Source organism: Sinorhizobium americanum, assembly GCF_001651855.1.
GTDB classification, from domain to species: Bacteria; Pseudomonadota; Alphaproteobacteria; order Rhizobiales; family Rhizobiaceae; genus Sinorhizobium; species Sinorhizobium americanum.
The window spans coordinates 1-56,316 of the sequence record NZ_LNQC01000074.1 but is presented as its reverse complement, the minus strand read 5'-3'; the positions used below and the strand labels follow the sequence as shown (position 1 = coordinate 56,316).

Sequence of the window (56,316 nt, the reverse complement as noted above, 5' to 3'; positions counted from 1 at the left end):
CACGGCTTGCCGCAGGAGCCGCCGAATGATCCGCGTCCTCGTCGCGCTCTTCCTTTGCATTGTTTCGGTTGCGCCGGCCTTCGCCGTCAACCCGGACGAGGTGCTTGCCGACCCGGCGCTCGAAGCGCGCGCCCGGGCAATCTCCGCCAAGCTTCGCTGCATGGTTTGCCAGAACCAGTCGATCGACGATTCCAATGCCGAGCTCGCCAAGGATCTGCGATTGCTCGTGCGTGAACGGCTCGAGAACGGCGACAGCGACGAGGCGGTGATCGCCTATGTCGTCTCGCGCTACGGTGAATTTGTGTTGCTGAAACCCCGCTTCGAGGCGAAGACACTGGTCCTTTGGGGCATGCCGGTCGTCCTGCTCGTTCTTGGCACGGTCACGCTCGTGGTCGCGGCGCGCCGGCGCGGCAGGAGACCGGCTGGTGCGCCGCTCTCGAAGGATGAAAAGGAAGAGCTGGACAAGCTGCTCGGCTCGTAGCGACCAGTCGACTGCCGTCGTAAGTTCCAACGGCAATCTAATCAATGTGTTAGAGGCGTGCTTCGCCATTCCTTGAGCGGACCCGCGGATCGGGTACGTGCCCCTCGTCTCCGCTCCGTCGCAACATTACCAAAAATTCATCTTCCGGACAGAACCCAGTAAGGTCCCATCCGTTACACCTTGCGTCATAGGCTGTTCTTCCAGTCACAGCCATACGAGCGGGTTCCGGGCGGTTCGCCCGGATCCCTTGCTCGTGGTCAAAGTTTCGAAGCTGTCCGTCTGTCAGCGGTGGCTTCATGCAAGAGAGAAGGCAAATCGAATGTCCATCATCAAAACTCCGCGTCCCTCGCTGAAGACCGTTCTCAAGACCTCCACGGTTGCCGGTCTTGCGGCAGTCATGCTGACGACAGGCCTGCCGGCGCAGATCACCCAGTCCTTCGCTGAGGCGGTCAGCGTGCAGGCCCCGGCTGTTCCGAGTTTCGCCAATGTTGTCGACGCCGTTTCCCCGGCAGTTGTCTCGGTTCGCGTCCAGGCGCGGGAACAGGCATCCGACGACGAGAGCAACTTCACCTTCGACTTCGGCGGCCGTGGTTTCGAAGATCTGCCAGACGACCACCCGTTGAAGCGCTTCTTCCGTGAATTCGGCGGTCCCGATTCCCGCGATGGCGATCGAGCCGATCGTTGGCGTGATCGTCACGGTCCACGTGGGGAAGGTCGCCTGCGCCCGAGAGCCCAGGGTTCCGGCTTCTTTATCACCGAGGATGGCTATCTCGTCACCAACAACCATGTCGTTTCCGATGGCTCCGCCTTCACTGTCATTCTGAATGACGGGACGGAACTCGACGCCAAGCTGGTCGGCAAGGACAGCCGCACCGATCTCGCCGTGCTCAAGGTCGACGCAGCCAACCGCAAGTTCACTTATGTCAGCTTTGCCGATGACAACAGGGTGAGGGTCGGCGACTGGGTGGTCGCGGTCGGCAATCCCTTCGGTCTCGGCGGCACTGTCACGGCCGGTATCGTCTCGGCTCGTGGCCGCGACATCGGCTCCGGGCCCTATGACGATTATCTGCAGGTCGATGCGGCGGTGAACCGCGGCAATTCCGGCGGCCCGACTTTCAACCTCTCCGGCCAGGTCGTCGGCATCAACACGGCGATCTTCTCACCGTCGGGCGGCAATGTCGGCATCGCCTTCGCGATTCCCGCTTCGGTCGCCAAGGATGTCGTCGATGCCTTGATCAAGGACGGCTCGGTTTCGCGCGGCTGGCTCGGAGTTCAGATCCAGCCGGTGACCAAGGACATCGCCGAGTCGCTCGGCCTCTCGGAGGCGAGCGGCGCACTGGTCGTCGAGCCGCAGGCGGGTTCGCCCGGCGAAAAGGCGGGCATCAAGAAGGGTGATATTGTGACCGCCCTCAACGGTGAGCCGATCAAGGATCCGCGCGACCTGGCGCGCCGGGTGGCGACGATGCGCCCCGGTTCTACCGCCGACGTCACTCTCTGGCGTGACGGCAAGTCCGAGAGCGTCAAGCTTGAGATCGGCACGCTGCCGGAAGAGGCCAAAGCCACTCCGCCGGATACCCGCGACGAACAGACCGACCAGGGGCAGGCGAGCGAAGAGGCGCTGGCGGATCTTGGCCTGGCGGTCACACCCTCGGAAGATGGCACGGGCGTTTCGATCGCCTCCGTCGACCCGGACTCGGATGCTGCCGATCGCGGCTTGAAGGAAGGCGAGAAGATCGTCTCCGTCAACAATCAGCAAGTCAAGACGGCGGACGACATCCTGAAGGTGATCAACAACGCCAAGAAGGATGGCCGCAGCAAGGCGCTCTTCCAGATCGAGGCCGACGAGGGCAGCCGCTTCGTCGCGCTGCCGATCGGCCAGAGCTAAGGCGCGGCACGCCACCCGCATCCTGACTGATGATGAGGCGCCGCGACATCTGCCGATATCGCGACGTTCTCTGTTCCGGCCGAACCCTGCATTCGGCCCACGCACCGAAACCGGTTGAGACGAACAGAGGTCCGGGACTATGGTCACCCGTATGAAGATTCTGATAGTTGAAGATGATATCGAAGCGGCCGCCTATCTTGCGAAGGCGTTCCGCGAAGCGGGCATCGTTTCCGATCACGCCAGTGACGGCGAGAGCGGCCTGTTCATGGCGAGCGAGAACGCCTATGACGTGCTTGTCGTGGACCGCATGCTGCCACGCCGCGACGGCCTGTCGCTGATCACCGAATTGAGGCGCCGAGGCATCCATACGCCGGTGCTCATTCTCTCCGCCCTCGGGCAGGTGGATGATCGGGTGACGGGCCTTCGTGCCGGTGGCGACGACTACCTCCCCAAACCCTATGCCTTCAGCGAGCTTCTGGCGCGTGTCGAGGTGCTCGGCCGGCGGAAGGGCATGCCTGACCAGGACATGGTTTACCGCGTCGGCGACCTCGAACTGGACCGGCTCTCCCATTCGGTTCGCCGCCAGGGCAAGGAAATCCCGCTGCAGCCTCGCGAGTTCCGTCTGCTTGAATATCTGATGAAGAATGCCGGGCAGGTAGTAACGAGAACCATGCTGCTCGAGAATGTGTGGGATTATCACTTCGATCCGCAGACCAATGTAATTGACGTGCACGTATCCCGCTTGCGCTCCAAGATCGAGAAGGATTTCGATCCGCCGTTGCTGAGGACCGTTCGCGGCGCCGGCTACATGATCAAGGACGACCGGACCGCTGACGCATGAGCAAAGTCGGCGTTCTGTTCAGGACGACTGCGGTCCGGCTCTCCGCGCTCTATCTCGTCCTCTTCTCCCTTTGCGCCGTCTTCCTCGTCTTCTACGTGACCGGCATGTCCGAGCGTCTTCTGCAGCAGCAGACGCGTGAAGGAATTGCCGTCGAGGCGGCCCAGATCGAGGACATCTACGAGCGTGCCGGCGTCAACGGCCTGCTTCGCTCGTTGGAGCGCCGGGCCCGCCAGCCGGGCGCCAACCTTTACGTCATTGCGGGGCCGAGCGGGGAAATCCTGGCCGGCAACGTCGCGGGCCTCGAGCCTGGCCTGCTCGACGACGAGGGGTGGACGTCGGAGCCTTTTCACTACCGGCGCTTCACCGATGAAAACCGCACGGGCAACCACGTCGCACTCGCCCAGGTGCTCCTGCTCGACAACGGCCTGCGCATCCTCGTCGGCCGCGACTTGCAGGAACCGGAAAAGTTTCGCGTTCTCGTCCGCCAGGCCCTGGTGGTGGCGCTCGGCATCATGGGGCTCGGCGCGCTTGTCATCTGGTTCGGCATCGGCCGAAACGCCTTGAGGCGCATCGATCGGATGTCGGAGGCAAGCACCAAGATCATGGCCGGAGACCTTTCGCAACGGCTGCCGACGAGCGGCTCGGGCGACGAGTTCGACCGGCTGTCGGAATCGTTGAACGCGATGCTGGGGCGGATCGAGAAGCTGAACGAGGGGCTGAAGCAGGTCTCCGACAATATCGCGCACGATCTCAAGACGCCTTTGACGCGGCTGCGCAACAAGGCCGAAGCGGCGCTCGCCAGCAAGGAAGGTGGCAACCAGAACGGTGCGCTCGAGGAAATCATCGGCGAGTCCGATCAACTGATCCGGACCTTCAATGCGCTGCTGATGATCTCGCGCGTTGAGGCGGGCTCCGCCGTCGCCGAGATGAGCGATGTCGACTTGTCCGGCATCCTCGCGGATTGCGTCGAACTTTACGAGCCGGTCGCCGAGGAAGGTGCCCTGCGCCTGGAAGCAGACGTCCAGCCGGGCATCGTTGTCGCCGGCAATCGCGAGCTGATCGGCCAGGCGCTCGGGAACTTGATCGACAACGCGATCAAATATGCCGAGGGAGCGGAAAACCCGCTCATCCGGGTTGAGATGAAGAAGAGCGGCGCCAATGTCGTCCTGAAGGTTGCCGATCATGGTCCAGGCGTGCCGGAAAATATGCGCGACGAAGTGGTCAAGCGCTTCGTGCGGCTGGATGAGAGCCGCACGAAACCCGGCACCGGTCTCGGTCTTTCGCTTGTCGAGGCGGTTATGGAGATGCACCATGGATCATTGGATCTTTCGGCGACGGAACCGGATGGAAAGGGCCTCACGGTACGCTTGGTTTTCCCCGCCGGCGTGACCTGATACACCGGTCACGGCAATTACCGGTTGGAGCGATCGAATTCCGACGATCCGAAGGGGAGGAGAAGACCGATGGTGGACGCGACTGAAAGGCGGCTGTCCGATATCGAGGTAGTGCCGATCCGTCCGGCGAGCCAGACGGACGCGAAGGTCGCCCTTTCCGTTCTGAAGGACATGGCGAAGGGAAGCGAGCCCATCGCCAGGCTTCTGGCGTCCGATACGCCGCTCAAGCACTTGATCCTCGCCGCTTTCGCCCTCTCGCCTTTCCTGCGCGATACCGCGGCAAGCAGCCCTGCCATTGTCGAGGCGCTGCTGAGCGAAAGCCTCAGTGGATTTTTACGAAGTCGGATCGATGCGGCGCGGCTGGCGTGGCAAAGCGGGGTCGCAGGCAAGGCCCTGCCGGATACGGAAATCATGGCGCGGCTGCGGCGGGCAAGGCGGGAGGGTGCCTTCGCCGTCGCACTTGCCGATCTCTCGCGGCTGTTTGATGGCCGCGAAACGACGCGCTGGCTGAGCGAGTTCGCCGGCGCGGCGGTATCGGCGACGATCGATCACCTGCTGCTCGGCGCGCATGAGAGCGGCAAGTTCGTCCTCCCGGATGACTCGGCGCCGAGCGTCGGCTCGGGCGTCGTCGTGCTCGGCATGGGCAAGCTCGGGGCGTGCGAGCTCAACTATTCCTCCGACATCGACCTCGTGGTCTTCTATGATCCGCAGTCCGGCATCCTCGTCAGCCGCGATGAGGCGACGGAGGTCTTCGCGCGGCTCTTGCGAAGGCTGATCCGCATCCTGCAGGAGCGGACCGGCGACGGCTACGTGTTCCGCACGGACCTGCGGCTTCGGCCCGATCCCGGCTCGACGCCGCTCGCAATCCCCGTCGAGGCGGCGATGCTTTATTATGAGAGCAGGGGGCAGAACTGGGAGCGGGCTGCTTTTATCAAGGCGCGCCCGATCGCCGGTGACCTTCCGGCCGGCGAGCGTTTCCTCAAGGAACTGACGCCCTTCGTCTTCCGGAAGTACCTGGATTATGCGGCGATCGCCGACATTCACTCGATCAAGCGTCAAATCCACGCGCACAAGGGCCACGGCGAGATCGCCGTGAAGGGCCACAACGTCAAGCTTGGCCGCGGCGGCATCCGCGAGATCGAGTTTTTCGTGCAGACCCAGCAACTGATTGCCGGCGGCCGGACGCCTGCGCTGCGGCTGCGCGAAACCGAGGCGATGCTGCATGTGCTGGCCGAGGCCGGCTGGATCGATCGCGCCACGGCGCATGAACTGATCGCTGCCTATTGGTTCCTTCGTGACGTCGAGCACCGCATCCAGATGGTGCATGACGAGCAGACCCATCTGGTGCCCGAGAGCGAGGCGGAACTGAGGCGCATCGCGTCGATGCTCGGCTTCGAAGATACGGCGTCCTTCTCCAGGGAGTTTTCCCGGGTGTTGCGGACGGTCGAGCGACGCTACGCCCAGCTTTTCGAACAGGAAGCGAGACTCTCTGCAGAGACCGGCAATCTGGTCTTCACCGGTCAGCAGGATGACCCGGACACGCTCGAAACGCTGAAACGGCTGGGTTTCCAGCGTCCTTCCGACATCGCCCGTATTATTCGCACCTGGCACTACGGGCGCTATCGGGCGACCCAATCGGTCGAGGCACGCGAACGCCTGACGGAATTGACGCCGGAGCTTCTGCGCGTCTTCGGCGAGAGCCGGCGCGCCGACGAGGCATTGCTGCGCTTCGACCAGTTCCTCTCCGGCCTCCCTGCCGGCATCCAGCTTTTCTCGCTGCTCGGCAGCAATCCGGGGCTGTTGTCGCTGATCGTCAATATCATGTCCTCGGCGCCGCGCCTGGCCGATATCATCGCCGCCAGGCCCCATGTCTTCGACGGCATGCTGGACCCGGGCCTGCTCGCCGAACTGCCGACGCGAGATTATCTGGCACCGCGGATCGCCAGCTTCGTCGCCGGTGCCCACCACTACGAGGAGGTGCTGGACCGCCTGCGCATCATCGCCGCCGAGCAGCGTTTTCTGATCGGCATCCGGTTGCTGACCGGCACGATCTCCGGCCTGCAGGCGGGCAGGGCCTTCACAGATCTTGCCGACCTGATCATCGCCGCTGCGCTGGAGGCGGTTCTGGCAGAGGTTCGCTCCGCGCACGGCCATTTCCCGGGTGGTCGGGTCGCCGTCGTCGGCATGGGAAAGCTCGGCAGCCACGAACTGACGGCCGGTTCCGACGTCGACCTCATCCTGCTCTACGACTATGACGGCAACGCCCACCAATCCGAGGGCGCCAAGCCGCTCGACCCGACGCGCTATTTCACGCGCCTGACGCAGCGGCTGATCGCGGCTCTTTCCGCCCCGACCGCCGAGGGCGTCCTCTACAATGTCGACTTGCGGCTGAGGCCCTCGGGCAACAAGGGCCCGGTTGCGACCCGCATTACCGCCTTTGCCAAATATCAGCGTGAGGAGGCCTGGACCTGGGAACATCTGGCGCTGACCCGCGCCCGATGCATCTGCGGCGACAAAAGCCTGATGGGCGAAGCGGAGGCGATCTTCGCCGAGGTCCTGTCGCAGAAGCGAGACATCGCCAAGGTCCGCAAGGACGTCGACGAGATGCGCGATCTCATCGACAAGGAGAAGCCGCCGAACGACATCTGGGACTTCAAGCTCATTCCCGGTGGCCTCGTTGATATCGAGTTCATCGCGCAATATTTGGCGCTAGTGGCGCCGGCGAAAGGCGAGGTACCGCCGCCTGCCGGAACGCATACGATGGAGGCGCTGAAGGCGCTCGGCGCCGCCCTGATGGATGCAAACGATCGCGACATGGCCGTCGAGGCGCTCGCGCTCTTTACCGAGGTCTCTCAGATCGTGCGGCTTTGTATCGACGGCGATTTCGACCCCAAGGAGGCCCCTGCCGGCCTTGTCGATCTCGTTTGCCGGGCTGGCGATTACCCGGACCTCAAGCATCTGGAGGCTGACATACGCCGCTTCTCCAAGGCGGTGCGCGGCATATTCCAGTCGGTCCTCGCGGGCTGAGCGGCTCGCTGACTACGGCTGGGTTCAGGCGAGGTCCGGGATCCGCACGGAGATGATCGTGCCGACGTCTTCGGCGGAATGGATTTTCATCCGTCCCCCGTGGAGGCGCGTGAGTGAGCGGGAGATGGCCAGCCCTAAGCCGGAGCCGCCCTTGCTCTTGGCATACTGGCTCTGCACCTGTTCGAAGGGATGGCCGATTTTCTCCAGCGCGTGCCTGGGAATGCCAATGCCGGAGTCGGCGATCGTCAGCGTCACCGCGCCGCGAACCTTGCGTGCCCTCAGCGAAATGCGGCCACCCTCATTGGTGAACTTGACCGCATTGGACAAAAGGTTGAGCAGCACCTGCTTCATCGCGCGGCGATCGGCGAACATCGTGAGGCCCGAGGAGATCTCCTGGACGACACGGATGTTCTTTTGCTGCGCCGGTATGGTGGTGAAGCGAAGGGTTTCCTCGATCAGCGGTGCAAGGTCGATCCTTTCGCGCGTGATGCGCATGTGACCGGCCTCGATCTTCGACATGTCGAGTATGTCGTTGATGACGTTGAGCAGGTGCTTGCCGCTCTCGTAGATGTCGCGGGAGTATTCGTGATATTTCTCCGAGCCGAGCGGCCCGAACATCTGGTTCTGCAGGATCTCCGAGAAGCCGAGAATGGCGTTGAGCGGCGTGCGCAACTCATGCGACATGTTGGCGAGGAACTCGGACTTTGCGCGGTTTGCCGCCTCGGCCCGTTCCTTTTCCGCCTGGTAATTAGCGTTGGCGACGGAAAGCTCCTCCTTCTGCCGTTCGAGCGTGATGCGCGAGGCCGAGAGATCGCCGATCGTCGCCATCAGCCGCCGCTCGGATTCGCGCAGCCGCACCTGATGCCGCTTGAGCAGCGTGATATCGGTGCCGACCGAAACGAGGCCGCCGTCGCGGGTGCGTCGATCGTTGATCTGCAGCCAGCGCTCGTCGGCGAGTTGCACTTCGCTCGTCTGCGAATGATTGCTGCGGTCCGGGTCGGCGACGCGCCGCTCGATCACCGGTCTCGCCGCTGCCGCATGAACCACCGCGCGTTCGGTGCCCGGCACGAGGACATGGTCCGGCAGTTGGTAGGCCTGCTGGTAGTGGGTGTTGCACATGACCAGCCGGTCGTGCTTGTCCCACAGCACAAAGGCTTCCGACGTACATTCGATGGCATCCGTCAGACGCTGGTCCGCCTCCGCATAGCGCTGAGCGAGCCGATGCTGCTCGGTGACGTCCATGGCGATACCGATGAGATGCGTGCGGCCCGAAACCGTGCGGATGACCTGGGCGCGCGCCCGAAGCCAGACGTAATGGCCGTCCGCGTGGCGCATGCGGAACACCTGGTCGATCTGGCGCTCGCTGCCCTTGGCGATCGCCCGCGCCACCCGGTAGACACCTCGATCCTCCGGATGCATCAGCCGAGCCGCGTCGCCGAACGACAACACGCTGCTGTCGCCGGGCATGCCGAGCATTTCGTACATGGAGCGCGACCAGAACAGGCGCCGGTTGGCGAGGTCGAAATCCCAGAGTCCGCAGCGGCCGCGCGACAATGCGGTTTCGACGCGCAGGTTCGATTCGGCGAACACGGAATCGGCGTCTCGGGCGCGCTTGGCCTGGATATAGTAGGCGTAAAGCACGACAAGCAGGATTGCCGAAATGCCGGCAAACAGAGTGACGTTGAGCGAGACATCGTCGCGCCAGGCGGCTTCGAACCGGGCGACCGGCGTTGCCGCTAGCACGACGCCCGCGGATGCCGGCACCTGCATCAGGGCGATCAGATGCTCGACGCCGTCGATCGTCGCCCTCATCGCTCCGGCGCCTTCGCCGAAATACTGTAGCGATGCCACGTCCGGAGCAATCGAGGTGAGCGTGCGCCCGATGAAATGCGCCCCAGCCTGCGTGCTCGCGAAGATACGGCCGTCCCGGCGAACCGTTAGCAAGAACATGCCGCTGTCGAGGAGTTCAGCAGGCAAATATTCGGCGAGACGGCGTTCGGCTTCCCACCGCTGCCCCTCACCGAAGAGCTCCGATCCACCCGCCTTAAACGCTGCCGTCGCCGCGGTCGCCGCCAGGCTGACGGTCCGGCGCGAACTGGCCTCCATCCGGGCGTGCTCGTCCATGATGCCCGACATGCGTGAAATGGCCACGATCAGCAGGAAAGCGATGATCAGGACGGGGATTGACCGCTTGAGAATGGGCTCGGCCGGGGCGAGCCGGCGTGATGCCGGTTCGACAAAGAGCCTCGCTTTGTCGATGAGCTCCCGTTCCAGGCCGAAAAAGCCCGGAAACTTGAGTCGCAACCGCCCGTCGGCTGCGCTTCCCCGTCGCGCGTCCGCTATCTTTCCCAATTTCTGCCGTCCTCGAGAGCGTCCCGCATGTGGATGCGAAGGGACGCTGTGATCCTCTTAAACCGAAGCGTCATCGGAAATCGCGACGCTTTGGTGATTCGGTACACCGCCCGCCCGAATCTGACTCAATGAATCACAGGGCGATTCGCCTTGTCTAGAGGCGCAGGTAAAGATTTGTTAACCAATTTTCATCGTTGGAAAGTCATAGCGCCTGCGACGCCGCATGTCCTATCCGACGCTCAGAAGTCGCCGTAGCGCTTTGAATTTCAAGCTGTTTTCCTTGAATTAGCCCGGCTTAGGAGAGGTGCAGTAGGCCGGGTCGAGCGCGCGGCGATTACGCCGCGCTGCCGTCGCTCAGCATCCGGTCGACGATGTCGCTGACGTCGACGGAAAGATTGGCGGCCCCGGCGACTTCCTTGAGCGCCTCCTGGGCATGCTTGGCACGCACCTGCTCCAGCGACCGCCAGGAGCGCATCGATGTCAGGATCCTTGCTGCAAGTTGCGGATTGCGGGGATCGATGTCGAGGATCTGGCGCGCGAGGAAGCGGTAGCCCTCGCCATCCGCACGGTTGAAGCCTGTCGGGTTGGAGAAGGCGAAGGTGCCGACGAGAGAGCGCACGCGGTTCGGGTTGCTCGGATTGAAGTGGGGATCGGACATGAGCGCCTTGACTCGTTCGAGCGTCGAGGCGCCGGGGATCGTCGCTTGTATGGCGAACCACTTGTCGATCACCAGCGCATTGTCCGCGAAGCGTTTCTTGAACGTGGCCAGCGCATCGAGCGTTTCTGCCGCATCCGGAAAACGGTGAGCGAGCAGCGTCAGCGCCTGGCTGAGATCGGTCATATTGTTGGCCGAATGGAACGCGCTGACCGCCTTCGCCGGCTGATCTTCGCCGTAGACGAGATAGGAGAGGGCGGCGTTGCGCAGCGCCCGCTGGCCGGCGCTCGCGGCGTCGGGGCGGAACGGGCCGGAAAGTGCCATCTCGCCGAGCAATCGGGTGAAGATGTCCTTGCCGGATGCGGCGACGGCGGAAAGGATCGCCTGGCGGCCCGACTGGATCGCGTCCGGATCGTTGTCGCGGCCGATCTCCCGGGCGATGTCGGCTTCGCTCGGCAGCGAGAGGACCTGTGCGCGGAACGCCGGCTCCAGCCCTTCGTCACCCGCCGCCGCCAGCAGTCCGCCGATCAGCGCCTCGTCGCAGACGATCGGCTGGCCGTTTCGCGCCTGCGCCGCTGCCTTGGCCAGATTGTCGAGAGCCATGGCATTCAGCGCCTGCCACCGGGCGAAGAGGTCGACCTCGTGGCGCGCGATGAGGGCGCGATCTTTCGCGCTCTGCTCGATATGCAGGTTTATCGGCGCAGAGAAGCCGCGATTGAAGGAGGGCACGGGCCGGGACGGAATACCAGCAAAGACGACGGTTTGCTTGCGCTCCGTCAGATGCAAGACGTCGCCAGTGACGTCGGCGCCGGAGACGGCTGCAGGCTTGGCCTCGCTTCCATCTTCAAGCAGGAGCCCTACGCGGAGCGGAATATGCATAGACTTCTTGGCGCTCTGGCCCGGTGTCGCCGGCACGGCCTGTTCGAGCGACAGGGTATAGCTCTGCTTTTTCGCGTCATAGAAACCGGAGGCGGTGATGAGCGGCGTTCCCGCCTGGTGATACCAGAGCGAAAACTGGCTGAGATCGCGGCCGCTCGCGTCCTCGAAGCAGGCGATGAAATCTTCGATCGTCACCGCCTGGCCGTCATGGCGGTCGAAATAGAGGTCCATGCCTTTCTTGAAAAGATCGCGTCCGAGAAGGGTCGCGATCATTCGCGTCACCTCGGAGCCCTTCTCATAGACGGTCGTCGTGTAGAAGTTGTTGATCTCGCGATATTGCGTCGGACGCACCGGATGGGCGAGAGGGCCGGCATCCTCGGGAAACTGTTCGGACTTCAGGTGCCGTACCTCGGCGATGCGCTTGACGGCGCGCGAGCGCATATCGGCGGAAAATTCGTGATCGCGATAGACCGTCAACCCTTCCTTCAGGCAGAGCTGGAACCAGTCGCGGCAGGTAATGCGGTTGCCGGTCCAGTTGTGGAAGTATTCGTGGGCGATGATCGCCTCGATATTGGCGTAGTCCGTGTCGGTCGCCGTTTCCGGATCGGCGAGGACGTATTTGTCGTTGAAGACGTTGAGGCCCTTGTTCTCCATGGCGCCCATGTTGAAGTCGGACACGGCGACGATCATGAAGATGTCGAGATCGTATTCGCGGCTGAAGACCTCCTCGTCCCACTTCATCGACCGTTTGAGGGCATCCATCGCGTAAGCCGCGCGCGGCTCCTTGCCGTGCTCGACATAGATCTTCAGGGCCACCTCGCGGCCGGATGTGGTCGTGAACTTGTCCTCGACGACGCCGAGATCGCCGGCGACCAGCGCGAAGAGATAGCTCGGTTTCGGATGCGGGTCGAACCAGGCGGCGAAGTGACGTCCGTCGCCCATGTCGGCTCCGCCGAGATAGTTGCCGTTCGAAAGGAGAAGGGGAGCGGTCGCCTTTTCGGCGATGATGTTGACCGTATAGACGGCGAGCACGTCCGGCCGGTCGGGGAAATAGGTGATGCGGCGGAAGCCTTCCGCCTCGCACTGCGTGCAGTAGACCTTGTTGGTGCGGTAGAGGCCCATCAGCTTCGTGTTCGTCTCCGGCGACAAGAGCGTCGTCACGGTGATTTCGAAGGGGGCGGTCTCGGGCAGGCCGCGGATCGTCAGCGCGTCGTCCGCCACATCGTAGAGCGCCGCCGGGATTTCTTCCTGGTCGAGCAACAGGCCGGTCATGGTCAGTTCGTCGCCGTCAAGGACCAGCGGGGCGGAAGCGTCGACGCCTTCGCGACGGTGGAAGATGAGCCGCGCCTCGACCTTCGTCTCCCTGGGGTCGAGTTCGAAGGTCAGGTCCACTCTTTCGAGAACGAAATCGGTCGGCCGGTAGTCTTCCAGATGAATGATCTGGCCAGTATTTGTCCGCATGGTCAGTCCCGCTTGCGCCTTCCGTTCCTAAGTTAGAGGGCGCCTGTGATGGTGAAAAGGCCAAGAGGCGAGATTTTGTGCTTGCAATGCCGTCGACCGCACTTCGGAAGCAAACACATTTGATTTTCACCGCCCCGATCGCAGGTTTAACGAAACGGCACTAACAAGAACTAAATCCTACAAGATTTTTTCGCGATCGCTAAAGCATAGCGATGAAAACAGGGCAAAAGGGAAAAGCCATCACGAAAATGCCGCGCCCATCAACAAAATTGATCCAACATGCCGCGCCGTGCAGCTAGAGTGGTGCCTTCCTCCCGCGGTCTGCGCCGTGTCCGTCCTTCCCGCCCGGCTCGCCGGTGACATCTCGAAACGTCCCTCCATGGATGCTGAAATTCACAACCCCATGAAGGGGATTCTGCTCAAGGTCCTGTCCGTCATCATCTTCGTTTGTATGGCCACCTGCATCAAGGCGGCCGGCAGCGGCATCGCCACGGGCCAGATCACCTTCTATCGATCCGCCTTCGCCATGGTGCCGATTCTTGGTTTCCTGGCCTGTCGCGGCCAGGTGCGCGACGCCTTCCGGACAGACAATGTGTTGGGGCATGTGGTGCGCGGCTTCGTCGGCATTCTGTCGATGAGTTGCGGCTTTTACGGGCTCGTGCACCTGCCGCTGCCCGAGGCGATCGCGATCGGCTACGCGATGCCGCTGCTTGCGGTTGCTTTCGCGGCCCTGTTTCTCGGCGAGATCGTCCGGCTCTATCGCTGGTCCGCGGTGGTCATCGGCCTTATCGGCGTGCTGATCATCACCTGGCCGAACCTGACTTTGTTCGATGAAGGAGGATTCGGTTCGTCGAAGGCCTTGGGGGCCGTCGCCGTGCTGCTTTCGGCGACGCTCGGAGCGGTCGCGATGGTGCTTGTGCGCAGGCTGGTGCAGACCGAGCGTACGCATACGATCGTTCTTTACTTTTCGTTCTCCGCGGCGGTGTTTTCCCTGGCGACACTTCCCTTCGGCTGGCCGTCGATATCGTGGACGTCCTTCCTGCTGCTGATGCTCGCCGGGTTCTGCGGTGGCGTTGCCCAGATCCTGTTGACGGAGAGCTACCGCCACGCCGACATGTCGACGATCGCGCCCTTCGAATACACCTCGATCGTTCTCGGCATCGTCATCGGCTATTTTCTTTTCGGCGACATTCCGACGGCGGCCATGCTGGCCGGCACGGTGATCGTCGTCGGCGCCGGGATCTTCATCATCTTCCGCGAACACCGGCTGGGGCTTGAGCGGAAGGGAGCGCGCAAACACGTCACGCCACAGGGCTGAACATGGCCATTGCTCCTGCCGCTGCGACAAGAGGGCCGACGGTAATCGCTGGAAGTCGATTTTGCCGATGCTCCGAGGCGCCGCTCTGTCGGTCGCGATAGAGAAGGCGAGGGGATCAGCTGGGCAGCAACGGGCTCACGGCCACACGGTGCGCGCGGCGGCTGTCTTTAATCGTGCTGAGCCTGCTGAATTCGCGCGAGGCACGCACGGCGGTGCCGATATCCGAAAACGTGTCGAGCAGGCTGCGGATAGACATGGTGGTGATGATCGTTGAGGCGAGCGGCGGACGGCGCCGCGCGTGATCAGTCAGCGCTGAATGAAATCGGCGTAGATCTGTGCCGGGTGACGCGTCGTACGCGCCAGGCCGATTGCCGTCATCTGCTCGTTGGCAACTTTGCCGAAGCTATTATACGGCGACCGCACAGCGACGCGGGCCTGACGGAGCGTCTCGAAGCTGCTGTGGATCGGGCGAAAACGGGCAGTCATGGTTCAGTTCCTTAATCCATTCCTCCCGTGCTTTCATATTGCGATGCAGCATCGACTTTGCAACGCATTAAAACGCGGCGCTGACATGCGCAAATTGCATGGCTTTGTTCATATTTCCTTCACCTGTCGGGCGCGGCCGGTCAGCCCATGATCCGCGCCTTGAAGGACAAGAGGTCCAGCCAGGCGAAACGCTTGTTGACCGGCGCGGTGATGAGATCCTGCGGATGCAGTGTAGCCAGCGCCGGAACAAGGTGGCCGCCTGCGGAAAGCTCGCGCCATTGCCCCCTCGTCTGATGGATCGTCTCGTTGGTCCCGAAGAAGAAGCGGGACGTGAAATTGCCGAGGAGAAGCAAATGCCTCGGCTCGGCGAGCGCAATCTGTCGTTCGATGAAGGGGCGGCAGATGTCGGCCTCCCGACCGCTCGGCACGCGGTTGCCGGGCGGCCGCCAGGGCACCACGTTGCTGAGCAGAACCTCGGTCCGTGACAGGCCGATACCGGAAAGCATCCGCTCGAGCATATCACCGTGCTTGCCGGAAAATGGCTTGGCGTCCCGGTCGTCGTCCGCATAGGGCATCGGCCCGATGACCATGATGCCTGATGCGGAGTTGCCGTCGGCGAAAACGAGGTTTCGGGCGCTGTTCTTGAGATTGCAGCCGGTGAAGGACTCCATCGCCGTGCGCAGCTCGGCAAGCGATCGCGCGCTTTCGGCGGCGAAGCGCGCCTCGCTGACCGCCTGCTCGTCGGGGATCGCGACCGTCGGCGGAACGCTTGCCGGGCCGCTCGGAGGAGTAGCCAGGGCCCTGCCGGGCGTCGCCGGCTGCCCCCGGCCTCTTTGCGCTTCGGACGCTTCACGCTGCCGAGTTTGCGGCGCAGCTCGCGCGTCGGCGCGCTTGGCCTTCAGCGCCTCGAACTCCGCCAGCCGGTCAACGGGCGCGTCTTCGAGCAGCCACTCGACGCCCGCCTCCGCATGGAAAGCAAGAAGTGCGGCGAGTTCCGAAGGGGAAAGGTCGTTGGCCGAAATCATCGGCGGAACTTAGCAGATCGGCGACTGTGGTCCAGCATCCGGAGGATATTTACGCGGCTATCGTCCAGGCCGTGATGTCCTCCCGCTCGCCGATCAGCGCAAGCCCGTGGGCGATCGACAGGAGCTCGCCGCCGCTTTCAATTCGCTCGCGGCCGAAGCGATCGTCGAAAAGGCGGCGAACGGCCGGCACGAAGGAGGTGCCACCGGTCAGAAAGATCCTGTCGATGTCGGCCGGCGCAGTCGCCGTCGTTGCCAGTACCTCGTCGAGGGCCGCTTCGATGCGGGCGAGGTCGGGGGCAATCCAGGCCTCGAAATCCTTGCGCCGAACGATTCTTCGCGAGCGCTCGCCCAGCGGCGCGAAGAAGAATTCGGTTTCCTCCTCTTGCGACAGTCGCATTTTGGTGGCCGAGACCGCCTGATAGAGCGGGTAGCCTTCGTCATGCTCGATCAGATCGACGAATGCCTCCAGTTTCTCCGGCTCGAGGCTTGTGCGGACGAGCTTCTTCAGCTCCGCAAAGTCCCTGAGCGTTTTGAAGATCGACAACTGGTTCCAGCGGCCGAAATTGGCGTAATAGCTCGACGGGACTTCAAGCAGCTTGTCGAAGCTCTTGAACAGACTCCCCTTTCCGATCAGCGGCGCGACGATGTTGTCAATGATGCGGAAATCGAAGTGATCGCCGGCAACGCCGACGCCGGAATGTCCGACCGGCGTGGCGCTCAGCCGTCCGCCGCGGCTTGCGAAACGGATGATCGAATAGTCCGTCGTCCCGCCGCCGAAGTCTGCGACGAGCACCGTCGCATCGCGCTCCAGCTTGCGGGCGAAGTAGAAGGCGGCCGCCACCGGTTCATAGACGTAATGGATTTCCGGAAAATCGAAGCGCGCGAGCGCGCGGCCATACCGTTCGATCGCCAGCTTCTCATCCGGACTCGCACCGGCAAACTGCACCGGACGTCCGACGACGAGGCGCCGCAACGCGCCATTCCAGTCGTCGCCGGCATAGTCCCTGAGCCGGGCCAGGAAGCTGTACATCAGGTCCTCGAACTCCTGGCGCTTGGCGAAAACGAGTGTGCCTTGAAAAAGCGCGCTGGCGGCAAAGGTCTTGATCGACTGGAGGAAACGGCATTCACCGGGATTGTCGATGAATTCGCGGATCGCGGCCTGTCCCGCTTCGACTTTCATGGATCCTTGGCCGTGCTTCAGGAAGGAGAGGGCGGTCCGTGTGGTGTCGAACCTCCCGGCGGGGCTTTCGACAAAAAGAGAGCGCGTCGAGGCACCCTGCGCCAGGGCCAGGACGGAGTTGGTCGTTCCGAAATCGAGGCCGAGGGCCGAGGCCATGGCTGTCTCCTTGCGACATAGAGGGGCCGGCCTCGTTGCATGCGGGCACTGCAAAATCAAGCTGGCAGCGGCTGTTTCGCTGAAGATTTGTTTACGTTTACGTAAAAGTAATATAGTAGAACCGTGCTAAACTCATGAACTCATGCGCAAATGCAGAGACAGTCTGTCGCATCCCGGCTCGACAAGGTTTGCGGCATTTGTCATGACGGGATGATTTGACTGGGACGGAGCCGGCGGAGAACGGCAAGACTGGAGAACGCGACAATGAACGAGCCACAAGACCTCCCCGAGCGCGAGAGCATGGAATTCGACGTGGTGATCGTCGGCGCCGGTCCGGCCGGGCTTGCCGCGGCGATCCGGCTGAAGCAGGTCAATCCGGAGCTTTCGGTCGTCGTTCTGGAAAAGGGCGCCGAAGTGGGTGCGCATATCCTTTCGGGCGCCGTCGTCGATCCGATCGGCATCGACCGGCTGCTGCCCGGCTGGCGCGACGAGTCGGACCATCCGTTCAAGACGGAGGTCAAGGACGACCAGTTCCTCTTCCTGGGCCCGGCCGGGTCGATCCGCCTGCCCAATTTCCTGATGCCGCCGCTGATGAACAATCACGGCAACTATGTCGTCTCGCTCGGCAATGTCTGTCGCTGGCTGGCGACGCATGCCGAGGCGCTCGGCGTCGAGATCTATCCGGGCTTTGCCGCGACCGAGGTGCTCTACAACGACGAAGGCGCGGTGATCGGCGTTGCCACCGGCGACATGGGCATCGAACGCTCCGGCGAGCCGGGCCCGAACTTCGCCCGCGGCATGGCGCTGCTCGGCAAATACACGCTGATCGGCGAGGGCGTGCGCGGTTCGCTCGCCAAGCAGCTGATCGCCAAGTACAAGCTCGACGCGGGCCGCGACGTGCCGAAATTCGGCATCGGCCTGAAAGAGCTCTGGGAGGTGAAGCCGGAGAACCATAAGCCCGGCTTGGTGCAGCATTCCTTCGGCTGGCCGCTTGGCATGAAGACCGGCGGCGGCTCCTTCCTCTACCACCTGGAGGACAATCTCGTCGCCGTCGGCTTCGTCGTGCACCTGAACTACAAGAATCCTTATCTCTACCCGTTCGAGGAATTCCAGCGCTTCAAGACGCATCCGGCGATCCGCGGCACCTTCGAGGGCGGCAAGCGGCTCTCCTATGGCGCTCGCGCCATCACCGAGGGCGGCTACCAGTCGGTGCCGAAGCTCTCCTTCCCCGGCGGGGCGCTGATCGGCTGCTCGGCCGGCTTCGTCAACGTGCCGCGCATCAAGGGCAGCCACAACGCCGTGCTGTCGGGCATCCTTGCCGCCGAGAAGCTGGCGGATGCGATCGCCAGCGGCCGCGCCAATGACGAGCCGATCGAGATCGAGCGCGGCTGGCGCGACAGCGCCATCGGCCAGGACCTGAAGAAGGTGAGGAACGTCAAGCCGCTCTGGTCGAAGTTCGGCACGGCTGTGGGCGTGGCGCTCGGCGGCCTCGACATGTGGACGAATACGCTGTTCGGCTTTTCCTTCTTCGGCACCCTGAAGCACGGTAAGACCGATGCGCAGAGCCTCGAGCCGGCGGCAAAACACCAGAAGATCGACTACCCGAAGCCGGACGGCGTGCTCACCTTCGACCGGCTCTCCTCGGTGTTCCTGTCGAACACGAATCACGAGGAAGACCAGCCGATCCATCTGCAGGTCAAGGACATGGGACTGCAGAAGCGTTCGGAATACGACGTCTATGCCGGTCCGTCGAGCCGCTACTGTCCGGCAGGCGTCTACGAGTGGGTGGAGAAGGACGGAAAACCGACCTTCGTCATCAACGCCCAGAACTGCGTGCACTGCAAGACCTGCGACATCAAGGACCCGAACCAGAACATCAACTGGGTGCCGCCACAAGGCGGAGAGGGACCGGTCTATCCGAATATGTGATAGTCGGAAGAGCAGCGGTATGGCCTCAGGGATGCTGCGATGGGCCGGCGATCCCAATTGAGCTCGGCAGGCTGCCGCACTGCCCCTCAACGGCCAAGGCGCGCGTCCGAGGAGAATTTCCCGGCGCTTCCGCACGCCTCGGCGCGTCGGCAGCACATGAAATTTTTGCCGGCGAGGCCTTCAACTGTTTATCTTTATGAAAAAAGACAATGAACGCTCTCGCTGACGCAAATGGGCAAGCCTTTGTCCGAGAGACTCGATAGCAATAACATGCGCCATCGATCGGGAGTTTTGGATCGCTGGCGACGAAGACCATCCATTCGGTCCCGGTCCGGAAGGAGGGTCTGGTCCAATCGCTGTCCGCTGCCGCGGTGAGGCTGGCAGTTCGTCACGGGTGCACCGTCAGAACAGAGGGAAACGAGATGAAAAAGCTACTTGCAACGACGTGTCTGGCCGTTGGCCTCTTCGGACTTGGCAGCGCCGCATCGGCGCAGGAATGCGGCGATGTGACGATCGCCAACATGAACTGGCAGAGCGCCGAAGTGCTGGCGAACGTGGACAAGATCATCCTGACGGAAGGTTATGGCTGCAGCGCCGAACTGGTCGTTGGCGACACCGTGCCGACGATCACGTCGATGATCGAAAAGGGCGAGCCGGACATCGCTCCGGAAGGCTGGGTCGACCTGCTGCCGGACGTCGTCAATCGCGGTCTTGAGGAAGGCAAGATCGTCGGCACGACGCTCTCTCTGTCGGACGGCGGCGTTCAGGGCTGGTGGGTTCCCAAGTACATCGTCGACGCAAATCCCGACATCAAGACGATCGACGACGTGCTGAAGCACAAGGAACTGTTCCCCGATCCGGAAGACCCGAGCAAGGGCGCTGTGTTCAACGGTCCGCAGGGCTGGGGCGGCACGGTGGTGACGACGCAGCTCTACAAGGCCTATGGCGCCGAGGCAGCCGGCTTCACGCTCGTCGACACCGGCTCCGCCGCCGGCCTCGACGGCTCGATCGCCAAGGCATATGAGCGCAAGCAGGGGTGGGTCGGCTACTATTGGGCCCCGACGGCGCTTCTCGGCAAATACGAGATGGTGAAGCTTGAGCACGGCGTACCGGCCGATCCGGCCGAGTGGAAGCGCTGCAACACGGTCGCCGATTGCCCGGATCCGAAGAAGAACGACTGGCCGAAGGACAAGGTCCAGACGCTCGTAACGAAGGAATTTGCCGATCGCGCCGGCCCAGTGATGGATTACCTCAAGGCCCGCTCCTGGCAGAACGACACCGTCAACAAGCTGATGGCATGGATGACGGACAACCAGGCAAGCGGCGAGGAAGGTGCCAAGCACTTCCTCGAAGAGAACCCGGACATCTGGACCAAGTGGGTCTCGCCAGAGGTCGCTGAGAAGGTCAAGGCGGCCCTCTGATCGACGCTCTCCTCAACGAACGGCGCGCATGAAGGCGCGCCGTTTTCATTTCGCCACGCGCAGGAATTCGTTCACCGCGTGTCGGTTTGAGAATAAGATCGGGGAGTTTCTTCGGTTACAGCGCACTTATGCGTTTGAAGGTCGGCGGCATCCAAGAAAAACAACGACGTGCCGCCTGAACGATTGCAAAGGGGAATCAAGACATGGAATGGCTGACCAAATTTCCGCATATGAATGACGATAGCCTTCGAGAGCTCAAGAAGGCGATCGACGAGGGCTTCCGCACATTCACGCGTGCCTATGGCGACGGCATTGAAGCCTTCTTTGATCCGCTGCAGTTCTTCCTGATCGAGGCCGAGCGTTTCATGACACGCACGCCCTGGCCGATCATCCTGCTCCTGATCGGCCTGATCGCCTGGTTTGCCAGCCGCAACTGGAAGGTCGTTGCAGGCGCCATCGGCACGCTGCTGCTCATCGGTTACTTCGACATGTGGGACGACACGATGAAGACGATCTCGATGATCTTCGTCTGCACCGTGCTGTCAATCGCCATCGGTATCCCGCTCGGCATCCTTATGTCGCGCTCCGATCGGGTCCAGAATTTCGTCAATCCCGTGCTCGACGTCATGCAGACGATGCCAAGCTTTGTCTATCTCATTCCCGTGGTGATGCTGCTCGGCATCGGCAAGGTGCCGGGCCTGATCGCCGTGGTCATCTATGCCATCCCGCCGATGATCCGGCTCACCAATCTCGGTATCCGACTGGTCGACAAGGACGTCCTCGAGGCGGCCGACGCCTTTGGCTCGTCGAGTTGGCAGAAGCTCAAGAACGTGCAGATGCCTCTGGCGCTGCCGACGATCATGGCCGGTATCAACCAGACGATCATGATGGCGCTGGCGATGGTGGTCATCGCCTCGATGATCGGCGTCCAGGGTCTCGGCCAGCCGGTGCTGAAGGCGATCGCCAACCAGTACTTCACGCTCGGCATCTTCAACGGCCTTGCCATCGTCGGCATCGCCATCATCTTCGATCGGGTCAGTCAGGCCTATGGCCGCCGCCTGCAGCGGCACCGTGAAATCGTCCACGGCTGACAAGGACCGCTGATTGCGGAAAAAGCCGCGGCCCGGGACCCATCGTCCCGGGCCGCTTGCATTGAGGACTATGAGTGCCGGGCCGAGAGGATACCGGTCGAGAGCGCGACGCCGGTGGCCGTGACGACGGCAGCGGCAATCTCGGAGGGACCGAACGCCTCCTGAAGCAGCAGACCGCCGCCGATCATTGCGAGCACCGGCGTCAAGGCCGTGAAGGCGGCCGCCTGCGTACCGCCGAGGCGCCGGACGGCAAGGCCGTAGGCGAGCGTGGCGATAAGGCCCGAAAGCACGCCTTGGCTGATCACTTGCAGGCCAATCTCCTGCGCCGGCACGGTCGCGAGCGTGCTGCCGAAGACGAGCGCCAGGGCGAGATGGATGAGGAAAGACCAGACGGCGATCAGCCCGCCGCCTTGGAGGGGGCTAAGACCCGAGCGCCGGAAGGCGTGCGTATAGGTCGCCCAGAGCGCGGCGGCGGCTGGCAGCAGCAGGCAGCCGCTCCAGTTGTCCGAGGCGCCGAGGCTGCGGATGAGCAGGATCGCCATGCCGATGATGATCGCCGCAAAGCCGAGGATGCGCATGCGATCCGGGCGCTCCCGAAACAGCGTCACCCCGATGATTGCCGTCGCAAGCGGCATCGAACCGCCAAGCAGCACGCCGACGGAAGCCGCCGGCGTCGCGTGGATGGCGAAGGCCGCCACCTGGAAGAACACGGCGCCCGAACCAGCGACCATCAGGACGAGCAGTATCGGCGGCAGCCCTTTCGGAGTTAGACCCGTCTTTAGCCAGACCGGCGCAAGGACGAGCGCCGGTATTCCATAGCGGATGAGACCGAGGTCGATGGTGCCGAGGCTGGTCGCGGCAGTGTGCCGCGTGGCCAGAATCCAGCCCGCCCAAATCAACACCGTGACGAAGGCACCGGCATAGCCGGATACGGGCGAGTCGGAACCGCGATCGAGTGTCAGCGCAACCATGGTCTTGCTCCTCCAGGGGCGAGGTGTTTCGGATGTGTGAACCCTAGCGCCAACACGTGGGGCATGTCCTTGCTATCTCTGCCTGTTTGGAGGTAAGTTCAGCAATGTTCTGCCAACGTGATGATTGAAACAGTCTTGTTATGCCAAAGCTTGACAAATTCGATATTGCCATCCTCAAGGTCCTGCAAGAGGATGCACGCGCCACCAACGTCGAGATCGCTGAGCGCATCAACCTTTCGCCGTCCCCCTGCCTGCGGCGCATCCGCAATCTGGAGAGGTCGGGCGTGCTGCGCGGCTACCGTGCCGATATCGACCGCAAGGAGGTGGGACTGGGGTTGACGGTCTTTGTCGAGATCAAGGTCGGTCAGCACAGCCAGGAAAATGCCCGGCGGCAGCAGGAGGCGCTGCTCGCCATACCGGAGGTGGTCTCCTGCTTCCTGATTTCGGGCAATGCGGATTTCCTCGCCGAGGTGGTGGTGGAGGACCTGTCGGCCTATGAGAGGCTGCTCACCGAAACCTTGCTGACGCTCCCCGGGGTGACGGACATCCGCTCGAACTTTGCCATCCGGACGATCAAGACTGCCGGTCCCCTGAAGCTGCCGGTCTTGTGAGGCGGCCGTACCGAACATTGCCGGTCGCGGGGGCTGTCCGCGAAACTCTTTGTCGGCCGGCTCTGGAATCCCCCGCTGCCGCCCTTATCTCAGGAGCAGAAGGGGCTCATCGGATGAAAGCGAGGCCAGTCGTTGAAAGTTAAAGCCGTCTTCAATCGAGATGGGGGGACTTTCCGCACCACGGATATGGAGACCTATGGCAAGCGGGTCGAGGAGGTCTTTCGCGCCGCCGGGCATGACATGGAAATTGCCGTCGTGGCCGCAAGCGATATCCTGCAGGCGCTCGAGACGGCCTGCCGCCGCGATGACCTGGACGCGATCGTTGCAGGCGGCGGCGACGGCACGATTTCGGCCGCAGCCGGGGTTGCCTGGCGCACCGGCATGCCGCTCGGCGTCATTCCGGCGGGAACGATGAACCTGTTCGCCCGCTCGCTGAAGCTGCCGCTCGATATTTGGAAGGTCCCCGAGGTCCTCGCCAACGGAAGGCTCATCGATGGCGACATCGGTAGCGCCGACGGCAGGGCCTTCGTGCATCAATTCTCGATGGGACTGCACGCCCGCATGGTGCGCTATCGAGAATCCTATAAGTTTGCCTCGCGCGCCGGCAAGATCGGCGCCAGCGTGCGCGCCGCCATTGGCGTGATTTTCAACCCGCCGGATTTCGAGATCGAATTCGATGCCGACGGCCACCGCGAGCTTCGGCACGTATCGGCTATTTCGGTGTCGAACAACCATTTCGGCCACGCGACGTTGATGTATGCGGATGATGTGACGGCAGGGCACCTCGGCTTCTACACGGCTCCGCCGCTAAGCCCGGCGGGCGTCGCAAAGCTTGTCTTCGACGTTCTGCGCGGGCGATTCCGGGCAAGTCCGTTCATCACCGAAATGAGCGCACTGGCGGTCGATCTGCATTTTCCGAAGGTTGACCGCAAGATCAACTGCGTCATCGACGGCGAGCTCCTGCCGATCCGGCGGCGCGATGTCGCCTTGCGCGTTCACCCCGGCGAATTGAAGCTCCTCGTCGGCGCGTAACAGCACCGGTCGCCTATTCGCCCACCCAGATATAGTTGAACCGATAGTGATCCGGTCCGGCCGCGTAGATGTAAGGCAATTCGAGCTGGCGCGGCATTTGCGCCGATTCTTCCACGCCCGATGCCTTGAGAGCCGCCCTTAGCGTGGCGGGAAGCGGCGACGGGTTCTTCTCGTCGCGCCACACCACCAGCAGCGGCCGTTTTGCCGCGTCTGCCGGCGGGAAGTCCGACAGATGGGGGATCGCCACCATCACGTCAGCAAGCCGGGTGCGGATATTGCCGGCTACCTGCTTGTCATTGGTCAGCACCAGCGCGGGCGGCCGTCCTTCCGCCTCGACGACCGCCTCCACGAAAGAGGCGTAGGGGATGTTCAACTTCGAGTAGTCGCCGAACCACGGGCGCACGACGGCCCGGGCCGACACAATCACGAGGGTGCCCAGCACGATGCAGGCAACCAAGGGCACGAAGCGCCGGAAGCCCGGCGCCGGATCGATCTGGGCCGCCTCGATCTTGAGGCAGAGATAGAGTGGCAGCAGGACCAGGAAGAGCACGAGCCATTTCTCGCGGACATGGGTCGCAGCGACACCAAGGACGACAAGCAGCACGGCAAGAAGACAGAGCACGAGTATGCGCCCGATGAGGCGGGTCCATTGGCTTTCCGCCTGCCAGATTGCGCGGATTTTGCCGCGGAAGACGAGGCCGAAGACCAGCAAGGGCACGAGGCTGCCGCCGATTATTGCCGAGGCGAGGGCAAAAACGCCATGCAACGACTGCATGAGGCGCCCTTCCGCCTCGCGCTCCTTCATTTCGTTCAACGTGCCCGACGAGGCGGCGTCGAGATTTTGCAGCACCCACACCCCGTGCGGCAGGGCAATGGCGGCAGCAATGCCGATCGCCGCCAGGATCCGCCAGTCGAAAATGCGCTTGCGCAATTCCGGTTCGGGCAGCGCCGCAAGGATTGCCGCAATCGGCACGACGACGAAATTGTACTTGGAAATCACGCCAACGCCGACCGCAACGCCGGTCAACAGGTAAGAAAAAAGGCTTGGACGGGTCAGCGTCCGCAGAAAGCCGTAGAGGAACAGCGATACGGCGAAAAGCGCGGCGACCGTGTGGGAGAGATCCCGCTGCGCGAGCAGGAACACCGGCGGCAGGCTCAGGATGCCTAGCATGGAGATCGCCGAGAGGCGCCGGTCCCTGAGGACAAGCTGCGCTGCGAGGCCGTAGAAAAGGCAGCAGAGGAACAGAAGCCCGTTCTTGAGAAGGGTCATCGTCGCGAGCGACGGGCCGAGCAATTGCGCCAGCCCGTATTGCAGCCAGTTGTAGAAGGGCGGTTGCGGCCCGTATCCGAGCTGCAGGAATTGCGACAGGTAGGCCTGTTCCGCCTCATCGATCTCGAGCGAGGGCGAGGCGGCAAGGCGCAGAACGACGCATAGCAGGAAGTAGCCGGCCAGTGTGATGAAGACCAGGTTCGGCCGCCGGTCGACCTTGTCATGCATGCGGCTGATCCTGCCCGAAGACCTGGCGGACGATATAGCTCGCCGTATCGTCGTCGCGGAAATAGGCGCGCGCCATCATTTCCGCGAGAATGCCCGTGGTGATGAGTTGCACCGAGGACAGGAACAGCATGACACCAACGATCAGCATCGGGCGGGTACCGATATCGTTGCCGAAGATGAACTTGTCTATTGCGAGATAAAACAGGATGAGGGCGCTCAGGCTGCCGGTCGCAAGTCCGATCGAGCCGAAGAAGTGGCCGGGACGCGCCTTGTAGCGCATGAAGAAGAGCACCGCGAGCAGATCGAGAATCACACGGAAGGTGCGCGAGATTCCATATTTCGACGCGCCGAAGTGGCGGGCGTGGTGCGTCACGGCCATCTCGCCGATCCGGCTGCTTGGCACCACGCCGGCGACCCACGCTGGAATGAAGCGGTGCATCTCGCCCATGAGCTTCACCTGCTTGATGATCGCGCTGCGATAGACTTTGAGGCTGCAGCCGTAATCGTGAAGCCTCACGCCGGTGATCTTGCCGATCAGGAAATTGGCGCACCAGGAGGGGATCTTTCTGAGCAGCAGGCCGTCCCGGCGGTTTTGCCGCCATCCGACCAGGAGATCGAGTTCGCGCTCCTCGATGGCGGCCACCATCTCAGGAATATCCTTCGGGTCGTTCTGCAGGTCACCGTCGAGCGTCGCGATCAGCCGCCCGGCGGCGGCATCGATCCCGGCCTGCATGGCGGCCGTCTGGCCGAAATTTTTTTGGAGCTCGATGATCTTCAGCTTCAGGTCCGGACGCAGCAGCTCCTTGCGGGCATTCGGCAAGGTCCGGTCGGTGCTGCCATCGTCGACCAGGATCAATTCCCAGGATCGGCCGAAACCGGCCATGGCATCGTGGATGCGGCTGACGAGCGGCGCGACGCTGTCCTCCTCATTGAACACAGGCACCACTATGGACAGCTCGATCGGCTCCATCGCGCCCGTCATTGCCGTCAGCGGTTCTTGCATGTCAGTCAAGGCGGTCTCTCCGGTGTGCCGTCGCAGGTTTTCTTGCACAGTTAACGGTGATAACCAACGCTGAATTGCGTGGCTCTCTACAGGAAATCGGTATCGCATGAATTCAGACGGGCAGTTGAGCCGGCGCTCGTGGCTTGCGCGCAACCGTATGGCGCTGATTTCCGTGGCGGCCATAGCGGCTTATGCCGTTTTCGTCGAGTGGGTCTGGGGCTGGGCGGTCCAGCTGCGGCAATGGGCCGAGATCGGGTTCTCGTCGGTGTGCGTTGCGCTTGGGCTGCTCGTCGCGACCTATTTCGTTCGCTGCTACCGCATCTATGACTACTTTCCGCATGAGACGGCGGGCCGGTTTCTGCTGCTCTTTCGCGTGACTCAGGTCCACAATCTTCTCAACATCATGCTGCCCTTCAGGGCCGGCGAGACGAGCTTTCCGCTGCTCATGCGCGCCGAATTCAACATTCCGCTGCTGCGCGGCACATCGGCGCTGCTCGTCATGCGCCTCTTGGATCTGCACGCGCTTCTCACAGTCGCGGCGGTGGGCCTGGTCATCGGCCGCAGCAATCAGATGGTCGCTTGGCTGCTTTGGACGATGGCGTTGCTCTCGCCGCTCCTGTTCTTCCTGCTCAAGGCCCGGATCCTTCGCGGGGTTCGCCGCGTGTCGCCGGCGCGGTTCGTGCATCATGTCGACGAGATCGAGGCGGGGTTGCCGGAGCATCTCCCGGCCTTCCTGCGCGCCTCGGCGATGACGATTCTGAACTGGGGGGTAAAAGTCGCGGTGCTCGCCTGGGTGCTGGCGATCATGGGCGTCGCGCCGCTTGCCGCCTCGTTCGGCGGGGCGCTTGGGGGCGAGCTCTCATCGGTCCTTCCCGTGCACGCACCCGCCGGAGTCGGTACCTATGCGGCGGCGATCGTGGCCGGCGCTGTCTCCTTCGGCGCGGCCGGCGGCAAAACCGCGCTCGAGGTTTTGGGGCGCGCCAGCGTCAATGCGCACCTGCTGATCATCGTCTCGGCCGTGGCAGGCACGCTGCTATCGCTCGTGCTGCGGCCGAAAAGTTGACGCCTTCTACTGGAAAGACGTCTCGTAGAAGCTTCTGAGCTTGCGCGAATGCAGTTTCTCCGGCGGCATGGCCGCGAGCTTCTGCAGCGCCAGGATGCCGATCTTCAGGTGCTGGCTCACCTGTGTGCGGTAGAAGGTCGTCGCCATGCCGGGCAACTTCAATTCTCCGTGCAGCGGCTTGTCGGAGACGCAGAGCAGCGTTCCATAGGGCACGCGAAAGCGGAAACCATTGGCAGCGATCGTCGCCGATTCCATGTCGAGCGCGATGGCGCGTGCCTGCGACAGGCGCTTGACCGGGCCGCGCTGGTCGCGAAGTTCCCAGTTGCGGTTGTCGATCGTCGCGACGGTGCCGGTGCGCATGATCCGTTTGAGGTCATAGCCCTGGTAACCGGTTACTTCCGCCACCGCATCCTGCAGGGCGACCTGCACTTCCGCCAGCGCGGGGAGCGGGATCCACACGGGCAGATCGTCGTCGAGCACGTGATCCTCGCGCATATAGGCATGCGCCAAAACATAGTCACCGAGCCGCTGGCTGTTGCGAAGGCCGGCGCAATGGCCGAGCATCAGCCAGACATGCGGCCGCAAGACGGCGATGTGGTCGGTGATCGTCTTGGCGTTCGACGGGCCGACGCCGATATTGACCATGGTGATGCCGCCATGGCCCTTTTTCTTTAGGTGATAGGCCGGCATCTGCGGCAGGCGAGCGAGCGTGTAGTCGGTCTCCGGTTTGTCGGCGCCCGCGGGCGTGAGGATATTGCCGGGCTCCACGAAGGCCGTGTAGCCGTTGCCGCCTTCGGCCATCTGCTGGCGCGCCCAGGCACAGAACTCGTCGACATAGAACTGGTAGTTGGTGAAGAGCACGAAGTTCTGAAAGTGCGTGGCGCTGGTCGCCGTGTAGTGGCTGAGGCGGGCGAGCGAATAATCGATGCGCTGCGCCGTAAACGGTGCAAGCGGGGAGGGTTCCCCCGGCCCGGGCTCATAGGAGCCGTTGGCGATCTCGTCGTCCGTCGTCGTCAGATCGGGCGCATCGAAGAGGTCGCGCAGCGGAATGTCGATCGTGTCGGCCGCTGATGCTTCGACATGGGCATTCTCGCCGAAAGCGAAGTGCAGCGGGATCGGTGTCGACGATTCCGACACGGTGACGCCCACACTGTGGTTGCGCATCAGATGACCGAACTGCTCCTTCAGGTAGTGGCGGAAGAGCCGCGGCCGCGTGATCGTCGTCGTGTAGACGCCGGGTGCGCTGACATAGCCGAAGGAGAGCCGGGAATCGACATGGCCGAAGCTGCTCGTCTCGATGCTCACCTGCGGATAGCAGGCGCGGAAGCGCGTGAGCGGCCGGCCGTTCTTGCCCAGCCCCTCGAAGGCTTCGCACAGGAACCGGGTATTGCGTTCGTAGAGGGCCTGAAGGCAATCGACGGCCGCGGCCGGATCATCGAAGGTCTGCGGCTCGAAGGCTTCTGGGGTGGCAACGGAGAGAATGGGGGTTGAAGAGATTCGTGTATCCATGGCGTATTATAGGCTGCGGTACCTAACAAGCAAACGACAAGATACGCGTCCGGCGGGTGGCCCCTAAAGCGCGTCGCGTTCAAACGTATTCACGCGGCGCGCTTTAGGTCTGTGTTTTTGTGCATGTCGTCATCCCAAAAGCGCTGCTCACTTTTGGGCGACATGCATTAGCGCGGGCCGACGAGAATGATCGTAGCCCCGACAAGCACCACGGCCATGCCGGCCAAGTCCCAGCGGTCGGGCCGCACGCCTTCGGCGAGCCAGAGCCAGACGAGCGAAGCGGCAATGTAGACGCCGCCATGGGCGGCATAGGCGCGCCCCGCCGCCGGTACGTCGACCATCGTCAGGAGCCAGGCAAAAAGCGCCAGCAAGCCCATTCCGGGAACAAGCCACCAAATGGACTTGTCGAGCCGGAGCCATGCCCAGAAGGCAAAGCATCCGGCGATTTCGGCGAGCGCGGCGAGCGAATAGAGGGCAAATGCGGGCATCGGGTCTGACCTTTCAGCCGCGAAAAGGAGCGAAAAGTCAGAGTATGCGCAAGAGAGAATTTCGGTTCCGGCGGCGCCGCCGTCGGAGCAGGGCAGGTTTTCAGCTTCTCTGTGCGGTGGAGGTTCAGCTCATCGCCTGCCTTTGCAGCGTGACGAAAAGGACGAGGCCGGCGCCGTGCTTGCCGATGCCGCCGCTTGTGGCCTTGCTGTAGGCGACCGCTCCGATCGGCGCCATCAGCAGGCCCGTGAGTGCTAGGAGCCTGAGCGAGAGGATGGCGGAGGAGACGAGAGCGGCCATTTGAGCATGCCTCTACAGCTTGGCTTGGCAATATTGCGCGGTATGCGCGGTGCAGTCGGTCAGCGAACCGATATAGGTGTTTTGACGGCGGCGCTCCGTATCTGCGCCGACCGCGGCGGCAAGCGACATGGCGAATACGACCATCAGCAGGCTGATGATGGTCAGGCGGCGAGCGAGAATATCCATTGTTCCGTCCGTGGGCTGGAGCGCGTTAAAATCGATTGAGCGTCTTTTCGCACAACCAAACTGAATTCTTGCTGAGGTAGTCGTTCATCTGGCGTTCATCTTGGACGGCGCGCCTCTTGCCAGCGCCGGAGTGCGTCCCTACGTCTGTGTGCCCACAACCCGAGGAGAGACCGCCTATGACCGCTCCCATCGAGCTCTACTACTGGCCGACGCCGAATGGCTGGAAGATCACCATCATGCTGGAGGAGCTCGGCGTTCCCTATGTGGTCAAATACATCAATATCGGGCAGGGCGATCAGTTCGCGCCGGATTTCCTGAGGATCTCGCCAAACAACCGCATGCCGGCCATCATCGACCCGGACGGACCGGGCGGCGAGCCCATCTCCATCTTTGAATCGGGTGCTATCCTGCAATATCTCGGCCGGAAACACGGGAAGTTCTACCCGACAGACGAACGCGCCCGCGTCGAGGTCGAGCAATGGCTCTTCTGGCAGGTGGGCGGCTTAGGGCCGATGGCAGGCCAGGCCCATCATTTCCGGCAATATGCGCCGGAAAGAATCCAATACGGAATCGATCGCTACACCAATGAAGTGAACCGCCTCTACGGCGTGATGAACAAGCGGCTGGCCGATCGGCCGTTCCTCGCCGGCGACTATTCGATCGCCGACATGGCGGCCATCGGCTGGGTGATCCCGCATGAGAACCAGGGCCAGGATCTCAACGATTTTCCGCACCTGAAGCGCTGGTTCGACACGCTGCTTGCACGGCTCGCTGTCAAGAAGGCGATCGAGGTCGGCAAGGAGGAGCGGGCGCGTCAGAAGAGCCTGGCCGAGGACAAGGAAGCGCAGAAGATCCTGTTCGGGCAGCGCGCCCGCTGATGCGAAAGCGAGGGCGGGCGGCCACAGCGGACCGCCCTCGCGGAATTCGGAAAGAACTAAAGCCGCGTCCAGGTCTGCGACTTGCACAGCACCTTCAGCACGCAGCCCTTCATCTTCAGCGAGTTGCCGTCGACCGACCCCGAGCCGCTATAGGTCTTGTCGCTCTCCGGATCGGTGATCGCGCCGCTGTAGCTGCCATCGGTGCCGGCGAGATTGCCGATGCGCTTGCCCGCGTGCTTACCCGTCTTCAGCGTGACGCAGAAGGCGCCGCCACATGGGGCGATTTCCGCCGTGGCTCCGCTTGCTGTCTTCCAGTTACCAACAATCGGTTCGGCGGCATGAGCCGCTCCCACCGCTCCGAAGGCAAGTGCCGCGCTGACGAGCAAAGTACGAATCATTCAATGTCCTCCCTTGGAGACGGTCGGTTGCCCGCCGCGATCTGGATGCCTCGCATCGGAGGCCTCCTCGCCGTCCGAACGCTGCACGATAACTTACGCGTACGTAAAGGTAAATACGTGTTGCGATGCGAAAAGTAACCGCGGTGGAGCCCCTCATGCGAGTCGCGGAATTCGGCGTCAATCGCCTGGCAGGTGCTTTCTTGGTTAGCGATCGGTTGAAATCCGAGTTTGAATTTTCCGTAAATTTTGAACCGGATCGCCGCTGCCGCAGGCGCTTCGATGCTTAACGAAAACCCAAGTTTACCAAGTATTTGAACTTTGTTTGCGTCAAATTAAGCATGGATTTTAAGCGCCCGTTGAAGGCTGCGGGGGCATATTTGAAACCATAAGACGAGCGGTGAAAACACCCCGCCAAATCAGCCGGAGCCGACGCCGCAACAAGATGGCGCGACATCGGAATGCCCGCCAAGAGGCAAGACTGAAACAGGGACAACAAGAGCAAGCGACTGAAGCCCGGCGCGCCCCAAGGGGCGTGCCGCTTCGGCCAAACCAACAAAGAACGACAGGGACAAGAAAAATGGCACGCTTTGACTTCGAGATCACGTCGGATGCGGCAATGGGTGGCGAAAACCGGGCCGACATTCTTTGCGAAATGGGTCTTGCCTATGCGACCGGCCGCGGCCGGCCGGTGGACCTGGTGGCCGCCCATAAGTGGCTGAACATCGCTGCCATCAAGGGCTCGGACCGCGCCGCCGACCTTCGCGCTGATCTCGCCGCGACGATGAGCAAGACCGATCTTGCCGCAGCCCTGCGCGCCGCGCGCGAATGGATGACCGTGCATTGATACCGCACAGGCGGCGGTAGCAACTCCAGTTTAGCGCTCGGCCATGCTCCTGAGCACGGCGGGCAGGGCGGCCTCGAGCAAATCCATCTCGGCATCGGGGCCGGTGCTGATCCGGACGCACCGATTGAGCGGCGCGACGCCCGGCATGCGGATGAAGATGCCGTGATCGCCCATCAGCCGGTCGACGATCGAGCGGGCATAGGTTGCATCCCGTCCGCAGTCTATTGTGACGAAATTCGTCGCCGACGCCAACGGCAGCAGCCCGTTCTCCCGCGCAATGCCGGCGATCCGGTCGCGCGACGCTGCGATCCTCTGCGTCACTTCCTTCAGGTATTGCTGGTCGGAAAGGGCGGCCTGCGCCGCAGCCACACCGATGCGATTCATGCCGAAATGGTTGCGGATCTTGTCGAAGGCTTGTGCGGTACCCGGCGTTGTCAGCGCATAGCCGACGCGCGCGCCGGCGAGACCATAGGCCTTGGAGAAGGTGCGGGTGCGGATGACGTTCGGCCGGTCGATCAGGCTCTCGCTCGACGGCAGAGCTTCGGGCGGCGCCGTTTCGCAATAGGCTTCGTCGAGGATGAGCAGCGTCGTATCCGGCAAGGCGGCCGCAAACTCGATGATTCGCGCGGCCGGCCACCAACTCCCCATCGGATTGTCGGGATTGGCGAGATAGATGAGCGGCGCCGCCTCGCGCTTGACCGCAGCGAGCAGGCCATCGAGGTCTTCGCGGTCGTCCACGTAAGGCACGGTGACGAGCCGGCCGCCATGCCCTGCCACGTGATAATTGAAGGTCGGATAGCCTCCGAGCGAAGTCACCACCGGGGTGTCCCTCTCGACGACAAGGCGGACGATCTCCCCGAGCAGGCCGTCGATTCCCTCTCCGACGGCGATATGGGCAGGCGACGTGCCGAGATGCCCCGCAAGTGCGCGCCTCAGCTCGTAATTTTCGGGATCTGCATATTTCCAGGTTTCGCCGGCGGCTCGCTGGATGGCGAGGAAGACCGAATCGGCCGGCCCGAAGCCGCTCTCGTTGGCGCCAATGCGCGCGGCAATGCGGCGGCCGCGCTGCCGCTCGATCGCTTCCGGACCGACGAAGGGAACCGTGGCCGGCAGCGATCGGATGAGCGGCGTGAAACGCGAGAATGCGGACATCTGGACAACTGAGCTCCGTTCGAAAAGCGCCGCGGAACTTATCGCATCGGAACGGCAAGCGGAATGCGCAAAAAGGCGCAAGGGTCAGGGGTTGCCGCCCCGGAGCAAGGCAACCGGCGGCCGCGGCGGGGTAAGACGACCGGCGCCCGGGCCGGTTCCAGCTGTTTTGACGTTGCCGGCCTGTCCGGTAAAGAATTCGTGGCGCACGATTTGATGGAGGAATGCTTCGTCGATGGGCTTGATGAACTGCACCCCGATTCGGTTGTCTCGCCGGTGAACCTCGGCGCAGCCGATCCGGACATTCGTTCCGACGATGTGGAGATAGTAGTGCGCAGGCAGGCCGATCGTCGTGCTGACCGAGAAACTCGCTCCACCGCGCGAGATATCGATCATCTTGCAGGCGCGGATCGACACGCCGCCGAGGGCTGGCCGCACCGACATCAGCGTCGCGGCATGTCCGATCGCGAAACGTTCGTAACGCCGCTCGTAAAGCGGCGATGGGACAAGCGAATACATGGTCGACTGCAACATGCGTCGTGCTCCGATGATAGCGCCGCTCGCGAGACGTCGTGCGGTTCTTACGCCGCGGTCAACGGAGCTTTGCCAGACCCGGCAAGTCATTTGCCGGCACCTTCGAGACGGCGAGGCGCGCCTGAACGGTCGACGGCCACTTTCCACCAGCAATCTTGCAATCGCTTGAAAATATTCAATAGAAATCTAATGAAGCGCCCGGCCCAAGCGTCGGTGCGTCGCCCGCACTCATAATCCGCTCGAGAACTGGAGGCGAATCAGCGTGCGCAGGAATTCCTGTGCCAGCAGCATGTTGAAGCGCACGCCGAGTTCCGCCCCGCTGCGATGCACCTCGGCACAGCCGATCTCCTCCTTGAAGCCGTCGATCTCCAGAAAGAAGTGTTTCGGCAGCAGGATCGCAGCGTTGAAGTCGAGCATGGCGCCGCCGATCGAAATGTGCCGCAGCAGCGGCTGATATTTGGTCTTCGCCTTCAACTGACTGCCGATGACAAGAATGCGGCAGGGGCGCTCGATATGATAATGCGGATAGGCAACCGCCGACTGGCCGGGCTTTCCGTGAGCGACATGCATGATCATCGACATGGCGTGATCCGGGGAATACCTGTCTTGTCGGCGGGAAAATCCGCATGCACGGACTATCCTGTGGCGACGGACGTCACACTCGCCGATCCGACTTGCTTCAGCCTTGCCGCCAAGCGGTCAGAGCCGTCCGCACGACCACGACGAAAATGGCGGGAATTCCCGAAATTCGACAAAAAAATCTTGCATTGAAGGCGCGCTGCCACTAGTCAGGCGCTAACGGAGAGGTGGCCGAGTGGTCGAAGGCGCTCCCCTGCTAAGGGAGTATACCGGAAACGGTATCGAGGGTTCGAATCCCTTCTTCTCCGCCATATTCCAACAAAGCCCTTCACTCAGCTGCTGGCCGTGTTCCGGCAGAGCTGACATCAACACTTCCGTCGGCGCCCGTCGAAGCGCCGCTTCATGGTGCCATTGCCGAACGACTTCTCGCGTAAGGGTGGGCCAGCCTAAATTCCCCTCGGGTCTCTGCGCGAGTCGTCGGACATGCGCGAATCTCCAGCCGCTGATTCTCCGGGAATCGCTCGAAAAAGGCCTCGGCTCCAACTCCTCGGATGCCCGTCCTGGCGAGTCGAGACTTGTGCGAAGGCGGCGCGCGGTAGCTTCGCTGCCCGGTTTTGCCCTGTTTTCGGCCTCGTTCTGCCTCTTTCTGAAACAAAAGCGGTCCCGTGGGTCTCCGCTAACTCCCCATGGCTAAAGGATTTTCTTAAGACTTTGTTAAGAACCCCGGGCCGTCTTGGGCGATTTTGTGTCGTTTCAGCAACAGGGATCAGGGAAGGGCGGCGCAAAGGAGTTGATCTGACAAGTTGGACATTGCGCGCCCCTCTCCGTTTTGTATTTTCAACTCCGGAAGCAAGGGCGGTTGATCGTCCGACTTCTTGAACGTTGGGGATGGGGCAGGGAACGCTGTCCTTCAGCAAAGAAACCCAGACCCGTTTGAAACTTTTGACTGGAGGTCAGAAATGAACATCAAGAGCCTTCTTCTCGGCTCCGCTGCTGCTCTCGCAGCAGTATCCGGCGCCCAGGCTGCCGACGCTATCGTCGCTGCCGAGCCGGAGCCCATGGAATACGTTCGCGTCTGCGACGCTTTCGGCACCGGCTACTTCTACATCCCGGGCACGGAAACCTGCCTCAAGATTGGCGGCTTCATCCGCGTACAGGGCGACTTCGGCCGTGACGCTGCTGACAACCGTTGGGAAAACCCGCTGCAGTCCACGTCGGACTGGGACGTCTTCTCCCGCGCTTACATCTCGTTCGACGCCAAGAGCGACACCGAGTACGGCACGCTCACCGGCTTCTTCGCTGCTGAGTTCAACGCCGACAACGACTCCGACGAAGGCGACAGCCTGATCGACGTCGATGAAGCTTACATCCAGCTCGGCGGCCTCAAGGCCGGCTTCTTCTACAGCTGGTGGGATAAGGGCCTGAACGGCGAAACCGACTCGATCGGCGAAAACACCGAGTTCAACTCGATCGCTTACCTCTATGATGGCGGCACCTTCCAGGCCGGTATCGCTGTTGACGAACTCGAAGCTGCTACCACGAAGGCTAACGGCGTTGGCATCGAAGGTATCGTTTCCGCTACGCTCGGCGGCGTATCGTTCGACCTGCTCGGCGGCTTCGACACCGAACTCGAAGAAGGCGCGATCCGCGCTCTGCTTTCTGCAGACGTTGGTCCGGGCACCCTGCAGGCTGCTGCGATCTGGGCATCCGACCCGAACGCTTACTGGTCTGACTCCGAGTGGAGCGTTGCTGCTTCGTACCGCTTCAACGCAACCGAGAAGTTCGCAATCACCCCCGGCGCTCAGTACTGGGGTGACCTGAACGACGGCGCTGGCGGCTTCGACTCCGGTGACGATCAGTGGCGCGTTGGTATCACGGCTGATTACCAGATCACCGAAGGCCTCGCTTCGCGCTTCACGATCAACTACACGGACCCGGATAACGCTGAAGAGCAGGTCAGCGGCTTCCTCCGCCTGCAGCGTGACTTCTAATCTGACTTGACCTCGGTCAGTGGAGAGAAGCCCGGCTCTTGAGCCGGGCTTTTTCTTTTTTGGATGTAAGATACTACGACACTGAATAAGGCCCTGCTATGCCTCACCAACTTGGGGAGCCGGGCGTCATAGGAATATCCGTCAGCTTTGAATGAAAGCGGCGATTTCGTCTTTGAGGCCATCGACGTGCAAAAGCGGAGCGTGGCCCTGGCCGGGCGCGGTGATCGCAATCAGGCCGGAATGCCGCCGGGCCATTTCCTGCACCGTCGCCGCACTCAGCAATCGTGAATGCTCGCCGCGAATGACCATTATAGGTGTGTCCGCGAAGGCGTCGAATTGCGGCCACAGCGACGGCAGCACTGCTTCGCTGGTGAGGCCCCTCAGTTGCGCAGCGATCGCCGGGTCGAAGTCTGCCATCGGAACGCCGCCGACATCGCGATAGATCGCATCCGCCATCTCTCGCCAGTCCTGTGGACCGAGACGGGCGAAGTCTGGTCCGTGGAGGCGCTGGAGGAGGTCTGGGGCGTCCGCCCAGCTACTTGGGCGCGCCGGAGCATTGAGGTAGTCCCTGATCCTCAGCAGTCCTTCGATCTCGATCACCGGACCGATGTCGTTGAGCACGACCCGGCCGATGAGGGCAGGGGCGGACGCGATGAGGTAATGCAGGATGAGCCCGCCCCGCGACGTGCCGATGAAAGTCGCCTTGCTTATGCCGAAATGGGCGCAGGCCGCGACGACATCCACTGCCTCGACCGCGATCGTGTAGCGGCTCTTGTCGCTGTCGCGCTCCGACTGTCCGCGGCCGCGATAGTCCAGCGTGACGACGGGATAAGCACCGCCGTCGGGCGAGGCAAGGAAAGCTGCCAGGCGATGAAAATCGCGGCTGTTGCGCGTCAGCCCGGGCAAGCAGACGATGGGCGGTTTGCCACCGCCTATGACTTCGCTGCCGTAGCACCTGCCATAGAGCCTGAGGCCGTCCCTGGCGTGAAAATAGTGCTCCCGAAACACTTGTTCCTCACGCACCAGATGCTCTCGCATGGCACCACCTTTGCTTACTTGCAGGAGATTGTCCTTGTCTGGGGGGCCGCCCTCAGGAAGGATCGCGGCCCGTCCTCAGGTCGGCGACGATGTCCGCCTTCTGTCCGAGACGGGATTTGTAGACCTGGTAGTTCTCCATCACCCGCTGAACATAGTTGCGGGTTTCCTGAAAGGGAATGCGTTCGATCCAGTCGACCACCTCGTCGATCGGCTCGCCGCGCGGGTCGCCGTAGCGCGCCAGCCATTCCGGCACCCGGCCGGGTCCGGCGTTGTAGGCGATGAAGGTCAGGATATAGGAGCCGCCGAAGCGGTCGATCTGCTCGCCGAGATAGTGCGAGCCGAGCGTTGCGTTGTAGCCGGCGTCGCTCGTCAGCCGATCCTTGGAATAGGCAAGGCCGTAGCGGCTGGCGACGCCCTTCGCCGTAGCCGGCAGAAGCTGCAGCAGGCCGCGGGCGTTGGCGGCCGACACGGCGGCCGGATTGAAGGCGCTCTCCTGGCGGGCAATTGCGTAGGCAAGTGCCTTGCCGGCGCCGCTGATATTCGCGTCTGTCGGGATGACGCCGAGGGGAAAGGCGAGCGCGGCGACATCGATGCCGCGGCCGAACGCGATCTTGCCGATCTGCAGGGACAGTTGATGATTGCCCGCCTTTTCCGCCCGTGCCGAGAGAATGGCGAGTTCACCCGGATTGGTCAGGTCCTCGGCAAGCGCCCGGTAGAGGCTTTCCGCGCGCCAGCCGTGGCCGGCGGCTTCCAGGCGTTCGATAGCCCGAACGGCTTCGCGACCTTCCAGTCGTGCGCGATCCTCAGGGGTCGGCGAGGGATAGGCGACGTTGAGGGCTGGGCGGCCAAGCCGGGCTGCGGCGAGCTGGCCATAGAACGTGCCGGGATAGCGAGAGGCGTTGGTGAAATACTCGTCCGATTTCCCCGGGCCGCCGGCCTCGGCGGCACGTCCCAGCCAATACCAGGCCCGCGACGCCGAAATCGGCCGGCTGGACGTCTCCAGGATCTTCCGAAAGTGTCGCGCCGCCGTCGTTGGATCCTCCAACCCGCGCAGCGCATACCATCCAGCATGGAATTCGGCGTCGACGATGTCGGTCGCGTCGATGGCAGCATGATGGGCGGCAATGCGGTAGGCTCCGCGGAAATCGCCCTCGTCGAGCAGGCCGCGGCTGACGATCCTTCGTTCGGTCCACCACTCGCCGGCATCGACGAGGGCGTTGCTGTCCTTCGGCGCCAAAGCAAGGAGCTCCGCGGCCTCCTTAAATTTCTCCTGTTTGCGCAGATACTCGATGCGCAGGAAAAGATAGGCGGGACTGTCGCGCCAGGACGCATCGACCGCTTCAACCAGCGCCGCCGCCTTGCCGCTGCCGCGGCTGACCGCAGTCCAGGCCCTGTAGAGCGATTGCGCCTTGCCCAGGTCGCTGAATCTCTGCGCCTGTTCGACACGGCTGCGATAAAGGAGCATCTCCATGCGGCGCCTATGGTCGGCAGGCGTGAGCAGGGAGGAGAATTCCGAAAGGATTTTGCTTTCGGTCTCCTTGTCCAGCGTTTCCTTTAACCAGAAAGCACGGAGCTGATGCGCCGCCGCATTAGCCTTTCCTTCGGCCACGAGTGCCCGCGCAAGGATGATGGCGCCTTCAGCTGTTTCCGGCCGAGTCGAGCCGAAGGCGGCGACTACGTCTGCAGGACTGGGATTTTCGCGGTAGAGCGCCCGCTCGGAATAGGCGCGCAGCGTCTTCAGGCCGGGCCAGCCGCGAAGCTCGCGCTGCGCTTCGGCGATCTCGTAGGAGGGGATGTCCTTTTGCCCGGACACGGCGATCGCCCAGGTGAGGACATGGCGGTCGAGCGATCCCGCACGCATGCGGTTGCGGATAGCCATCGCCTCGGCTGGCTTGCGATCGAAGAGCGCATCGAGGCCGGTCTTCAGATCGGAAGCGACCGGCGCTATTGCGGCCCGTATGGCGCCTGTGACCTCGTTGGCGACAATCGATGCCGGCGCGCGCGTACCGGGCCTGTCCGTCGGCACGGGGATGCGGGTCTCGTTTGCAAGGGCGGAGGACGCCAGCATCGCGGCGCCGGAAATGGCGGCGACAGCCAGAAAGTGTGGTCCGCGCATCAAGCCCCGTGCTTCCCCGTTTCTCTCAACTCATTAGCTGCCGGATTTGCTAACGAAAAGTTAGCGGCCATCCGTCATCGCTGCAATCGCCGGCAAAGGCGGATCCTCGTGCATCCCTGGCTTCCCCCGCCGATCGACGCGCGTCGAGCGGTCGAATTGCGGGAAAACTGCTAGGAAATGCGCCTGTCCGGCGCTTGCCGCGGCCATGTCACATGATTATGGTGCGGCAGTTTCTAACCGTCGAATGCGGCCAAAGCGTGGGCGCATATTTGCCCCGTCAGCCGTCAGGAGTTGTGCATGTTCAAGGGTTCCATTCCCGCACTCGTAACACCGTTCACGTCCACCGGCGCGGTGGACGCGGCAAGTTTCGTCGCGCATGTGGAATGGCAGATAAAAGAGGGCAGCCACGGCCTGGTGCCCGTGGGCACCACCGGTGAATCGCCGACCCTTTCGCACGACGAACACAAGCAGGTGGTGGAGCTCTGTGTCGAGGCGGCGGCGCGGCGCGTGCCGGTTATCGCCGGCGCCGGCTCCAACAACACGACCGAGGCGGTCGAACTGGCGCAGCACGCCGAAAAGGCCGGCGCGGATGCCATCCTGGTCGTGACGCCGTACTACAACAAGCCGACGCAGAAGGGCCTCTTCGCTCACTATGCGGCGATTGCCGAAAGCGTGAAGCTGCCAATCGTCATCTATAACATTCCGGGCCGCTCGGTCGTCGACATGAGCGTCGAGACCATGGCCGCGCTGGCAAACGCCTATCCGACGATCATCGGCGTTAAGGATGCGACCGGCAAGATCGAGCGTGTCTCCGAGCAGCGCATGGCCTGCGGCAAGAATTTCGTCCAACTTTCCGGCGAGGACGCGACAGCGCTCGGCTTCAACGCCCATGGCGGCGTGGGCTGCATCTCGGTAACTGCAAATGTCGTGCCGCGCCTCTGCGCCGAGTTCCAGGAAGCGACGCTTGCCGGTGACTACGCCAAGGCGCTGGAATATCAGGACAAGTTGATGCCGCTTCATAAGGCCATCTTCATGGAGCCCGGTCTCTGCGGCGCAAAATATGCGCTTCATCGCCTCGGGCGGATGAGCCGCGCCGTGCGCTCGCCGCTGCTGCCGACGCTCGAGCCGACGACCGAAGCGGCGATCGACGCGGCGCTCAGGCACGCGGGATTGATGAACTGATGGCACCCAAGGGCAGCGAGCGCACGGTCAGGAAAGTGGTGGCGGAAAACCGCAAGGCCCGCTTCAACTACGAGATCGTCGATACCTACGAGGCCGGCCTTGTGCTGACCGGCACGGAGGTCAAGTCGTTGCGCGAGGGGAAAGCCAATATTTCGGAATCCTACGCCACCGACGAGGGCGGCGAGATCTGGCTGATCAATTCCTACCTGCCGGAATATCTCCAGGCCAATCGCTTCAATCACGAGACCCGGCGGCGCCGCAAATTGCTGTTGTCGAAGCGCGAGGTGAACCGGCTGCAGGGCGCGGTCAATCGTGAGGGCATGTCGCTTATTCCGCTCAAGATCTATTTCAACGAGCGGGGCCGGGCGAAGCTGGAACTGGCTCTCGGCAAGGGCAAGAAGCTGCACGACAAGCGCGAAACCTCCAAGGAGCGCGATTGGAACCGGCAGAAAAACCGGCTGCTGAAGGAGCGCGGCTGACGCGTTGCCGCGCAGCATCTCCGTCGCCATTGCGAAAAGCGAGCAAAAAGCAGGCTAGATGCATCGTCCCGCGCGCGGAAAAGCCGGGGGAACGAGCGGGATTGAAGCCGGTGTCAATTAAAGCTCGGCGTCGTTGGAAACGGGCTCGGGCGGGCGTGCCATGCGTTCGGACGGCTCGCGGCCGATCTCGCCCCTCAGTGTCGCCAGATCGATGAAGTGGTCGGCCTGGCGGCGCAGGTCGTCGGCGATCATCGGCGGCTGCGTCGACATCGTCGAGACGACCGAAACCTTGCGTCCCTTGCGCTGCAGCGCCTCGACAAGCGTGGTGAAATCACCGTCACCCGAAAAGATCACCAGATGATCGACGGTTTCGGACTGCTCCATGGCGTCGATCGCCAGCTCGATATCCATGTTGCCCTTGATCTTGCGCCGACCGAGCGAGTCGGTGAATTCCTTCGCCGGTTTGGTGACGACCTTGTAGCCGTTGTAATCCAGCCAGTCGATCAAGGGGCGGATAGAGGAGTATTCCTGGTCTTCGATAAGTGCGGTGTAATAATAAGCGCGCAGCAGGTAACCACGTTTCTGGAACGCCTTCAGCAGCTTTCTATAATCGATGTCGAAGCCCAGGCTCTTCGAGGCGGCGTAGAGATTGGCGCCATCGATGAAAAGAGCGATTTTTTCGCGAGGATCGAACATCGTAATTTCCTTTTCCATGCCCTGCGCATTATAGCCATCTGCCCCCGCAGAAGGCGCGCAGAAAATAGGCGCATTACATTAATAATTGCTGATATTGCAAATAATGTAAGTTATGCCACGCATTAATCCAAGCGGCGTACGGTGCATATAGCAAGTTTTAGCAGTTGCTCCAGTTCATCCACACTTCAATTTACGATTGCTGGTGGAGATTTCGGCTGGCGCCTCCCAAAATACAATCCATATATGTGGACCTCGGCCGCATCGCGGATATGTCGTATTCTATCATGGGGCCGGGAATGATGTGAGCGGTGGACGCAGGAAAAACTTGAACTTGTGCTGTTTTGATTGTATCCGGGCGATTAATTCCAGAAATCGGAGCCGCAAGTGCCGTCCTGTCGCGGCGTTCCGGTTTCGTGTCGTTAATCCTGCCGCGGCCGCCGCCGCGCTCTCGCAAAGGACAAGGCCATGGCCCGCGTCACCGTCGAAGACTGCATCGACAAGGTCGAAAACCGTTTCGAACTCGTCCTGCTCGCCAGCCACCGCGCACGCCTGATCTCTCAGGGCGCTCCGATCACGGTCGACCGCGACAACGACAAGAATCCGGTTGTCGCCCTGCGCGAGATCGCCGACGAGACCCTTTCGCCGGGCGATCTCAAGGAAGATCTGATCCATTCCCTGCAGAAGCATGTGGAAGTGGACGAGCCCGAGCCCGATGCGGCCGCGATCGCCCAGTCGGAACCGGCCGCTTTTGCGGAGGCCGCGGAAGACGAGGAACAGCCGGAGGCTTTGACCTTCGACCGCATGTCGGAAGAGGAGCTGCTGGCCGGCATCGAAGGCCTGGTACCGCCGGAAAAGAGCGACGACTACTGAGATCCGTTCGCGAACAGCCGTTCCAAACGTGTTTTCGAAGCAGTGCGCCACTCATATGATTGGCGCACTTTTTGTTTGTCCGACTGTCATGGAGCCGCCTGCGAATGATGCGCCAATACGAGCTCGTTGAGCGCGTTCAGAAATACAAGCCCGACGTGAACGAGGCCTTGCTGAACAAGGCCTATGTCTATGCCATGCAGAAGCACGGGCAGCAGAAGCGGGCAAGCGGCGATCCCTACATTTCCCATCCGCTCGAAGTGGCGGCGATCCTCACGGAAATGCACCTCGACGAATCGACGATCGCCGTTGCGCTGCTGCATGACACGATCGAGGACACCACGGCGACGCGGCAGGAGATCGACGAACTCTTCGGCGAGGACATTGGCGCGCTGGTCGAAGGCCTGACGAAGATCAAGAAACTCGACCTCGTCACCAAGAAGGCCAAGCAGGCGGAGAACCTGCGCAAGCTGCTGTTGGCGATTTCGGACGATGTCCGCGTGCTTCTGGTGAAGCTCGCCGACCGGCTGCACAATATGCGCACGCTCGACCACATGTCGGCGGAGAAACGCGCCCGCATCTCCGAGGAGACGATGGACATCTATGCGCCGCTGGCCGGGCGCATGGGCATGCAGGACATGCGCGAGGAGCTCGAGAACCTTGCCTTCCGCCATATCAATCCGGAGGCCTACGAGACCGTCACGAGGAGGCTGGAAGAGCTCTCCCAGCGCAACGAGGGCTTGATCAAGAAGATCGAGGAGGAACTGAGCGAGTTGCTGCAGGCCGAGGGCTTGCGAAATGCCCAGGTGAAGGGACGTCAGAAGAAGCCCTATTCCGTCTTCCGCAAGATGCAGTCGAAATCGCTTTCCTTCGAGCAGCTGTCAGATGTCTGGGGCTTCCGCATCATGGTCGACGATATCCCCTCCTGCTATCGGGCGCTCGGCATTGTGCATACCCGCTGGCGCGTCGTTCCCGGCCGGTTCAAGGACTATGTTTCGACGCCGAAGCAGAACGATTACCAGTCGATCCACACGACGATCATCGGGCCTTCGCGCCAGCGCATCGAGCTGCAGATCCGCACCAGGCGCATGCATGAGATCGCCGAGTACGGTATTGCCGCCCATGCTCTCTACAAGGATCGCGACGCCCTCACGGGCGATCCGACACGGTCTCCGACGTCGAACGCCTATGCCTGGCTGCGGCGCACGATCGAATCGCTTGCAGAAGGCGACAATCCCGAGGAATTTTTAGAGCATACCAAGCTCGAACTCTTCCAGGACCAGGTTTTCTGCTTCACACCCAAGGGGCAATTGATCGCGCTGCCGCGCGGCGCCACGCCGATCGACTTCGCCTATGCGGTGCACACCAATATCGGCGACACCTGCGTCGGCGCCAAGATCAACGGCCGCATCATGCCGCTCGTCACCCGCCTCAACAACGGCGACGAGGTGGAGATCATCCGCTCGGGCATCCAGGTGCCGCCGCCCGCCTGGGAGGAGATCGTCGTCACCGGAAAGGCACGCGCGGCGATCCGGCGCGCCACCCGTGCCGCCATCCGCAAGCAATATGCGGGTCTCGGCTACCGCATCCTGGAGCGCACATTCGAACGGGCCGGCAAGAGCTTCTCGCGTGAGGGGCTGAAGCCGGTGCTGCACCGGCTCGGCCAGAAGGAAGTCGAGGATGCGATTGCCGCCGTCGGCCGGGGTGAGCTCTCCTCGCTCGACGTCCTGCGCGCCGTCTTCCCCGACCATCAGGACGAACGGGTGACCGTGAAGCCGAGTGCCGACGACGGCTGGTTCAACATGCGTAGTGCCGCCGGCATGGTCTTCAAGCTGCCGGAGCGTTCTAAGGAGGCAGCCGCGGCGGGGCAGGTGGAGGGTCCGGAAGCGCTGCCGATCCGCGGCCTTTCCGGCAATGCGGAGGTGCATTTCAGTCCTGCCGGGGCTGTTCCCGGCGATCGGATCGTCGGCATCATGGATCGGGACAAGGGCATCACCATCTATCCCATCCAGTCGCCGATCCTGCAGAAGTTCGACGAGGAGCCGGAGCGCTGGATCGACGTTCGTTGGGACCTCGACGAGGCCAACAACAACCGCTTCATGGCGCGGATCGCCGTGAGTGCCCTGAACGAACCCGGCACGCTGGCCGAGATCGCCCAGGCGATCGCCACCAGCGACGTCAATATCCGCTCGCTTTCCATGGGGCGGGTTGCCGCCGATTTCAGCGAGCTGCAGTTCGATCTGGAGGTCTGGGACCTGCGTCAGCTCAATCACCTGACGACGCAGCTCAAGGAGTTGCCGAGCATTTCCCTGGTCAAGCGGCTTTTCGACTAGGCCTGCCTCCGCTTCATGCCTCTTTTGTGAGCAATGCGAGGCATAAAATCGGCATGTCATGCGCTGTATGCATGGCTGCCGGCTGATCATGGCGCTGGTAGAACACCGATCGCTAAACTACTTATCGGATCGGGAGGTAAACGAAGAGGTTTGCCATGTTCAAGCAATTGAAGAAAATTACCCGTGCTCTGCACATCCCCACCATCGAAGAGCGCGAAATCGCCTATCTGAACGGTTCGATCGACCGCATCGACCTCGAATACCGTCAGCGCCAGATCGACCGCGGCCTGTTTCGCAAGGACTTTTGATCCGCAGGTAACCTAAGCTGATGCGCTTTCGGGATCCCATGGATCCGGTGGCGAAAAAGACATGGACCGCCACGGATCAGTGCGGAAGTGTGTTTTCGAGCTATGCATATGCTGAATAGCTCGAAGGACAGCTCCAGCCCTTGGCCGTCAACCTTGCGCCTTGCGGGTCTGACGCCTATCTTTGCGCCCATCACAGGGCGCCGATGGGCGGTTTCAAGATGCGACGACCACAGAATGCTATTTAGGCGCAGAGAACCGGTCACGATGTCCGAACGGCTTCGCGCCTTCTTCTGGCCGCGCAAGGGGCTCTCGCGCGGTCCGCGTTATATCGCCCTGCGCATACTCCGGCTGAATTCCTCTCCCCATTCGATCGCCGTCGGCGTAGCGGCTGGCGCAGCCGCCGCGTGCACGCCGTTGTTCGGCCTGCACATTGTCCTGGCTGTCATGCTCGCCTGGCTCTTCTCCGGCAATCTCGTGGCAGCGATCATCACCACTGCGCTCGCCAATCCGATTACCATTCCGGTGATCCTGACCGCATCTTACGAAATCGGCGCCGCGCTCACGGGACCGCAGCCCGGGCCGGGTGTCGGCTCGGCAGAGTTCGCCCGATTGATCGAGCAAATGCAGCTTGCCGAACTTTGGGGGCCGGTGCTCAAGCCTGTGCTCGTCGGCTCGCTGGCGCTTGCGCTCGCCGGCGCATTGATCTTTTACCCGCTTGCCTTCCAGACCGCCCGGATATTCCAGGTCCGGCGGCGAGAGCGGTTGCAAAAAGCCGGATACACGTCATGATCATCGGCATCGGCAGCGATCTCATCGATATTCGCCGCATCGAGAACTCGCTCGAACGATTTGGCGAGCGTTTCGTCAACCGCTGTTTCACCGACATCGAGATCGCCAAGTCGGATGCGCGCAAAAACCGCGCGGCCTCCTATGCCAAGCGTTTCGCCGCCAAGGAGGCCTGTTCGAAGGCGCTCGGCACCGGGCTTGCCCAAGGCGTCTTCTGGAAGGACATGGGTGTGGTCAACATGCCGGGCGGCAAGCCGACGATGCAACTGACCGGCGGCGCGGCCGCCCGCCTTCAGGAGATGCTGCCCATTGGGCACCGGGCAGCCATTCATCTGACGATCACCGATGACTTCCCGCTTGCACAAGCTTTCGTGATTATCGAGGCGCTGCCGGTTGCCCCCGCCGAGGGAACGGTTTAGAGCACTGCCGGATAGTGCCGGCTCCGGCAGTCGCTTGAAGCGAACTGACCCGGTGAACACGTGGATGCGGTTGCGCGGCAGGACGACAAGGAAGAACTGAGCGTGGAAGAAAAGACAGAAACGCACCAGAGCGCCCTCTGGGAGAATGTGAAGGTCATTGTTCAGGCGCTGCTCCTGGCTTTGGTCATCCGCACCGTTTTCTTCCAGCCTTTCACGATTCCGTCCGGCTCGATGATGCCGACGCTGCTCGTCGGCGACTATATCTTCGTCAACAAGTTCGCCTACGGCTATTCGAAATACTCGCTGCCCTTTTCGCCGGACCTTTTCAGCGGCCGGATCTTTGCGAGCGAGCCGAAGCGCGGCGATATCGTCGTCTTCCGCTTTCCGCCCAATCCGGACATCGACTATATCAAGCGTGTCGTAGGCCTGCCGGGCGACCGAATTCAGGTCAGGAACGGTGTCCTCCACGTCAACGGCAAGCCGGTCGATCGGGTCCCCGACGGAACCTTCCGTGCAGACGATAATTATGACACCGGCGGCGACGTGCCCGTCTACCGCGAGACCTTGGACACGGGTGTGACCTATGACACGCTCGACCAGTTCCCGGATTCCAGCGGAGACAACACCCGCGAATTCCTGGTGCCGGAAGGCCATTATTTCATGATGGGCGACAACAGGGACAATTCCTCGGACAGCCGCTTCGACGTCGGTTTCGTGCCGGCGGAAAACCTGGTCGGTCGCGCCAGCATGATTTTCTTCTCCCTCGGCAATGACACGTCCTTCCTAAAAATCTGGAACTGGCCGGCGAATCTGCGTTACGACCGGCTGTTCAAGGTTGTCGAATGATGAAGGGACGGTCGCTGAGCGCGGAGGATCGGGCGAGGCTCGAGACCGCGATCGGTTATCAGTTCGCCGAGAAGGAGCGCCTCGACCGCGCGCTGACCCATTCCAGCGCCCGCAATGCGCGGGCAAGCAACTATCAGCGGCTTGAATTCCTCGGCGACCGCGTTCTCGGACTTTGCGTCGCCGAACTTTTGTTCCAGACCTTTCTCGACGCCAATGAGGGAGAGCTGTCGGTTCGATTGAACCAACTTGTCAGCGCCGAGAGCTGCGCCCGGGTGGCCGACGAGTTGTCGCTGCACGAATTCATTCGCACCGGCTCCGACGTGAAGAAGATCACCGGCAAGCACATGATGAATGTGCGGGCCGATGTGGTAGAGTCGCTGATCGCCGCGATCTATCTCGATGGCGGCCTGGAGGCGGCGCGTCGCTTCGTGCTGCGGCACTGGACCGATCGCGCCGCAAGCGCCGACGGTGCCCGCCGAGACGCCAAGACGGAATTGCAGGAATGGGCGCACGCCAAGTTCGGGGTTGCGCCGAGATACAGGACGGATGATCGCTCCGGTCCCGACCACGATCCGCGTTTCACCGTGACCGTCGAGGTCGACGGCATCGAGCCGGAAACCGGGACCGATCGCTCGAAGCGCGGAGCCGAGCAGATCGCTGCAATGCGATTGTTGGAACGCGAAGGTGTTTGGCAGAAACAGTCTGCCGGAAATTGACGGAAGCTATGACGGACAAGGAACAGGTTACGGGCGCCGACGGCACGGCGACCCGCTCGGGCTTCGTGGCGTTGATCGGCGCAACGAATGCAGGCAAATCGACGTTGGTGAACCACCTGGTCGGCGCGAAGGTATCGATCGTCAGCCACAAGGTGCAGACGACGCGGGCGATCATCCGCGGCATTGCCATTCATGACAGGACCCAGATCGTCTTCATGGACACGCCCGGCATCTTCAAGCCGCGACGCCGGCTCGACCGGGCCATGGTGACGACGGCCTGGGGCGGCGCGAAGGATGCCGACCTGATCATGCTGCTGATCGACAGCGAGCGCGGACTGAAGGGCGACGCCGAAACGATCCTCCAGGGTCTTAAGGACGTTCACCAGCCGAAGATCCTGGTCCTCAACAAGATCGACCGGGTTCGCCCGGAGGACCTCTTGAAGCTTGCGGCCGCCGCTAACGAAGTCGTTCCGTTCGAGCGTACCTTCATGATTTCGGCACTTACTGGCTCCGGCTGCAAGGATCTCATGGATTATCTCGCCACGGCACTGCCGGAGGGGCCGTGGTACTATCCGGAGGACCAGATTTCCGATTTGCCGATGCGGCAGCTCGCCGCCGAGATCACCCGCGAGAAGCTGTTCCTGCGCCTGCATCAGGAACTCCCTTACGCGTCCCACGTCGAGACGGAGAAATGGGAGGAGCGCAAGGACGGCTCGGTGCGCATAGAGCAGGTGATCTATGTCGAGCGCGACAGTCAGAAGAAGATCGCGCTCGGCAAGGGCGGGGAGGCGATCAAGGCGATCTCGACCGCGGCCCGGAAGGAAATTTCCGAGATCCTGGAGCAGCCCGTGCACCTCTTTCTGTTCGTCAAGGTGCGCGAGAACTGGGGTGACGATCCGGAGCGTTTCCGCGAAATGGGCCTCGATTTTCCCAGATAAGCGGTTAACGTAGCGGCTATTTTTGGTCATTCGAGGCGGCGAGCCTCTTGTTCAGAAGCGGTCCGATCGTCTCGGCCCGATTGGTCCAGACGTAGCCGGAAAAATTCTCCGGAACGAGGGCGAGCTGTTCGGCGCTGTCGATTCCGGATGTGAAGTCGCCGCCACGATGCGGCCCGAGCAGGATGATCTCGCTTCCGGCGGCCTGCATTCGGGCGGCAAATCGATTCGGCCACCCCCACAGAAAGGGCGCGTAATTGGCGGGTACGACGATCAGCGTATCGCTGCAGGCTTCGGGCAAGATCCCCGTCCAGCCATAGGCGGCATAGCGGCCAAGGCAGGCCATGGTGGATTGCCGGTCGTAGCCCCTCAGCCCGCCGACCAACCGCAGGGTCTCCTGCGTCGGCGCTCTGCCTCCGTAGACCCCGAAGATCAATTTGCGCCACTCCGGGTGAAACCGCAGCATCACGGCAAGGGTCGCACCTTCCTCGCGCCGCTCGCTCTTGAAATTGATCAGGAAGCGGCCGTGGGGCAGGGCGGTGAAGACTTCCCTCAGTGTCGGCATCTCGCCTTCTCCCTGGCCGCGGAAGGGAAACGTCTTGCCGCCGTCCGCCGTGTAGCCGTAACCGATGTCGAGCGTCTTCAGCTTGGACATCGGCGTCTCTTCCGTGACGCCCGCTCCATTGGTGCGGCAGTCGAGCGTCCAATCGTGGAAGACGGCGAACTGGCGGTCCGGCGTCAGGTGGACATCCAGTTCGATCACCTCGGCGCCGCTGTCGAGTGCTGCGCGCATGGAGGCGATCGTGTTCTCGAGATAGGCATGGCGCGGCGGTTCGATACGCTCAGCCGTGCAGGTGTCGTTGCCCACCTCGTCCAGACTGAAGACCTGATGAATGCCGCGATGGGCGAGAACCTTCGCGGCGCCGGCGGGCGGTGTCACGAGATAGGACGTGTTGAGGACCCAGACGATGGCGACGATGATGACCGCGACGACGGCGATGACGGCGAGTTTCCTCATCGTAAATCCTCCTCTCGCACCGTGCTCTGCTCGGCATAGCGGCGCTTCCGCACGTGCGCCGTCACGCTTCCTGTGATGCCGATTGCGAACAAACTGTCACCTCGGCGCGCGATTGACCGGTAGTGAGCCCCATGGGAGGTAGGCTCCCGAACCGCCCAATGCAATGCCACAGGAGAACTTAGGTGCCGCAGCTCGTCCAGGGAAAATGGGTCAAGAATGATGTCGCGGCAAGCGAGATGAAGGACGGTGCGTTCCATCGCGAGCCGACCCGCTTCCGCAATTGGATCACCGCTGACGGGCAATCCGGGCCCGACGGCCAGCCGGCATCCGCCGCCGAAGCGGGACGTTACCGGTTGTTTGTCTCCTATCTCTGCCCCTGGGCTTCCCGGACGATCGCCATGCGCAATCTCAAGGGACTTCGGGAGATCGTCGGGCTTACGGCCGCAAATCCCGTCCTCAGGGAGGACGGGTGGACCTATGACGAGCCTGTGGATGCAGGCAGCCGCGTCGGCCGCATCCGCTACCATCATCAGCTTTATACCGCGAGTGACCCGGCCTATACCGGCAAGGTCTCCGTCCCTGTGCTCTGGGACATGCAGGAAGGGCGCATCGTCAACAACGAGTCGGCCGACATCCTTCGCATCCTCAACACGGCCTTCGACCACTTGTCCGGCAACCGCCTCGACTTCTATCCGTCGGCGCTCCGTGCCGCCATCGATCGCTGGAACGGGCCGATCTACGCGTCTGTGAACAATGGCGTCTACCGGGCCGGATTCGCCAAGACCCAGACCGCCTACGAGGAGGCCGTCATGGTCCTTTTCGACATGCTCGACGAACTCGAGTGGCATCTCGACGTGAAACGATATCTCGCAGGCGAATATCTGACCGAGGCAGACATCCGCCTCTTCGTGACCCTGATCCGCTTCGACGCCGCCTATCACGGCGCCTTCAAATGCAATCTCCGCCGGCTCGACGATTATCCCTGCCTCTCCAACTACCTGCGCGAGCTCTACCAGTGGCCGGGAATTCGTGAAACCGTCCGGATCGAGGATATCAAGCGCGGATACTACGGTATCAGGCACATCAATCCCACCGGGATCGTGCCGGCGGGTCCCGTGATCGACTTCGATCGCCCACATGATCGATCACGTCTTGCCGGTCTCGGAGTTTTCGGCGCCTAGACTAAGACTAGCGGGTCACTCGCGGGCAACCCCACTCCGGCAGGCGTCCGATTTTTTCGGATTGTACTAAGGAAGCAAATCCTTGAGGGGCCACAGCACAACCCCATTGATTAACCGCCGAACGCCGCTAAGTTAATGTAAGTTCTGATGGATAGGAGCCTCACGAGGCTGGCCTGACGACATCCCGGTTGCAGCCCCGTGCCTTTGCACGGCGCCAGCCCGCCGGAGGCCGTGAGGCTTGCCCGAGCCGGTTCTCGCTGCTTCTGGACTCAACCAGCGCTGTTGCGGCGCGCACCTTCCGGAGGCCGACCCGAACCGCCCGCTCCATGCGGAAGAACCCATATGTCCGTATAGGTCTGGCGCTGAGGTTGGATATGAATGCAGCATTGTTGAAGTTGCTTCGCCGTCTTGTCCAGAAGGGAACTCTGACGGTCATCTTTTCATCGGGAAGGAAAGTTGTTCTTGGTGATGGTACGGGGAAGCCCGCCGCCATGCATATAACGGATGATGAGGCGGAAAAGGCCATATTGTACGACCCCGGCCTGAAATTCGGCGAAATGTACATGGACGGCCGTATCGTGATCGAAGAGGGCGATATTTTCGACGTCCTGGCGATCATCAAGAGCAATGGTGTGGAAAACGCGGCGACCTTTGCCAACTCCATCGTCGCACTTGGGCACGTATTGCGTCAGCAGCTAAAAAGTCGGCTGCCGGTCAACCGCAACCGATACAATGTCGCCCATCATTACGATCTTGACGGCAAGCTCTTCAACCTCTTCCTCGACGAGGACTGGCAATATTCCTGCGCCTATTTCCATCCGCCGGGCATTTCGCTCGACGAGGCGCAGCGCGCCAAGAAGCGCCACATCGCGGCGAAGCTGCTGCTCGAGCCGGGCCAGAGCGTGCTGGAGGTCGGTTCCGGCTGGGGCGGTCTGGCGATGTATCTTGCCGAAGCAACGGGCGTCGACGTCACCGGCATCACCCTGAGCGAGGAGCAGCTGAAGGTCTCGCGCGAGCGCGCCGCCCGCCGCGGGCTTTCCGATCGCGTTCGGTTCGAATTGCAGGATTACCGCACCCTGCAGGGACGGCAGTTCGACCGGATCGTCTCCGTGGGCATGTTCGAGCATGTGGGCATCGGCAACTACAGCAATTTCTTCCGCAAGATGAAGGAACTGCTCAAGCCTGACGGCGTCATGCTGCTTCATTCGATCGGCCAGGTCTACAAGCCCTGGGCGACCAATCCTTGGATCGAGAAGTACATCTTCCCCGGCGGCTACATCCCGGCGCTTTCCGAGGTCCTGCCGCCGGTCGAAAGCACGCGCCTGCTCGTCAAGGACATCGAGATCCTGCCGATGCACTATGCTTGGACGCTCCGCGCCTGGCGCGAGCGTTTTGCCGCCCGGCGCGAGGAAGCGGTGAAGCTCTATGACGAACGCTTCTTCCGGATGTGGGAGTTCTATCTCGCCGCTTCCGAAACTGCCTTCCTCTACGACAAGCACTTCATCTTCCAACTCCAGCTTTCGCCGTCGCTGGAGACCGTACCGGTCTCGCGCGATTACATCGAAGCGAAGGAGCGCGAATTGCTGGAGTTCGAGAAAACCCGCTCGCGGTTGGAGCTCGTCGCGGTCTAGCGAGAGTTCGTGAAGCGGCGGGTGTTCTCGCCCATCGGCCTCCTTCTCCCCGCAGGCGGAAGGAGACGCGCCGTGCCCTTTCGTCCCCTCTGCCGCGCGCGAAGAGGGCTACTCCTCGGCTTAAACGCGAGAGAGGGGCGGGTCCGCCTTGCCCGCGACGTCGGGCGCTATAAGAGTCTGCCAATCTGCCATCTGTTGTGGAGTTCGAGTACCCGACTACCAGCCCTCACTTGGCCTTCATCATCTGCACCTTTATGGTCCGGCTGGAAACAACGGACGGAACGCAGACATGACCGCAAAGCCCATCGCCGCCATCATCGCAAGCGAGATCAAGGCGACTGCCGCCCAGGTGGGCGCCGCCGTCGAACTCCTCGATGCCGGAGCGACGGTGCCTTTCATCGCCCGCTACCGCAAGGAGATCACCGGCGGTCTCGACGACACCCAATTGCGCACCCTCTCGGAGCGGCTCACCTATTTGCGGGAGCTCGAAGCGCGCCGGGCGTCCATTCTCGAGTCGATTCGTGGCCAGGGCAAGCTCACCGACGAGCTTGAAGGCAAGATCGCTGCCGCCGTAACCAAGGCGGAGCTCGAGGACATCTACCTGCCCTACAAGCCGAAACGGCGAACCAAGGCGGAGATTGCCCGGGAGCGCGGTCTCGGGCCGCTCGCCGAGGCGATCCTTGCCGATCGCTCGATTGCGCCGGCCGAACGGGCGGAAGTCTTCATCTCAGCCGAGGTTCCGGACGTGAAGGCGGCGCTCGACGGCGCCCGCGACATCATTGCCGAAGGCATCACCGAAAACGCCGACCTGCTGGGCCGGTTGCGCAATCATATGCGGGAGACGGCATTCCTGCGGGCGAAGGTCGTCGACGGCAAGCAGGAGGCGGGGGCTAAGTTCTCGGATTACTTCGATCACTCGGAGCGCTGGGCAACGGCGCCGGGTCATCGCGCGCTGGCGATGCTGCGCGGCTGGAATGAAGAAATCCTTTCGGTCGATATCGTCGTCGACCAGGAGGCGGTCTCTCCGCAAAAGCCGGTCGAGCGCATGATCGCCGTCGCCTACGAGGTCGGCGGGCACCTGCCCGGTGACAAATGGCTGCTGGAGGTGATCGGCTGGACCTGGCGCGTCAAGCTGTCGCTGTCCCTGTCGCTGGACCTCGTGCGCGAACTGCGCGAGCGCGCCGAGGAGGAGGCGATCCGCGTCTTTGCGCGCAACCTCAAGGACCTGTTGCTTGCGGCGCCGGCCGGCTCGCGTCCGACCATGGGCCTCGATCCGGGCATCCGGACCGGCGTTAAGGTCGCCGTCGTCGACGGCACCGGCAAGCTGCTCGAGACGACGACGGTCTACCCGTTCCCTCCGAAGAACGACGTTCGCGGCACGCAGGCAGAACTCGCGGCGCTCGTCCGCAAGCACAAGGTCGAACTGATCGCCATAGGCAACGGCACCGGCAGCCGCGAAACGGAGAAGCTGGTCTCCGACATGCTGGTCCAGATGCCGACACCGAAACCGACCAAAGTGATCGTTTCCGAGGCTGGCGCCTCCGTCTATTCCGCTTCGGAGACGGCGGCGGCGGAATTTCCCAACCTCGACGTATCGCTTCGCGGTGCCGTGTCGATCGCCCGCAGGCTGCAGGACCCGCTTGCCGAGTTGGTCAAGATCGAACCGAAATCGATCGGCGTCGGCCAGTACCAGCACGACGTCGACCAGTCGCACCTCAGCCGTTCTTTGGACGCCGTCGTCGAGGATGCGGTGAACGCCGTCGGCGTCGATCTCAACACCGCATCGGCACCGTTGCTGGCGCGTGTTTCCGGCCTGGGCAAGTCGTCGGCCGAAGCGATCGTGGCACATCGCGATGCGATGGGGGCCTTTTCAAAGCGGCAGGATCTTCTCAAGGTGTCGCGTCTCGGTGCCCGCACCTTCGAGCAGTGCGCCGGCTTCCTGCGGATAACCAACGGATCCGAGCCGCTCGACGCCTCGGCCGTGCACCCCGAGGCCTATGGCGTGGCCAAGAAGATCGTCGCCGCCTGCGGCCGGGATGTGCGCTCGCTGATGGGTGACAGTGCGGCGCTGAAGAAACTCGATCCGCGCAGCTTCGTCGACGAACGATTCGGTCTGCCAACGGTGAAGGACATTCTGTCCGAACTGGAGAAGCCGGGCCGCGATCCGCGCCCGAGCTTCAAGACGGCGACCTTCGCCGAGGGGGTCGACGACATCAAGGATCTGAAGGTCGGCATGCAGCTCGAAGGGACGGTGACCAATGTCGCGGCCTTCGGCGCCTTCGTCGACATCGGGGTGCATCAGGACGGGCTCGTGCATGTCTCCCAGCTCGCCGATCGTTTCGTCAAAGATCCGCATGAGGTCGTCAAGGCCGGCGACGTGGTGCGGGTTCGCGTCACCGAGATCGACGTGGCGCGCAAACGCATCGGGCTCAGCATGCGCAAGGATGGAGGCGCCGAAACGGGACGGGAGGCGAGGGGGCAGTCGTCTGGGAGCGGCAATCGCAATGCTGCAGCACGACCGCAACAATCTCAGGCGCCGACCCAAGGTGCATTTGGCGCTGCGCTCATGGAGGCGATGAAGAAAAAATAAGAGCGCTGCAATGGAACGGCGGCGCGCCGAGCATCGTTACGTGCTCATCGGCTCGCGGTGCGATGGTCGCGGCTGGGTGCCGACCATAGGAATGCCGGATACGGCGGAACAGGTCAGCGGAAACCCCTCTTCCGCCGGAGTCCCGGCGAGAGGAGGTGCGTTATGGTACCCAATGCAATTCGCATCCTTCCGCACGCCATTCTTCTGGCGGCGGCAACCCTATATCCCCAGATGGCTGGTGCGCAGGCGGTCCTGAATTGTGCCGATCGTGCGAAAGTGATCGAGTTTCTCGCCAAGCAATATTCCGAGAAGCAGGCCGCGGTCGGTATGGTCAATCAGCAGGCGGTGATGGAGCTCTACGCCGCCGACAGCGGCACCTGGACTTTGGTCATCACCGACGTCTCAGGCCGAAGCTGCGTGATCCTCGCCGGCAAGAGCTGGGAGACGATCATTCCCGTCGGCCCGAAGGCCTAGTCTTAGTCTAGTGCCCGTCCATAAACGGTAAACTGCTGAAATTATTGGGTGAATCGCGATATCTGCGCGGGCAAAGCCCGGCGGCTTC

At 62.4% G+C, this 56,316-nt stretch carries 51 protein-coding genes and 1 tRNA gene (1 of these 52 only partly in view); 31 read left to right on the top strand and 21 right to left on the bottom strand.

The annotated features are described in order from the left end of the window. The 6 genes from ATC00_RS22815 to ATC00_RS22790 form a co-directional block, all read left to right on the top strand. Positions 1-29, top strand: partial view of a heme lyase CcmF/NrfE family subunit gene (locus tag ATC00_RS22815; RefSeq protein ID WP_064254535.1) — the 3' portion only. 1,957 nt of this gene lie to the left of the window's left edge; 29 of the gene's 1,986 nt are visible here — the last part of the coding sequence; its start codon lies beyond the left edge, outside the window; it ends in the stop codon at positions 27-29. After that, positions 26-481 carry a cytochrome c-type biogenesis protein gene (locus tag ATC00_RS22810; protein WP_064254534.1) on the top strand — a complete coding sequence of 152 codons (456 nt, stop codon included), beginning with the start codon at positions 26-28 and terminating at the stop codon, positions 479-481. The genes ATC00_RS22815 and ATC00_RS22810 overlap by 4 nt, the downstream gene beginning before the upstream one ends. A 319-nt stretch (positions 482-800) precedes the next feature. Continuing rightward, complete coding sequence (locus ATC00_RS22805; RefSeq protein ID WP_064254533.1) at positions 801-2,366, top strand: Do family serine endopeptidase; 1,566 nt, start codon at positions 801-803, stop codon at positions 2,364-2,366. Between the two features lie 139 nt (positions 2,367-2,505). Continuing rightward, positions 2,506-3,207, top strand: a complete 702-nt coding sequence (locus tag ATC00_RS22800; RefSeq protein WP_064254532.1) for a response regulator transcription factor — start codon at positions 2,506-2,508, stop codon at positions 3,205-3,207. Continuing rightward, the gene (locus ATC00_RS22795; protein WP_037379563.1) at positions 3,204-4,601 is read left to right on the top strand and encodes a sensor histidine kinase; all 1,398 of its coding nucleotides are present in this window, start codon (positions 3,204-3,206) and stop codon (positions 4,599-4,601) included. Before ATC00_RS22800 ends, ATC00_RS22795 begins: the two co-directional genes overlap by 4 nt. Before the next feature lie 69 nt (positions 4,602-4,670). Continuing rightward, the gene (locus tag ATC00_RS22790; RefSeq protein ID WP_064254531.1) at positions 4,671-7,628 is read left to right on the top strand and encodes a bifunctional [glutamine synthetase] adenylyltransferase/[glutamine synthetase]-adenylyl-L-tyrosine phosphorylase; all 2,958 of its coding nucleotides are present in this window, start codon (positions 4,671-4,673) and stop codon (positions 7,626-7,628) included. Between the two features lie 24 nt (positions 7,629-7,652). On the opposite strand, the gene ATC00_RS22785 is transcribed toward ATC00_RS22790, so the two are convergent. Further along, positions 7,653-9,980, bottom strand: a complete 2,328-nt coding sequence (locus ATC00_RS22785) for an ATP-binding protein (protein WP_064254530.1) — start codon at positions 9,978-9,980, stop codon at positions 7,653-7,655. Between the two features lie 334 nt (positions 9,981-10,314). Continuing rightward, the gene (pepN, locus tag ATC00_RS22780; protein WP_064254529.1) at positions 10,315-12,975 is read right to left on the bottom strand and encodes an aminopeptidase N; all 2,661 of its coding nucleotides are present in this window, start codon (positions 12,973-12,975) and stop codon (positions 10,315-10,317) included. A gap of 379 nt (positions 12,976-13,354) precedes the next feature. On the opposite strand from pepN, the gene ATC00_RS22775 reads away from it, so the two are divergent. Beyond that, on the top strand, positions 13,355-14,293 hold the full coding sequence (locus ATC00_RS22775; protein ID WP_064254528.1) for a DMT family transporter: 939 nt from the start codon (positions 13,355-13,357) through the stop codon (positions 14,291-14,293). Positions 14,294-14,408: 115 nt separating this feature from the next. Here ATC00_RS22775 and ATC00_RS33045 read toward each other — a convergent pair whose 3' ends face one another. The 4 genes from ATC00_RS33045 to ATC00_RS22760 all read right to left on the bottom strand — a co-directional run bounded on the left by ATC00_RS33045 (position 14,409) and on the right by ATC00_RS22760 (position 17,140). Continuing rightward, positions 14,409-14,549 (bottom strand): hypothetical protein, encoded by a 141-nt coding sequence (locus ATC00_RS33045; protein ID WP_082912510.1) that lies wholly within the window; start codon positions 14,547-14,549, stop codon positions 14,409-14,411. Between the two features lie 50 nt (positions 14,550-14,599). Further along, positions 14,600-14,779, bottom strand: a complete 180-nt coding sequence (locus ATC00_RS22770) for a hypothetical protein (protein ID WP_037379573.1) — start codon at positions 14,777-14,779, stop codon at positions 14,600-14,602. Between the two features lie 140 nt (positions 14,780-14,919). After that, positions 14,920-15,804 carry a uracil-DNA glycosylase gene (locus tag ATC00_RS22765; RefSeq protein WP_064254527.1) on the bottom strand — a complete coding sequence of 295 codons (885 nt, stop codon included), beginning with the start codon at positions 15,802-15,804 and terminating at the stop codon, positions 14,920-14,922. 49 nt (positions 15,805-15,853) lie between these two features. Continuing rightward, on the bottom strand, positions 15,854-17,140 hold the full coding sequence (locus ATC00_RS22760) for an Hsp70 family protein (RefSeq protein WP_064254526.1): 1,287 nt from the start codon (positions 17,138-17,140) through the stop codon (positions 15,854-15,856). Positions 17,141-17,404: 264 nt separating this feature from the next. Here ATC00_RS22760 and ATC00_RS22755 point away from each other — a divergent pair, with 264 nt between their 5' ends. The 3 genes from ATC00_RS22755 (at position 17,405) to ATC00_RS22745 (ending at position 21,581) form a co-directional block, all read left to right on the top strand. Beyond that, the gene (locus tag ATC00_RS22755) at positions 17,405-19,069 is read left to right on the top strand and encodes an electron transfer flavoprotein-ubiquinone oxidoreductase (RefSeq protein WP_064254525.1); all 1,665 of its coding nucleotides are present in this window, start codon (positions 17,405-17,407) and stop codon (positions 19,067-19,069) included. Between the two features lie 422 nt (positions 19,070-19,491). Then, positions 19,492-20,490, top strand: a complete 999-nt coding sequence (locus tag ATC00_RS22750; protein WP_037379581.1) for an ABC transporter substrate-binding protein — start codon at positions 19,492-19,494, stop codon at positions 20,488-20,490. A 203-nt stretch (positions 20,491-20,693) separates the two neighbouring features. Next, entirely contained in the window at positions 20,694-21,581 is an 888-nt protein-coding gene (locus tag ATC00_RS22745) for an ABC transporter permease (RefSeq protein ID WP_037379585.1), read from the top strand. A gap of 68 nt (positions 21,582-21,649) precedes the next feature. On the opposite strand, the gene ATC00_RS22740 is transcribed toward ATC00_RS22745, so the two are convergent. Further along, entirely contained in the window at positions 21,650-22,552 is a 903-nt protein-coding gene (locus ATC00_RS22740) for a DMT family transporter (RefSeq protein WP_064254524.1), read from the bottom strand. 140 nt (positions 22,553-22,692) lie between these two features. Here ATC00_RS22740 and ATC00_RS22735 point away from each other — a divergent pair, with 140 nt between their 5' ends. Together ATC00_RS22735 and ATC00_RS22730 are read left to right on the top strand one after the other, a co-directional pair. Further along, positions 22,693-23,163: an Lrp/AsnC family transcriptional regulator gene (locus ATC00_RS22735; RefSeq protein WP_037379590.1), complete on the top strand. Its 471-nt coding sequence runs from the start codon at positions 22,693-22,695 to the stop codon at positions 23,161-23,163. A gap of 132 nt (positions 23,164-23,295) precedes the next feature. After that, positions 23,296-24,195, top strand: a complete 900-nt coding sequence (locus tag ATC00_RS22730; protein ID WP_064254523.1) for a diacylglycerol/lipid kinase family protein — start codon at positions 23,296-23,298, stop codon at positions 24,193-24,195. A gap of 13 nt (positions 24,196-24,208) precedes the next feature. Here the strand turns inward: ATC00_RS22730 and ATC00_RS22725 are convergent, their stop codons facing one another. After that, positions 24,209-25,693, bottom strand: coding sequence for an ArnT family glycosyltransferase (locus tag ATC00_RS22725; protein ID WP_064254522.1), 1,485 nt, complete (start codon positions 25,691-25,693; stop codon positions 24,209-24,211). Further along, complete coding sequence (locus ATC00_RS22720; protein WP_064254521.1) at positions 25,686-26,696, bottom strand: glycosyltransferase family 2 protein; 1,011 nt, start codon at positions 26,694-26,696, stop codon at positions 25,686-25,688. Before ATC00_RS22720 ends, ATC00_RS22725 begins: the two co-directional genes overlap by 8 nt. 106 nt (positions 26,697-26,802) lie before the next feature. Here ATC00_RS22720 and ATC00_RS22715 point away from each other — a divergent pair, with 106 nt between their 5' ends. Then, positions 26,803-27,759 (top strand): lysylphosphatidylglycerol synthase domain-containing protein, encoded by a 957-nt coding sequence (locus ATC00_RS22715; RefSeq protein WP_064254520.1) that lies wholly within the window; start codon positions 26,803-26,805, stop codon positions 27,757-27,759. 6 nt (positions 27,760-27,765) lie between these two features. On the opposite strand, the gene ATC00_RS22710 is transcribed toward ATC00_RS22715, so the two are convergent. The 4 genes from ATC00_RS22710 to ATC00_RS33035 all read right to left on the bottom strand — a co-directional run bounded on the left by ATC00_RS22710 (position 27,766) and on the right by ATC00_RS33035 (position 30,240). Beyond that, the gene (locus ATC00_RS22710; protein WP_037379598.1) at positions 27,766-29,268 is read right to left on the bottom strand and encodes an AMP nucleosidase; all 1,503 of its coding nucleotides are present in this window, start codon (positions 29,266-29,268) and stop codon (positions 27,766-27,768) included. Positions 29,269-29,435: 167 nt separating this feature from the next. Next, the gene (locus ATC00_RS22705) at positions 29,436-29,756 is read right to left on the bottom strand and encodes a YnfA family protein (RefSeq protein ID WP_064254519.1); all 321 of its coding nucleotides are present in this window, start codon (positions 29,754-29,756) and stop codon (positions 29,436-29,438) included. Between the two features lie 124 nt (positions 29,757-29,880). Further along, complete coding sequence (locus ATC00_RS33040) at positions 29,881-30,054, bottom strand: hypothetical protein (RefSeq protein WP_082912508.1); 174 nt, start codon at positions 30,052-30,054, stop codon at positions 29,881-29,883. Positions 30,055-30,066: 12 nt separating this feature from the next. Further along, positions 30,067-30,240, bottom strand: coding sequence for a hypothetical protein (locus ATC00_RS33035; protein ID WP_012707384.1), 174 nt, complete (start codon positions 30,238-30,240; stop codon positions 30,067-30,069). A 176-nt stretch (positions 30,241-30,416) separates the two neighbouring features. On the opposite strand from ATC00_RS33035, the gene ATC00_RS22700 reads away from it, so the two are divergent. Next, complete coding sequence (locus tag ATC00_RS22700) at positions 30,417-31,118, top strand: glutathione S-transferase family protein (RefSeq protein ID WP_037379605.1); 702 nt, start codon at positions 30,417-30,419, stop codon at positions 31,116-31,118. A 56-nt stretch (positions 31,119-31,174) separates the two neighbouring features. Here ATC00_RS22700 and ATC00_RS22695 read toward each other — a convergent pair whose 3' ends face one another. Continuing rightward, positions 31,175-31,516 (bottom strand): DUF2147 domain-containing protein, encoded by a 342-nt coding sequence (locus ATC00_RS22695; protein WP_064254518.1) that lies wholly within the window; start codon positions 31,514-31,516, stop codon positions 31,175-31,177. Between the two features lie 577 nt (positions 31,517-32,093). On the opposite strand from ATC00_RS22695, the gene ATC00_RS22690 reads away from it, so the two are divergent. Further along, positions 32,094-32,360 (top strand): sel1 repeat family protein, encoded by a 267-nt coding sequence (locus ATC00_RS22690; protein WP_018239181.1) that lies wholly within the window; start codon positions 32,094-32,096, stop codon positions 32,358-32,360. A 30-nt stretch (positions 32,361-32,390) separates the two neighbouring features. Here ATC00_RS22690 and ATC00_RS22685 read toward each other — a convergent pair whose 3' ends face one another. From ATC00_RS22685 to ATC00_RS22675, 3 genes are all read right to left on the bottom strand, one after another. Next, positions 32,391-33,512 carry a pyridoxal phosphate-dependent aminotransferase gene (locus tag ATC00_RS22685; protein WP_064254561.1) on the bottom strand — a complete coding sequence of 374 codons (1,122 nt, stop codon included), beginning with the start codon at positions 33,510-33,512 and terminating at the stop codon, positions 32,391-32,393. 84 nt (positions 33,513-33,596) lie between these two features. After that, a complete protein-coding gene (locus tag ATC00_RS22680) occupies positions 33,597-34,043 on the bottom strand; it encodes a PilZ domain-containing protein (RefSeq protein ID WP_064254517.1) in 447 nt (148 codons plus the stop codon). A gap of 228 nt (positions 34,044-34,271) precedes the next feature. After that, entirely contained in the window at positions 34,272-34,625 is a 354-nt protein-coding gene (locus tag ATC00_RS22675) for a hypothetical protein (protein ID WP_064254516.1), read from the bottom strand. A gap of 218 nt (positions 34,626-34,843) precedes the next feature. On the opposite strand from ATC00_RS22675, the gene ATC00_RS22670 reads away from it, so the two are divergent. Together ATC00_RS22670 and ATC00_RS22665 are read left to right on the top strand one after the other, a co-directional pair. Further along, a tRNA-Ser gene (locus ATC00_RS22670) sits at positions 34,844-34,933 on the top strand. Between the two features lie 648 nt (positions 34,934-35,581). Further along, entirely contained in the window at positions 35,582-36,613 is a 1,032-nt protein-coding gene (locus tag ATC00_RS22665; protein ID WP_064254515.1) for a porin, read from the top strand. A 141-nt stretch (positions 36,614-36,754) separates the two neighbouring features. On the opposite strand, the gene ATC00_RS22660 is transcribed toward ATC00_RS22665, so the two are convergent. Both ATC00_RS22660 and ATC00_RS22655 read right to left on the bottom strand, forming a co-directional pair. Next, a complete protein-coding gene (locus ATC00_RS22660; protein ID WP_064254514.1) occupies positions 36,755-37,651 on the bottom strand; it encodes an alpha/beta fold hydrolase in 897 nt (298 codons plus the stop codon). A 52-nt stretch (positions 37,652-37,703) separates the two neighbouring features. Then, positions 37,704-39,767: a lytic transglycosylase domain-containing protein gene (locus ATC00_RS22655; RefSeq protein WP_064254513.1), complete on the bottom strand. Its 2,064-nt coding sequence runs from the start codon at positions 39,765-39,767 to the stop codon at positions 37,704-37,706. A gap of 297 nt (positions 39,768-40,064) precedes the next feature. Here ATC00_RS22655 and dapA point away from each other — a divergent pair, with 297 nt between their 5' ends. Further along, positions 40,065-40,949 (top strand): 4-hydroxy-tetrahydrodipicolinate synthase, encoded by an 885-nt coding sequence (dapA, locus tag ATC00_RS22650; RefSeq protein ID WP_064254512.1) that lies wholly within the window; start codon positions 40,065-40,067, stop codon positions 40,947-40,949. After that, complete coding sequence (smpB, locus tag ATC00_RS22645) at positions 40,949-41,428, top strand: SsrA-binding protein SmpB (protein ID WP_037379627.1); 480 nt, start codon at positions 40,949-40,951, stop codon at positions 41,426-41,428. The genes dapA and smpB overlap by 1 nt, the downstream gene beginning before the upstream one ends. Before the next feature lie 117 nt (positions 41,429-41,545). Here smpB and ATC00_RS22640 read toward each other — a convergent pair whose 3' ends face one another. Continuing rightward, on the bottom strand, positions 41,546-42,124 hold the full coding sequence (locus ATC00_RS22640) for a LabA-like NYN domain-containing protein (RefSeq protein WP_037379629.1): 579 nt from the start codon (positions 42,122-42,124) through the stop codon (positions 41,546-41,548). A 465-nt stretch (positions 42,125-42,589) separates the two neighbouring features. On the opposite strand from ATC00_RS22640, the gene rpoZ reads away from it, so the two are divergent. The 8 genes from rpoZ to era all read left to right on the top strand — a co-directional run bounded on the left by rpoZ (position 42,590) and on the right by era (position 49,337). Beyond that, positions 42,590-42,994 carry a DNA-directed RNA polymerase subunit omega gene (rpoZ, locus tag ATC00_RS22635; RefSeq protein WP_037379631.1) on the top strand — a complete coding sequence of 135 codons (405 nt, stop codon included), beginning with the start codon at positions 42,590-42,592 and terminating at the stop codon, positions 42,992-42,994. A gap of 104 nt (positions 42,995-43,098) precedes the next feature. After that, positions 43,099-45,324 carry a RelA/SpoT family protein gene (locus ATC00_RS22630; RefSeq protein ID WP_064254511.1) on the top strand — a complete coding sequence of 742 codons (2,226 nt, stop codon included), beginning with the start codon at positions 43,099-43,101 and terminating at the stop codon, positions 45,322-45,324. 155 nt (positions 45,325-45,479) lie between these two features. Next, positions 45,480-45,632: a DUF3563 family protein gene (locus ATC00_RS30590; RefSeq protein ID WP_064506643.1), complete on the top strand. Its 153-nt coding sequence runs from the start codon at positions 45,480-45,482 to the stop codon at positions 45,630-45,632. Between the two features lie 264 nt (positions 45,633-45,896). Continuing rightward, complete coding sequence (locus ATC00_RS22625) at positions 45,897-46,421, top strand: DUF2062 domain-containing protein (protein WP_234782407.1); 525 nt, start codon at positions 45,897-45,899, stop codon at positions 46,419-46,421. Further along, positions 46,418-46,837 carry a holo-ACP synthase gene (acpS, locus tag ATC00_RS22620; protein WP_037379638.1) on the top strand — a complete coding sequence of 140 codons (420 nt, stop codon included), beginning with the start codon at positions 46,418-46,420 and terminating at the stop codon, positions 46,835-46,837. Before ATC00_RS22625 ends, acpS begins: the two co-directional genes overlap by 4 nt. A 102-nt stretch (positions 46,838-46,939) precedes the next feature. Continuing rightward, positions 46,940-47,683 carry a signal peptidase I gene (gene lepB, locus ATC00_RS22615; RefSeq protein WP_037379989.1) on the top strand — a complete coding sequence of 248 codons (744 nt, stop codon included), beginning with the start codon at positions 46,940-46,942 and terminating at the stop codon, positions 47,681-47,683. Beyond that, complete coding sequence (gene rnc, locus ATC00_RS22610) at positions 47,683-48,399, top strand: ribonuclease III (RefSeq protein ID WP_132075459.1); 717 nt, start codon at positions 47,683-47,685, stop codon at positions 48,397-48,399. Before lepB ends, rnc begins: the two co-directional genes overlap by 1 nt. An 8-nt stretch (positions 48,400-48,407) precedes the next feature. Further along, positions 48,408-49,337 (top strand): GTPase Era, encoded by a 930-nt coding sequence (gene era, locus ATC00_RS22605; protein ID WP_037379642.1) that lies wholly within the window; start codon positions 48,408-48,410, stop codon positions 49,335-49,337. Between the two features lie 16 nt (positions 49,338-49,353). Here era and ATC00_RS22600 read toward each other — a convergent pair whose 3' ends face one another. Beyond that, on the bottom strand, positions 49,354-50,352 hold the full coding sequence (locus tag ATC00_RS22600) for a glycerophosphodiester phosphodiesterase family protein (protein WP_064254510.1): 999 nt from the start codon (positions 50,350-50,352) through the stop codon (positions 49,354-49,356). 182 nt (positions 50,353-50,534) lie between these two features. Between ATC00_RS22600 and ATC00_RS22595 the strand changes: the two genes are divergently transcribed. The 4 genes from ATC00_RS22595 (at position 50,535) to ATC00_RS22580 (ending at position 56,228) form a co-directional block, all read left to right on the top strand. After that, complete coding sequence (locus ATC00_RS22595; protein WP_037379645.1) at positions 50,535-51,533, top strand: glutathione S-transferase family protein; 999 nt, start codon at positions 50,535-50,537, stop codon at positions 51,531-51,533. 374 nt (positions 51,534-51,907) lie between these two features. After that, the gene (locus tag ATC00_RS22590) at positions 51,908-53,164 is read left to right on the top strand and encodes an SAM-dependent methyltransferase (protein ID WP_064254509.1); all 1,257 of its coding nucleotides are present in this window, start codon (positions 51,908-51,910) and stop codon (positions 53,162-53,164) included. A 289-nt stretch (positions 53,165-53,453) separates the two neighbouring features. Then, positions 53,454-55,754: a Tex family protein gene (locus tag ATC00_RS22585; protein ID WP_064254508.1), complete on the top strand. Its 2,301-nt coding sequence runs from the start codon at positions 53,454-53,456 to the stop codon at positions 55,752-55,754. 162 nt (positions 55,755-55,916) lie between these two features. Further along, the gene (locus tag ATC00_RS22580) at positions 55,917-56,228 is read left to right on the top strand and encodes a hypothetical protein (protein WP_037379653.1); all 312 of its coding nucleotides are present in this window, start codon (positions 55,917-55,919) and stop codon (positions 56,226-56,228) included. Positions 56,229-56,316: the final 88 nt, after the last annotated feature.

Excerpts from the sequence above, each read along its gene's own strand:
- ATC00_RS22680 (WP_064254517.1), bottom strand. The coding sequence starts at position 34,043 with ATGTTGCAGTCGACCATGTATTCGCTTGTCCCATCGCCGCTTTACGAG.
- ATC00_RS22585 (WP_064254508.1), top strand. The coding sequence starts at position 53,454 with ATGACCGCAAAGCCCATCGCCGCCATCATCGCAAGCGAGATCAAGGCG.
- ATC00_RS22800 (WP_064254532.1), top strand. The coding sequence starts at position 2,506 with ATGGTCACCCGTATGAAGATTCTGATAGTTGAAGATGATATCGAAGCG.
- ATC00_RS33035 (WP_012707384.1), bottom strand. The coding sequence starts at position 30,240 with ATGGATATTCTCGCTCGCCGCCTGACCATCATCAGCCTGCTGATGGTC.
- ATC00_RS33045 (WP_082912510.1), bottom strand. The coding sequence starts at position 14,549 with ATGTCTATCCGCAGCCTGCTCGACACGTTTTCGGATATCGGCACCGCC.
- ATC00_RS22685 (WP_064254561.1), bottom strand. The coding sequence starts at position 33,512 with ATGTCCGCATTCTCGCGTTTCACGCCGCTCATCCGATCGCTGCCGGCC.
- ATC00_RS22765 (WP_064254527.1), bottom strand. The coding sequence starts at position 15,804 with ATGATTTCGGCCAACGACCTTTCCCCTTCGGAACTCGCCGCACTTCTT.
- ATC00_RS22655 (WP_064254513.1), bottom strand. The coding sequence starts at position 39,767 with ATGCGCGGACCACACTTTCTGGCTGTCGCCGCCATTTCCGGCGCCGCG.
- ATC00_RS22660 (WP_064254514.1), bottom strand. The coding sequence starts at position 37,651 with ATGCGAGAGCATCTGGTGCGTGAGGAACAAGTGTTTCGGGAGCACTAT.
- ATC00_RS22810 (WP_064254534.1), top strand. The coding sequence starts at position 26 with ATGATCCGCGTCCTCGTCGCGCTCTTCCTTTGCATTGTTTCGGTTGCG.
- ATC00_RS22590 (WP_064254509.1), top strand. The coding sequence starts at position 51,908 with ATGAATGCAGCATTGTTGAAGTTGCTTCGCCGTCTTGTCCAGAAGGGA.
- ATC00_RS22795 (WP_037379563.1), top strand. The coding sequence starts at position 3,204 with ATGAGCAAAGTCGGCGTTCTGTTCAGGACGACTGCGGTCCGGCTCTCC.
- ATC00_RS22740 (WP_064254524.1), bottom strand. The coding sequence starts at position 22,552 with ATGGTTGCGCTGACACTCGATCGCGGTTCCGACTCGCCCGTATCCGGC.
- ATC00_RS22625 (WP_234782407.1), top strand. The coding sequence starts at position 45,897 with ATGTCCGAACGGCTTCGCGCCTTCTTCTGGCCGCGCAAGGGGCTCTCG.
- ATC00_RS22735 (WP_037379590.1), top strand. The coding sequence starts at position 22,693 with ATGCCAAAGCTTGACAAATTCGATATTGCCATCCTCAAGGTCCTGCAA.
- ATC00_RS22630 (WP_064254511.1), top strand. The coding sequence starts at position 43,099 with ATGATGCGCCAATACGAGCTCGTTGAGCGCGTTCAGAAATACAAGCCC.
- ATC00_RS22600 (WP_064254510.1), bottom strand. The coding sequence starts at position 50,352 with ATGAGGAAACTCGCCGTCATCGCCGTCGTCGCGGTCATCATCGTCGCC.
- ATC00_RS22775 (WP_064254528.1), top strand. The coding sequence starts at position 13,355 with ATGGATGCTGAAATTCACAACCCCATGAAGGGGATTCTGCTCAAGGTC.
- ATC00_RS22675 (WP_064254516.1), bottom strand. The coding sequence starts at position 34,625 with ATGTCGATGATCATGCATGTCGCTCACGGAAAGCCCGGCCAGTCGGCG.
- acpS (WP_037379638.1), top strand. The coding sequence starts at position 46,418 with ATGATCATCGGCATCGGCAGCGATCTCATCGATATTCGCCGCATCGAG.
- ATC00_RS30590 (WP_064506643.1), top strand. The coding sequence starts at position 45,480 with ATGTTCAAGCAATTGAAGAAAATTACCCGTGCTCTGCACATCCCCACC.
- ATC00_RS22750 (WP_037379581.1), top strand. The coding sequence starts at position 19,492 with ATGAAAAAGCTACTTGCAACGACGTGTCTGGCCGTTGGCCTCTTCGGA.
- ATC00_RS22690 (WP_018239181.1), top strand. The coding sequence starts at position 32,094 with ATGGCACGCTTTGACTTCGAGATCACGTCGGATGCGGCAATGGGTGGC.
- ATC00_RS22805 (WP_064254533.1), top strand. The coding sequence starts at position 801 with ATGTCCATCATCAAAACTCCGCGTCCCTCGCTGAAGACCGTTCTCAAG.
- ATC00_RS22725 (WP_064254522.1), bottom strand. The coding sequence starts at position 25,693 with ATGCATGACAAGGTCGACCGGCGGCCGAACCTGGTCTTCATCACACTG.
- dapA (WP_064254512.1), top strand. The coding sequence starts at position 40,065 with ATGTTCAAGGGTTCCATTCCCGCACTCGTAACACCGTTCACGTCCACC.
- era (WP_037379642.1), top strand. The coding sequence starts at position 48,408 with ATGACGGACAAGGAACAGGTTACGGGCGCCGACGGCACGGCGACCCGC.
- ATC00_RS33040 (WP_082912508.1), bottom strand. The coding sequence starts at position 30,054 with ATGGCCGCTCTCGTCTCCTCCGCCATCCTCTCGCTCAGGCTCCTAGCA.
- ATC00_RS22705 (WP_064254519.1), bottom strand. The coding sequence starts at position 29,756 with ATGCCCGCATTTGCCCTCTATTCGCTCGCCGCGCTCGCCGAAATCGCC.
- ATC00_RS22695 (WP_064254518.1), bottom strand. The coding sequence starts at position 31,516 with ATGATTCGTACTTTGCTCGTCAGCGCGGCACTTGCCTTCGGAGCGGTG.
- ATC00_RS22745 (WP_037379585.1), top strand. The coding sequence starts at position 20,694 with ATGGAATGGCTGACCAAATTTCCGCATATGAATGACGATAGCCTTCGA.
- ATC00_RS22755 (WP_064254525.1), top strand. The coding sequence starts at position 17,405 with ATGAACGAGCCACAAGACCTCCCCGAGCGCGAGAGCATGGAATTCGAC.
- smpB (WP_037379627.1), top strand. The coding sequence starts at position 40,949 with ATGGCACCCAAGGGCAGCGAGCGCACGGTCAGGAAAGTGGTGGCGGAA.
- ATC00_RS22710 (WP_037379598.1), bottom strand. The coding sequence starts at position 29,268 with ATGGATACACGAATCTCTTCAACCCCCATTCTCTCCGTTGCCACCCCA.
- ATC00_RS22580 (WP_037379653.1), top strand. The coding sequence starts at position 55,917 with ATGGTACCCAATGCAATTCGCATCCTTCCGCACGCCATTCTTCTGGCG.
- ATC00_RS22640 (WP_037379629.1), bottom strand. The coding sequence starts at position 42,124 with ATGTTCGATCCTCGCGAAAAAATCGCTCTTTTCATCGATGGCGCCAAT.
- rpoZ (WP_037379631.1), top strand. The coding sequence starts at position 42,590 with ATGGCCCGCGTCACCGTCGAAGACTGCATCGACAAGGTCGAAAACCGT.
- ATC00_RS22770 (WP_037379573.1), bottom strand. The coding sequence starts at position 14,779 with ATGACTGCCCGTTTTCGCCCGATCCACAGCAGCTTCGAGACGCTCCGT.
- ATC00_RS22720 (WP_064254521.1), bottom strand. The coding sequence starts at position 26,696 with ATGCAAGAACCGCTGACGGCAATGACGGGCGCGATGGAGCCGATCGAG.
- pepN (WP_064254529.1), bottom strand. The coding sequence starts at position 12,975 with ATGCGGACAAATACTGGCCAGATCATTCATCTGGAAGACTACCGGCCG.
- ATC00_RS22790 (WP_064254531.1), top strand. The coding sequence starts at position 4,671 with ATGGTGGACGCGACTGAAAGGCGGCTGTCCGATATCGAGGTAGTGCCG.
- ATC00_RS22700 (WP_037379605.1), top strand. The coding sequence starts at position 30,417 with ATGACCGCTCCCATCGAGCTCTACTACTGGCCGACGCCGAATGGCTGG.
- ATC00_RS22760 (WP_064254526.1), bottom strand. The coding sequence starts at position 17,140 with ATGGCCTCGGCCCTCGGCCTCGATTTCGGAACGACCAACTCCGTCCTG.
- rnc (WP_132075459.1), top strand. The coding sequence starts at position 47,683 with ATGAAGGGACGGTCGCTGAGCGCGGAGGATCGGGCGAGGCTCGAGACC.
- ATC00_RS22665 (WP_064254515.1), top strand. The coding sequence starts at position 35,582 with ATGAACATCAAGAGCCTTCTTCTCGGCTCCGCTGCTGCTCTCGCAGCA.
- ATC00_RS22715 (WP_064254520.1), top strand. The coding sequence starts at position 26,803 with ATGAATTCAGACGGGCAGTTGAGCCGGCGCTCGTGGCTTGCGCGCAAC.